Origin of the sequence: uncultured Allobosea sp., from assembly GCF_945957345.1 — a bacterium.
Classification (GTDB): Bacteria; Pseudomonadota; Alphaproteobacteria; order Rhizobiales; family Beijerinckiaceae; genus Allobosea.
In genome coordinates, this window is sequence record NZ_CAMFKW010000016.1 from 1 (window position 1) to 55611 (window position 55611).

At 66.7% G+C, this 55611-nt stretch carries 54 protein-coding genes (1 of these 54 only partly in view); 33 read left to right on the forward strand and 21 right to left on the reverse strand.

Going from position 1 to position 55611, the window contains the following annotated elements:
- The 10 genes from Q0Q36_RS10105 to Q0Q36_RS10150 all read right to left on the reverse strand — a co-directional run.
- A partial coding sequence (locus tag Q0Q36_RS10105; protein WP_293797839.1) for a DNA translocase FtsK occupies positions 1 to 1378 on the reverse strand: 1378 nt, incomplete at its 3' end.
- Between the two features lie 125 nt (positions 1379 to 1503).
- A complete protein-coding gene (gene ccoS, locus Q0Q36_RS10110) occupies positions 1504 to 1677 on the reverse strand; it encodes a cbb3-type cytochrome oxidase assembly protein CcoS (protein WP_293797841.1) in 174 nt (57 codons plus the stop codon).
- Positions 1674 to 3872: a heavy metal translocating P-type ATPase gene (locus Q0Q36_RS10115; RefSeq protein WP_293797843.1), complete on the reverse strand. Its 2199-nt coding sequence runs from the start codon at positions 3870 to 3872 to the stop codon at positions 1674 to 1676. Before Q0Q36_RS10115 ends, ccoS begins: the two co-directional genes overlap by 4 nt.
- Before the next feature lies 1 nt (position 3873).
- Positions 3874 to 4395 (reverse strand): FixH family protein, encoded by a 522-nt coding sequence (locus tag Q0Q36_RS10120; protein ID WP_293797844.1) that lies wholly within the window; start codon positions 4393 to 4395, stop codon positions 3874 to 3876.
- Positions 4396 to 4415: 20 nt separating this feature from the next.
- A complete protein-coding gene (gene ccoG, locus Q0Q36_RS10125) occupies positions 4416 to 5900 on the reverse strand; it encodes a cytochrome c oxidase accessory protein CcoG (protein ID WP_293797846.1) in 1485 nt (494 codons plus the stop codon).
- Positions 5872 to 6756 carry a cytochrome-c oxidase, cbb3-type subunit III gene (gene ccoP / locus Q0Q36_RS10130; protein WP_293797847.1) on the reverse strand — a complete coding sequence of 295 codons (885 nt, stop codon included), beginning with the start codon at positions 6754 to 6756 and terminating at the stop codon, positions 5872 to 5874. The genes ccoG and ccoP overlap by 29 nt, the downstream gene beginning before the upstream one ends.
- A gap of 3 nt (positions 6757 to 6759) precedes the next feature.
- The gene (locus Q0Q36_RS10135) at positions 6760 to 6915 is read right to left on the reverse strand and encodes a cbb3-type cytochrome c oxidase subunit 3 (protein WP_293797848.1); all 156 of its coding nucleotides are present in this window, start codon (positions 6913 to 6915) and stop codon (positions 6760 to 6762) included.
- Between the two features lie 11 nt (positions 6916 to 6926).
- Positions 6927 to 7691, reverse strand: coding sequence for a cytochrome-c oxidase, cbb3-type subunit II (ccoO, locus tag Q0Q36_RS10140; protein WP_293797849.1), 765 nt, complete (start codon positions 7689 to 7691; stop codon positions 6927 to 6929).
- A gap of 13 nt (positions 7692 to 7704) precedes the next feature.
- A complete protein-coding gene (gene ccoN, locus Q0Q36_RS10145) occupies positions 7705 to 9318 on the reverse strand; it encodes a cytochrome-c oxidase, cbb3-type subunit I (protein WP_293797962.1) in 1614 nt (537 codons plus the stop codon).
- A 183-nt stretch (positions 9319 to 9501) separates the two neighbouring features.
- Entirely contained in the window at positions 9502 to 10158 is a 657-nt protein-coding gene (locus Q0Q36_RS10150; protein WP_293797850.1) for a helix-turn-helix domain-containing protein, read from the reverse strand.
- A 216-nt stretch (positions 10159 to 10374) separates the two neighbouring features.
- Here Q0Q36_RS10150 and Q0Q36_RS10155 point away from each other — a divergent pair, with 216 nt between their 5' ends.
- Positions 10375 to 10848, forward strand: coding sequence for a hypothetical protein (locus Q0Q36_RS10155; RefSeq protein ID WP_293797851.1), 474 nt, complete (start codon positions 10375 to 10377; stop codon positions 10846 to 10848).
- A gap of 28 nt (positions 10849 to 10876) precedes the next feature.
- Here the strand turns inward: Q0Q36_RS10155 and Q0Q36_RS10160 are convergent, their stop codons facing one another.
- The 6 genes from Q0Q36_RS10160 to Q0Q36_RS10185 all read right to left on the reverse strand — a co-directional run bounded on the left by Q0Q36_RS10160 (position 10877) and on the right by Q0Q36_RS10185 (position 16930).
- Positions 10877 to 11596, reverse strand: a complete 720-nt coding sequence (locus tag Q0Q36_RS10160; protein ID WP_293797852.1) for a ribonuclease activity regulator RraA — start codon at positions 11594 to 11596, stop codon at positions 10877 to 10879.
- 132 nt (positions 11597 to 11728) lie between these two features.
- Positions 11729 to 12646 (reverse strand): dihydrodipicolinate synthase family protein, encoded by a 918-nt coding sequence (locus Q0Q36_RS10165; RefSeq protein ID WP_293797854.1) that lies wholly within the window; start codon positions 12644 to 12646, stop codon positions 11729 to 11731.
- Between the two features lie 34 nt (positions 12647 to 12680).
- On the reverse strand, positions 12681 to 14192 hold the full coding sequence (locus tag Q0Q36_RS10170) for a tripartite tricarboxylate transporter permease (RefSeq protein ID WP_293797856.1): 1512 nt from the start codon (positions 14190 to 14192) through the stop codon (positions 12681 to 12683).
- 18 nt (positions 14193 to 14210) lie between these two features.
- On the reverse strand, positions 14211 to 14699 hold the full coding sequence (locus tag Q0Q36_RS10175) for a tripartite tricarboxylate transporter TctB family protein (RefSeq protein ID WP_293797858.1): 489 nt from the start codon (positions 14697 to 14699) through the stop codon (positions 14211 to 14213).
- Between the two features lie 129 nt (positions 14700 to 14828).
- Positions 14829 to 15824: a tripartite tricarboxylate transporter substrate binding protein gene (locus Q0Q36_RS10180; protein ID WP_293797859.1), complete on the reverse strand. Its 996-nt coding sequence runs from the start codon at positions 15822 to 15824 to the stop codon at positions 14829 to 14831.
- 71 nt (positions 15825 to 15895) lie between these two features.
- A complete protein-coding gene (locus Q0Q36_RS10185; protein ID WP_293797861.1) occupies positions 15896 to 16930 on the reverse strand; it encodes a 4-hydroxythreonine-4-phosphate dehydrogenase PdxA in 1035 nt (344 codons plus the stop codon).
- 151 nt (positions 16931 to 17081) lie between these two features.
- On the opposite strand from Q0Q36_RS10185, the gene Q0Q36_RS10190 reads away from it, so the two are divergent.
- The 10 genes from Q0Q36_RS10190 (at position 17082) to Q0Q36_RS10235 (ending at position 28443) form a co-directional block, all read left to right on the forward strand.
- Complete coding sequence (locus Q0Q36_RS10190) at positions 17082 to 18488, forward strand: flagellar biosynthesis protein FlgA (RefSeq protein WP_293797862.1); 1407 nt, start codon at positions 17082 to 17084, stop codon at positions 18486 to 18488.
- 52 nt (positions 18489 to 18540) lie between these two features.
- On the forward strand, positions 18541 to 19206 hold the full coding sequence (locus Q0Q36_RS10195; RefSeq protein ID WP_293797863.1) for a GntR family transcriptional regulator: 666 nt from the start codon (positions 18541 to 18543) through the stop codon (positions 19204 to 19206).
- Positions 19207 to 19491: 285 nt separating this feature from the next.
- Positions 19492 to 21084, forward strand: coding sequence for an ABC transporter substrate-binding protein (locus Q0Q36_RS10200; protein ID WP_293797865.1), 1593 nt, complete (start codon positions 19492 to 19494; stop codon positions 21082 to 21084).
- Positions 21085 to 21236: 152 nt separating this feature from the next.
- The gene (locus Q0Q36_RS10205; protein ID WP_293797866.1) at positions 21237 to 22853 is read left to right on the forward strand and encodes an ABC transporter substrate-binding protein; all 1617 of its coding nucleotides are present in this window, start codon (positions 21237 to 21239) and stop codon (positions 22851 to 22853) included.
- Positions 22854 to 22950: 97 nt separating this feature from the next.
- Positions 22951 to 23775 (forward strand): M55 family metallopeptidase, encoded by an 825-nt coding sequence (locus tag Q0Q36_RS10210; protein WP_293797868.1) that lies wholly within the window; start codon positions 22951 to 22953, stop codon positions 23773 to 23775.
- Between the two features lie 63 nt (positions 23776 to 23838).
- Positions 23839 to 24849 carry an ABC transporter permease subunit gene (locus tag Q0Q36_RS10215; RefSeq protein WP_293797869.1) on the forward strand — a complete coding sequence of 337 codons (1011 nt, stop codon included), beginning with the start codon at positions 23839 to 23841 and terminating at the stop codon, positions 24847 to 24849.
- 40 nt (positions 24850 to 24889) lie between these two features.
- A complete protein-coding gene (locus tag Q0Q36_RS10220) occupies positions 24890 to 25798 on the forward strand; it encodes an ABC transporter permease subunit (RefSeq protein WP_293797870.1) in 909 nt (302 codons plus the stop codon).
- 4 nt (positions 25799 to 25802) lie between these two features.
- Entirely contained in the window at positions 25803 to 26825 is a 1023-nt protein-coding gene (locus Q0Q36_RS10225) for an ABC transporter ATP-binding protein (RefSeq protein ID WP_293797873.1), read from the forward strand.
- The gene (locus Q0Q36_RS10230; protein ID WP_293797875.1) at positions 26822 to 27802 is read left to right on the forward strand and encodes a peptide ABC transporter ATP-binding protein; all 981 of its coding nucleotides are present in this window, start codon (positions 26822 to 26824) and stop codon (positions 27800 to 27802) included. The genes Q0Q36_RS10225 and Q0Q36_RS10230 overlap by 4 nt, the downstream gene beginning before the upstream one ends.
- Positions 27803 to 28044: 242 nt before the next feature.
- A complete protein-coding gene (locus tag Q0Q36_RS10235; RefSeq protein ID WP_293797877.1) occupies positions 28045 to 28443 on the forward strand; it encodes a helix-turn-helix transcriptional regulator in 399 nt (132 codons plus the stop codon).
- Between the two features lie 2 nt (positions 28444 to 28445).
- Here Q0Q36_RS10235 and Q0Q36_RS10240 read toward each other — a convergent pair whose 3' ends face one another.
- The gene (locus Q0Q36_RS10240) at positions 28446 to 29198 is read right to left on the reverse strand and encodes a glycerophosphodiester phosphodiesterase family protein (protein ID WP_293797878.1); all 753 of its coding nucleotides are present in this window, start codon (positions 29196 to 29198) and stop codon (positions 28446 to 28448) included.
- A gap of 122 nt (positions 29199 to 29320) precedes the next feature.
- Here Q0Q36_RS10240 and Q0Q36_RS10245 point away from each other — a divergent pair, with 122 nt between their 5' ends.
- The 7 genes from Q0Q36_RS10245 (at position 29321) to Q0Q36_RS10275 (ending at position 36213) form a co-directional block, all read left to right on the forward strand.
- Positions 29321 to 30157: a MurR/RpiR family transcriptional regulator gene (locus tag Q0Q36_RS10245; protein WP_293797879.1), complete on the forward strand. Its 837-nt coding sequence runs from the start codon at positions 29321 to 29323 to the stop codon at positions 30155 to 30157.
- Between the two features lie 62 nt (positions 30158 to 30219).
- Positions 30220 to 31827, forward strand: a complete 1608-nt coding sequence (locus Q0Q36_RS10250) for an ABC transporter substrate-binding protein (protein ID WP_293797881.1) — start codon at positions 30220 to 30222, stop codon at positions 31825 to 31827.
- The gene (locus Q0Q36_RS10255; protein WP_293797882.1) at positions 31824 to 32687 is read left to right on the forward strand and encodes an ABC transporter ATP-binding protein; all 864 of its coding nucleotides are present in this window, start codon (positions 31824 to 31826) and stop codon (positions 32685 to 32687) included. Before Q0Q36_RS10250 ends, Q0Q36_RS10255 begins: the two co-directional genes overlap by 4 nt.
- A complete protein-coding gene (locus Q0Q36_RS10260; RefSeq protein ID WP_293797884.1) occupies positions 32684 to 33676 on the forward strand; it encodes an ABC transporter ATP-binding protein in 993 nt (330 codons plus the stop codon). The genes Q0Q36_RS10255 and Q0Q36_RS10260 overlap by 4 nt, the downstream gene beginning before the upstream one ends.
- Positions 33673 to 34398 (forward strand): glycerophosphodiester phosphodiesterase family protein, encoded by a 726-nt coding sequence (locus tag Q0Q36_RS10265; protein ID WP_293797886.1) that lies wholly within the window; start codon positions 33673 to 33675, stop codon positions 34396 to 34398. The genes Q0Q36_RS10260 and Q0Q36_RS10265 overlap by 4 nt, the downstream gene beginning before the upstream one ends.
- A complete protein-coding gene (locus Q0Q36_RS10270; protein WP_293797888.1) occupies positions 34398 to 35330 on the forward strand; it encodes an ABC transporter permease in 933 nt (310 codons plus the stop codon). Before Q0Q36_RS10265 ends, Q0Q36_RS10270 begins: the two co-directional genes overlap by 1 nt.
- Before the next feature lies 1 nt (position 35331).
- The gene (locus tag Q0Q36_RS10275; RefSeq protein ID WP_293797890.1) at positions 35332 to 36213 is read left to right on the forward strand and encodes an ABC transporter permease; all 882 of its coding nucleotides are present in this window, start codon (positions 35332 to 35334) and stop codon (positions 36211 to 36213) included.
- Positions 36214 to 36223: 10 nt separating this feature from the next.
- Here Q0Q36_RS10275 and Q0Q36_RS10280 read toward each other — a convergent pair whose 3' ends face one another.
- Positions 36224 to 36982 (reverse strand): helix-turn-helix domain-containing protein, encoded by a 759-nt coding sequence (locus Q0Q36_RS10280; RefSeq protein WP_367187170.1) that lies wholly within the window; start codon positions 36980 to 36982, stop codon positions 36224 to 36226.
- Positions 36983 to 37069: 87 nt separating this feature from the next.
- Between Q0Q36_RS10280 and Q0Q36_RS10285 the strand changes: the two genes are divergently transcribed.
- The 10 genes from Q0Q36_RS10285 to Q0Q36_RS10330 all read left to right on the forward strand — a co-directional run bounded on the left by Q0Q36_RS10285 (position 37070) and on the right by Q0Q36_RS10330 (position 47695).
- Positions 37070 to 38269, forward strand: coding sequence for an MFS transporter (locus Q0Q36_RS10285; protein WP_293797892.1), 1200 nt, complete (start codon positions 37070 to 37072; stop codon positions 38267 to 38269).
- Positions 38270 to 38421: 152 nt separating this feature from the next.
- Positions 38422 to 39201, forward strand: coding sequence for a GntR family transcriptional regulator (locus Q0Q36_RS10290; protein ID WP_293797894.1), 780 nt, complete (start codon positions 38422 to 38424; stop codon positions 39199 to 39201).
- Positions 39198 to 40703 carry an ABC transporter substrate-binding protein gene (locus Q0Q36_RS10295; RefSeq protein ID WP_293797896.1) on the forward strand — a complete coding sequence of 502 codons (1506 nt, stop codon included), beginning with the start codon at positions 39198 to 39200 and terminating at the stop codon, positions 40701 to 40703. Before Q0Q36_RS10290 ends, Q0Q36_RS10295 begins: the two co-directional genes overlap by 4 nt.
- Positions 40704 to 40709: 6 nt before the next feature.
- Entirely contained in the window at positions 40710 to 41636 is a 927-nt protein-coding gene (locus Q0Q36_RS10300; protein ID WP_293797897.1) for an ABC transporter permease, read from the forward strand.
- Positions 41633 to 42490, forward strand: a complete 858-nt coding sequence (gene nikC, locus Q0Q36_RS10305; RefSeq protein WP_293797899.1) for a nickel transporter permease — start codon at positions 41633 to 41635, stop codon at positions 42488 to 42490. The genes Q0Q36_RS10300 and nikC overlap by 4 nt, the downstream gene beginning before the upstream one ends.
- 11 nt (positions 42491 to 42501) lie before the next feature.
- Complete coding sequence (locus Q0Q36_RS10310; RefSeq protein ID WP_293797901.1) at positions 42502 to 43287, forward strand: SDR family NAD(P)-dependent oxidoreductase; 786 nt, start codon at positions 42502 to 42504, stop codon at positions 43285 to 43287.
- Positions 43288 to 43300: 13 nt separating this feature from the next.
- On the forward strand, positions 43301 to 44197 hold the full coding sequence (locus Q0Q36_RS10315) for a polysaccharide deacetylase (RefSeq protein WP_293797902.1): 897 nt from the start codon (positions 43301 to 43303) through the stop codon (positions 44195 to 44197).
- Positions 44197 to 45738, forward strand: a complete 1542-nt coding sequence (locus Q0Q36_RS10320) for a gamma-glutamyltransferase (RefSeq protein ID WP_293797904.1) — start codon at positions 44197 to 44199, stop codon at positions 45736 to 45738. Before Q0Q36_RS10315 ends, Q0Q36_RS10320 begins: the two co-directional genes overlap by 1 nt.
- Entirely contained in the window at positions 45735 to 46715 is a 981-nt protein-coding gene (locus Q0Q36_RS10325; protein WP_293797905.1) for an ABC transporter ATP-binding protein, read from the forward strand. Before Q0Q36_RS10320 ends, Q0Q36_RS10325 begins: the two co-directional genes overlap by 4 nt.
- Complete coding sequence (locus Q0Q36_RS10330) at positions 46712 to 47695, forward strand: ABC transporter ATP-binding protein (protein ID WP_293797906.1); 984 nt, start codon at positions 46712 to 46714, stop codon at positions 47693 to 47695. Before Q0Q36_RS10325 ends, Q0Q36_RS10330 begins: the two co-directional genes overlap by 4 nt.
- On the opposite strand, the gene Q0Q36_RS10335 is transcribed toward Q0Q36_RS10330, so the two are convergent.
- The gene (locus tag Q0Q36_RS10335) at positions 47692 to 48855 is read right to left on the reverse strand and encodes an AGE family epimerase/isomerase (RefSeq protein WP_293797907.1); all 1164 of its coding nucleotides are present in this window, start codon (positions 48853 to 48855) and stop codon (positions 47692 to 47694) included. The genes Q0Q36_RS10330 and Q0Q36_RS10335 overlap by 4 nt on opposite strands.
- 118 nt (positions 48856 to 48973) lie before the next feature.
- A complete protein-coding gene (locus tag Q0Q36_RS10340) occupies positions 48974 to 49435 on the reverse strand; it encodes an Lrp/AsnC family transcriptional regulator (protein WP_293797910.1) in 462 nt (153 codons plus the stop codon).
- A gap of 128 nt (positions 49436 to 49563) precedes the next feature.
- Here Q0Q36_RS10340 and Q0Q36_RS10345 point away from each other — a divergent pair, with 128 nt between their 5' ends.
- The 5 genes from Q0Q36_RS10345 to Q0Q36_RS10365 all read left to right on the forward strand — a co-directional run bounded on the left by Q0Q36_RS10345 (position 49564) and on the right by Q0Q36_RS10365 (position 55456).
- Positions 49564 to 50721 carry an aminotransferase class I/II-fold pyridoxal phosphate-dependent enzyme gene (locus Q0Q36_RS10345; protein ID WP_293797913.1) on the forward strand — a complete coding sequence of 386 codons (1158 nt, stop codon included), beginning with the start codon at positions 49564 to 49566 and terminating at the stop codon, positions 50719 to 50721.
- Between the two features lie 34 nt (positions 50722 to 50755).
- Entirely contained in the window at positions 50756 to 51640 is an 885-nt protein-coding gene (locus tag Q0Q36_RS10350) for a DMT family transporter (protein ID WP_293797916.1), read from the forward strand.
- Positions 51641 to 51785: 145 nt separating this feature from the next.
- Positions 51786 to 52793, forward strand: coding sequence for an iron ABC transporter substrate-binding protein (locus tag Q0Q36_RS10355; RefSeq protein WP_293797917.1), 1008 nt, complete (start codon positions 51786 to 51788; stop codon positions 52791 to 52793).
- A 126-nt stretch (positions 52794 to 52919) separates the two neighbouring features.
- On the forward strand, positions 52920 to 54419 hold the full coding sequence (locus tag Q0Q36_RS10360) for an iron ABC transporter permease (RefSeq protein WP_293797966.1): 1500 nt from the start codon (positions 52920 to 52922) through the stop codon (positions 54417 to 54419).
- Complete coding sequence (locus Q0Q36_RS10365) at positions 54416 to 55456, forward strand: ABC transporter ATP-binding protein (protein WP_293797918.1); 1041 nt, start codon at positions 54416 to 54418, stop codon at positions 55454 to 55456. The genes Q0Q36_RS10360 and Q0Q36_RS10365 overlap by 4 nt, the downstream gene beginning before the upstream one ends.
- A gap of 99 nt (positions 55457 to 55555) precedes the next feature.
- Here the strand turns inward: Q0Q36_RS10365 and Q0Q36_RS10370 are convergent, their stop codons facing one another.
- Positions 55556 to 55611, reverse strand: partial view of an SMP-30/gluconolactonase/LRE family protein gene (locus Q0Q36_RS10370; RefSeq protein WP_293797919.1) — the final stretch only. It continues 1681 nt past the right edge of the window; only the last 56 of its 1737 coding nucleotides appear in the window; its start codon lies off the right edge, out of view — the gene reads right to left on this strand; its stop codon occupies positions 55556 to 55558.

Below are 55611 nucleotides of genomic sequence, written 5' to 3' on the forward strand. Positions count from 1 at the left end.
GGCGGGTGTTGGGCAGTTCGATACCGATCGCGTTCTTGCCCTGAACCACCGCAACGCGCGCCGACACCGCGCTCATCGAACGCGCGATGTCGTCCGCCAACGAGATGACACGGGAGCTCTTGATGCCGGGGGCGGGCTCGAGTTCGTACAAGGTGACCACCGGACCCGGGCAGGCCTGGACGATCTCACCGCGGATATTGAAGTCCTCGAGCACGCCTTCGAGCAGGCCGGCATTCTGCTGGAGCATCTCGACCGGCATGGTCTCGGCCTGCTCCTGCGGCGGCTCGGCCAGGAACTCGATCGGTGGGAGCTGGAAGCCGGCATCCTGCACGACAGGCAGTTCGACGAGGCGGAGCTTGGCCCGGAACGGGGTGACCTTGGCCGATTCGACCGCAACCGGCTCGGGACGAGCGGCTTGAGGCTGAGCGGGCTCTGGGTGAACAGGCTGAGGTTGAACGGGTTTGGGCAGAGCAGGCTTGGGCTCGACCGGGGGGCGCGTGCTGCGCGCCAGCGGTACGCCGGGCTTTACCGCGACCGCGGGCTCGGCCGAAAGCGGAGCCTCGTCCTCGATCACGGGCGCTTCGGCCGCCGGCACCGACCAGGACGGCGTCGCGATCTGGAAGCTCACCTGATAGCTCTGTCCCCAGCCGAAACCTGACCAGGCCGGTGCAACGACCGGAGTGGTGATCGGCAGCGGCGCGGCTTCGCGCATCGCGACCGGCTGCTCTTCAAAAGCGATGGCCGGGGCATGGGTCATCACTTCCGCCGCCATCGTCGGAGCGACGGGATCGAACGCGAAATCGGCATCGTCGCGCTCGGCCTCGGGCACGCATTCCCAGAAGGCGTGATCCGAGATGAAATCGAGCGGCGTCGCGACATCCTGCTCGGGGTGACCGACGATCTCCACAGGCGCCTCGAACGCCATGTCGAGGGGCTGCATCTCATCGACGAAGGCGTTCTCGTCCGCGTCGAAGGTCAGCTCGAAATCGGCCGGCTCGTCCATGACGGGTTCGGGCGCGAGCTCGGCACCGGGCGCGCCCCAGACCTGCCGGATCAGGTGATCCGGCGTGCGCCAGAAGCGGACGCGGCTTTCGCCCGGAACAGGAGCGTTCGGGGACAGGCTGATGTCGAAGCGCTGTCCGAGGACCGGCGAAGCGGAGAGCTCCCGCTCGGCCTGCGCCAGCTTGCGCTGGGCATCGGCAGAGCGCGAGGGACGAACATAGGTCGGCCAGAGACTGGACGGTGCCGGCTCGGACCGAATCGGCTCTTCGGCCGAGAGGTTGGGCGTTGCGGATGGTGCGGCCTGCTGTGGTTGAGCGAGGCGATTATCCTCGGAAACGACGGCGTTCGCGCGGCGGAGACGATCCAGTTTTTGCATGGGCTTAGGCGAACACTACGCTTCGTTAACCTGAGACCCAGTCCTAGCCCGGCAGGGTTAAGAGACCGTTCCGGCGGCCTCTCTTTCGATGTCCGAAGCTGGCGCGATCAGCCTCGCCGCAGGCGTCAGCGCGCCTGCTTTTCCGCGGGCGGCGCGGTGGCGTCATCGTCCTGGAGCACGCGCCAGGCAGCGCCTTCCAGATCTGCGAACTGGCCCGATCTCATGCACCAGAAGAAGGCACCAAGTCCGAGCAAACCGAGCCCGAGCGCGAGCGGGAACAAGATCACGATGATGTTCATGCCTCTGCCTCCGGTGATGGCTTACGGCCGCGGGCGCGCATGGCATTGAGGGTTACCACCAGCGACGAGCCCGACATGGCAATTGCGGCGACCAGCGGGGTCGCCAGTCCAGCGATGGCGATCGGCACCGCCACCGCATTGTAGAGCACGGCAAACCACAGGTTCTGCAACATCAAGCCGCGCGCCTTCCGCGCAATGCCGAGCGCGGCCGAGACCGGTGCGAGGCTGTCGCCGAGGAAGACGATATCAGCCGCGGCCTGCGCGAGATGGGTGGCGCTGACCGGCGAGATCGAGACATGGGCGCCTGCCAGCGCCGGCGCGTCATTGAGTCCGTCGCCGACCATCAGTACCTTGCGGCCATTCGCCGCCATGCTGTCGAGCAGGTTCAACTTGTCGGCCGGTAGCAGCCCGGCCTGCACATGTGTGATGCCGAGCGCTGCCGCGATCGGCGCGACGGCCTCCGGCCGGTCTCCGGAGAGGATCGCGATCTCCAGCCCTGCAGCCCGCAAGGCATCGATCGTCGCGCGTGCACCCGGGCGCAAGCGCTGCCCGAGCGCCAGGACGGTGCAATAGGAGCCATGGCGATAGGCGATCAGCGAAGCGCCCGGATGGAGAGCCTTTACCGAGACCGCCTCGGCTTCGGCATCACAGAAGGCGAGGCTGCCGAGGCGTTGCTCGTCGTCGCCTTCCCCAGCCGACAGGCCGTGCCCACGCTCCTCGCGGATATCCGTTCGGGGAGCGGTGGCGCCGAGTGCGCGGGCCAAAGCCTGTGCCAGCGGGTGGGTGCTGGCTGCTGCGAACGCACCGATCTCCGCCCGCCGTTCGGCCGGCAGCGCCTCAGGATTGAGGATATCCGGCTCGGGCAGCGTCAGTGTGCCCGTCTTGTCGAAGACGGCGATATCCGCCTCGGCCAAGCGCTCCAGCGCATCGCCCTCCTTCAGCATGATCTTGCGCTTGAACAGGGCGGAGGCCGCGACGACCTGAACGGCCGGGATCGCGAGGCCGAGCGCGCAGGGGCAGGTGATGATCAGGACGGTCACCGCAATCATCAGCGCCTCGGGCCAGCTCAGCCCCCAGGCGAGCCAGCCGAGGAAGGTCGCGGCCGACAACGTATGGACCACCGGAGCGTAGAGCCGCGCCGCACGGTCCGACAGACGGACGTAACGCGAGCGGCTACCGACGGCCTGATTCATCAGCCGGTCGATCTCGTCGAGCAGCGTGCCTTGACCTGCTGCCTCGACACGGATGGTCAGGGCGCCCGTCAAGTTCAGCGTGCCGGCATGGACGCGCTCGCCCAGCCCGATCGCGGCCGGCGCGGTCTCGCCGGTGACGAGGCTCTGGTCGAGTTCGGAGCGGCCGGTCTCGACGATGCCATCGACCGAGACGCGCTCGCCGGGGCGCACTAGGACGCAATCGCCGGGCTCAATCGCGGCGATCGGCGTGATCGTCCAATTGCCGTCGGCGGCGAGCCTTGTCGCGGTCTCGGCCTTCAGCGCAGCGAGATTGCCGGCGAGATCGCGGGTGCGGCGACGCATGAGCTGGTCGAGATAGCGCCCGATCAGCAGGAAGAAGAGCAGCATGACCACGCCGTCGAAATAGGCGTGGCGGCCATGGGTCCAGGTCTCGGCGACGGACATGGCGAGCGCCAGCACGACGCCGATGGTGATCGGCACGTCCATGTTGACGGCGCCGGCCTTCAGGGCGCGCAGCGCGCTCTCGAAGAAGGGCCGGCCGGCATAGGCCGCCGTCGGCAGGGCGATCAGCGCCGAGAGCCAGTGGAAGAAATCGCGCGTCGTCGGGTCGATATCGCCGCTATTGCCGGCCCAAACCGCGACCGAGAGCAGCATGATGTTCATCGAGGCGAAGCCGGCAACGCCGAGGCGGCGCATCAGGCTGCGTTCCTCGCCGGCAGCGTCATCCTCCTGCCGCTCGGCCACGAAGGGATAGGCCTTGAAGCCGAGCGCGCCGAGCTTGTCGACGACGGCTTCCGGCCGCAACAGGGCCTCGCGCCATTCGACCGAGACGCGCTTCAGCGCGAGATTGACGCGGGCGCCGAGGATGGCGGGCTCGCGGGTAAGCCCGTTCTCGATCGCGTGCATGCAGCCGGCGCAGCGGATACCGTCGACCGCGAGCTCCATGCTGGCGATGCCGCCATCGCGATGGCGCACGAAGACGGATAGGTCCTGCGCCGCCATCTTATGTCTCCGGCAGGGTGACGCGACTGCGCGAGACGAAAACGACATCCTCGCCTCGCCGCGCCTGCAACTCGAGGATCCAGGCACCGGCTTCGATATGCTCGAAGCCCGCCTCGTAACGGCCGGGCTGGCGCTCGCTCAACGCAATGGCATGATCGCGCGCCGAAGTGGCCGGATGGCGCAAGCGCGCCGTCGTCGCGAAGCCCGAGAGTGGCTGGCCGAGACGGTCCGCCAGCGTCACAGCAAGCGTGGCGCCTTCACCTTGCCTCGCGAGGTTGGCCGATGCCTTCCAGCCGCGCGCGTCGCGCTCATGCTGCCGGGTGATCGCCTCGTTGAAGTGCTGGCTGTCCTCATAGGCGCTGCGCGTCTCGACGCCCGGCATGGTGCGCAGCGCTACGGTGAGGATCGTCGCGTTGACCGAGATGATGACGCCGAAGAACAGCACCAGCATGGCGGCGACCATACCGCCGGTCAGCCTGAAGCGGCGGCGCGGATGCGGGGCGGCAGGGGTGTCGCAGGACATCAGGAAAACTCCGCAGCAGCTCATGGTTTGCCTCCGGACGCCATGAAATGGTCGGTCGCGCGCACGGTCTCCCCGGCGAAGAGATCCGAGGCGGTTATGGTGATGGCCTGCGACGCTTCGAGCGGCACGCCGGCCGGCACGGTGACGAGCACGCGCACCTCGCGCGAGGAATCCGGGTCGACGGTCACGACAGGCCTGACATCGGCGGTGGGTGCCACTCCGACCGCCTCGATGCGGATGCCGGGCAACCCGTCGACGGTCAGCGCGAAGGGGCGCGGCTCCGGGCGCTTGTTGAGCAAGCGGATCGCATAGGCGTTGCGGATCGAGCCATCGCTCAGCGTCACAAAGAGCGGAGCGCGCTCGTGCAGCACCGAGATCTCAGCGGTGCGGCGCGTCGCGAGCTGCCAGAGCATGGCGCCGCCGACCACGGCGATCAGCACCGCATAGATCGCCGTGCGAGCGCGAAACGGACGGTAGATGGCGGGCAGCTCGGCAATGCGGCGTTTGACGTTGTTGTCGGTGTCATAGGCGATCAATCGCTTGGGGCGGGCGATCTTGGCCATGACGGTGTCGCAGGCGTCGATGCAGAGCCCGCACTGGATGCAATCGAGCTGGGAGCCCTCGCGGATATCGATGCCGACCGGGCAGACGGCGACGCATTGGTGGCAGTCGATGCAGTCGCCGGCCGGCGCGCCCTGCGCCTTCAGCTTGAGGGCCTGCTTGACCGAGACGCGCGGCTCGCCGCGATCGTAGCGATAGGTGACGTTGAGCGCCTCGTCGTCGGTCAGCGCCGCCTGAATGCGCGGCCAGGGGCACATGAACTTGCAGACCTGCTCGCGCATGATGCCAGCGAGCGAATAAGTCGTAAAAGTCAGGATCGCGATCCAGACATAGGCCGAGACCGGCGCGGTGAAGGTCGCGAGCTCACGCACCAACGTCGGCGCATCGGCGAAATACAGCACCCAGGCGCCGCCGGTCCACCACGCGATGACGATCCAGACCGTGTGCTTGGCCACCTTGCGCCAGAGCTTGTCGAGGTTCCAGGGCGCCTGGTCCAGCCGCATGCGCTCGCGCCGATCGCCCTCGAAGAAGCGTTCGACGACGAGGAAGAGGTCGGTCCAGACCGTCTGCGGGCAGAGATAGCCGCACCACACCCGGCCCGCGACGGCATTCATCAGGAAGAGTGCGAAGGCCGCCAGGATCAGAAGGCCAGTGAAGTAATAGACCTCCTGCGGCCAGATCTCGATGAAGAAGAAGTAGAAGCGGTTATTGGCGATGTCCGCCAGCACCGCCTGGTTCGGCAGGTACGGGCCACGGTCCCAGCGCAGGAACGGCAGCAGGTAATAGATGCCGAGACACAGGAAGAGGATGAACCACTTCGCGCGCCGGAACGGGCCGGACACGCTCTGCGGATAGACCTTCGCCGATGCAGCGAAAAGCGGGATGTCGTCGGGATCGGCCCCGGCCGTGCTCACGCTACCGTCCTCCCCCCAACGAGTGGACATAGACGGTCAAGGCCTTGATCGTCGTCGCGTCGAGGCGCCCGCCCCAAGCCGGCATCACGCCGCCCCGGCTGTTGGTGATGGTCTCGGTCAGCGAGGCCATGTCCATGCCGTAGAGGGTGATCGCATCGGTGAGATTGGGCGCGCCCATCTCCTGATTGCCCTTGCCGGCCTCGCCATGGCAGGCGGCGCAGTTGTCGGCAAAGATCTTGCGGCCGAGGGCGAGATCGACCTTAGGCTCGGTCGAGAGGCCGGCAAGCTCGCGGACATGATTGGCGACGGCGACGATCTCGTCGCGCTTGAGCAGGCCGTCGCGGCCGAAGGCGGGCATCTGGCTCACCCGCGTCTCGTCATTGCCGGCGACGCGGATGCCATGGGTGATGGTCTGCTGGATCGCGTCGAGCGAGCCGCCCCAGAGCCAGTCGTCGTCGTTGAGGTTCGGATAGCCCTTGGCACCGGCGCCGCCGACGCCGTGGCAGCCTGCGCAGTTGTCGCCGAAGGCGGCCTTGCCCTGCGCCATCGCGATCTGGAACAGGGTCGGGTCGGCCTTGATCTGCGCCGGCGTGGCCTCAGTCATGCCGGCGGCCTGGACGGCGCGCTGGGCCTTCAACTGCGCCATGTCGGCGCTGATATCGGCGCGGCTGGCATAGCCGATCACGCCTTTGGTGGTGTCGGTCAGGAGCGGCCAGGCGGGATAGACGATCCAGTAGCCGAAGGCCCAGACGATGCAGGCGTAGAACATGCCGAGCCACCAGCGCGGCAGCGGCGTGTTGAGCTCGCGGATGCCGTCCCATTCATGGCCGGTGGTGGCGATGCCGGTGTGAGGATCGACATGCGGGGCTTCGTGATGCGGATCCATCGTTCAGTCCTCGCGCAGCGGGTTGAGCGCGGCTTGCTCGAAGCGGGCGCGGTTCCTGGGCCAGAAGGCGTAGAGGCAGACGCCGAGAAAGACGGCGACGAAGTAGAGAAGACCGGCGGACTGGGCGAAGCCGGCGAGCCAGTGATAGGTCGTTTGCATGGCAGCCTCGCTCAACGGATGTTGGCCTTGTCGTCGTAGAGCTTGAAGTCGACCAGCGTGCCGAGCGCCTGGAGATAGGCGATCAAGGCGTCGGCTTCGGTGATGCGCTGCGGGTCGCCGTCGAAATCGCGCGACTGCGCCTTGGGGTAGCGCTTCTCCAGATCGGCCTGGCCGGGATGATCCGGGGTCGCCTGCGCTTTCAGGTCGCTCTGCGCCTGCGCGATCATCTCGTCGCTATAGGGCACCCCGCCGGCGCGGTTGGCGCGCAGATCGTCGGCGATATCGCTGTAGTTCAGCTCGGTCTTCGCCAGGAAAGGATAGCCCGGCATGATCGACTGCGGCACGATCAGCCGCGGGTCCATCAGATGCAGGCGATGCCATTCGTCGGAATACTTGCCGCCGACACGGGCGAGATCCGGCCCGGTGCGCTTGGAGCCCCACTGGAAGGGCTTGTCGTACATGCTTTCGGCCGCGAGCGAGTAGTGCCCGTAGCGCTCGACCTCGTCGCGCAGCGGCCGGATCATCTGGCTGTGGCAGAGATAGCAGCCTTCACGGACATAGATCGCGCGACCGGCGATCTCGAGCGGCGTATAGGGACGCATGCCCTGCACGGTCTCGATCGTGTTCTTCAGGTAGAAGAGCGGCGCGATCTCGACGAGGCCGCCGATCGAGATCACCAGCAGGACGCCGATGAGCAGGACGATCGAGTTGGTCTCGAAGATCTTGTGCTTGGCCCAGAGCGACCGGCGCGCGGGCTTGTGTTCGATGCTCGTCATTGCCGGAAACTCCTCAGACGGCCATGGCCAGCGGTGCCGGCGCCTCATCCACGCGCGGCATCTCGGCCGCGCTCTCGGAGCGCACGGTCATCCAGAGGTTGAAGGCCATGATCAGCGCGCCGATCAGGAACAGGGCGCCGCCCAGTGCGCGGATCACATAGAAGGGGTGCATCGCCGCAACGGTCTCGATGAAGGAATATTCGAGGAAGCCGAGCGAGGTGTAGGCGCGCCACATCAGGCCCTGGAGGATGCCGGAGACCCACATCGCGCAGATGTAGAAGACGATGCCAAGGGTCGAGATCCAGAAATGCCAGCTCACCAGCCTGAGCGAGTAGAGGCCCTTGCGGTTCCAGAGCCAGGGCACGAGGCAGTAGATCGCGCCGAAGGAGATATAGGCGACCCAGCCGAGCGCGCCGGCATGGACGTGGCCGATGGTCCAGTCGGTGTAGTGCGACAGGCCGTTGACCGCCTTGATCGACATCAGCGGGCCTTCGAAGGTCGACATGCCGTAGAAGGCGAGCGAGACCACCATCATCCGCAGGACGGGATCGGTGCGCAGCCGGTCCCAGGCGCCGGACAAGGTCATGATGCCGTTGATCATGCCGCCCCAGGAGGGCATCCACAGCATGATCGAGAAGGTCATACCCAGCGTCTGCGCCCAGTCGGGCAGCGCGGTGTAGTGGAGATGGTGGGGACCGGCCCAGATATAGATGAAGATCAGCGCCCAGAAATGGATGATCGAGAGCCGGTAGCTGTAGATCGGCCGCTCCGCGCGCTTGGGCACGAAATAATACATGATCGCGAGGAAGCCGGCGGTGAGGAAGAAGCCGACCGCGTTATGGCCGTACCACCACTGGAACATCGCATCCTGCACGCCCGACCAGAGGCCGTAGGAGCGCGGCGACAAGACCGAGACAGGCACGGCGACATTGTTGCCGACATGCAGGACCGCGATGGTCAGGATGAAGCCGAGATAGAACCAGTTCGCCACATAGATATGCGGCTCCTTGCGCTTTATCACCGTGCCGAGGAAGACCAGCAGGTAGACCACCCATACGATGGTCAGCCAGAGATCGGCATACCATTCCGGCTCGGCGTATTCCTTGCCCTGGGTGATGCCCAGCAGGTAGCCCGTGCCGGCGATGACGATGAAGAAGTTGTAGCCGAGCACGACGAACCAGGGCGACAGGATACCTGCGAGCCGCGCGCGGCAGGTGCGCTGCACGACATAGAAGGACGTGCCGATCAGCACATTGCCGCCAAAGGCGAAGATCACGGCCGAGGTGTGCAGCGGCCGCATCCGGCCGAAATTGATCCAGGGCAGGTCGAAATTCAGCGCCGGGAAGGCGAGCTGCGAGGCGATGAGCAAGCCGACCGCGAAGCCGGCGATGCCCCAGACCATGGCGGCCACGGTCGCGAACTTGACCGGCTCCATGTTGTAATTGGGCTTGCCGTCGATCTCCTGCGGCTCGACCGGGGCTGTGCCGTCGAAGCAGCGATTGGCGATCAGGACGATGGCAGCGGCCGATGCCAGGACGCCGAGCACGGCATGGAAGGCATAGCCGGAACTCTCGGTCAACGCCGCGATGATGATCAAAGGCAGCACGCAGGCCGCCGCGATCAGCATGCCGATCATTTCGCCGACAGTTGCCTGCCTGACAGGGCTTGCCGTTGCCGTCACATCCGACTCCCGCTTCGTCGCCGGCGCATGAGCGCGCCATTCGCGGAATGGCTTAGCGAGCGGGAGAAGGCGGGGCGTTGATTCAGGTCAAGGGCGGCGGCGCGCAGGGTGCGGCGTCGCGGCGCAGACTCAGGCCGCGACGGCGCTCATGCGCTCGGGGTTCATCACACGCACACCGCCGGGGACGATCAGGATCGTCTTGTCCTTGGCGAGACGCGTGAAGGTGCGGCTCACCGTCTCGATGGTCAGGCCGAGGAAATCGGCAATGTCCTGCCGCGTCATCGGCAGCGGCACGGTGACCGAAGGCTTGCCGAGCCTGGCCCAGCGCTGCTGCATGCCGAGCAGGAAACAGATCAGCTTCTCCTCGGCGGTCCGCCGGCCGAGCAGCATCATCTGCTCGTGAGCCAGCGTCAGCTCATGCGTCGCGAACTCGTGCAGGCGCTTCAGCAAATGCGGCTTGGCATCGACCAGCGCGGTATAGGCGCCGCGCGAGAAGGCGCAGGCCGAGACCCCGCCGATCGCATCGGCCGAGAAGCCATAGGCATCGCGCATCGCGAGACCGAGGAAATCGCCCGGCAGGGCGAAGCCGACGACCTGACGTCGGCCATCCGACAGAAGCTTGTAGAGGCGCACGACGCCGGCCGTGACGTTGTAGACGGAATGCGCCTCGCGCCCCTGCGTGAACAGCGTCTCCCCGGAGGCGAAATGCGTGGGATGCGCCAGCGATTCCAGCAGCGCCAGCTCGTCGTCGGACAGCGACGCGCAGACGCTGACCAGGCGAACCATGCAGCTGCGGCAATTGCCCTCGCCACGGTGCGCAGCGCTACAGGCCGAAGGATGACAGTTCACGATCGCATCTTCCCACTTATCGAAAAGACCATAACCGACGCGGACAAGGTCACAAAGCACGCTTCCCGCCGCAGCCGGCGAAATTGATCCAGATCAATGCGACACTGCGCCTCTCGCAACCACCGTGCGGCCCTGAATTCGGGAGAGGCCACGGTGACGGGCGATGATATCTTCGAGGTCGCGCGCATCGCGCCGGCCGGCGCCGACACGGTCTTCAACCTCGTCGCCATGCTGCATCCGGAGGTGACGCCGGAAGGCTGGGCCGAATTCGTGCGCGACAATTCGCAGGACGGCGCCAGGCCGCGCGGCGTCTTCGCCTTGCGCGACACGCGGGCCATGCCGCATGCCATCTTCACCTTTCGCGTCGCGCAGACGATCGCGGGCAGCGCCGCGCTGGAAATCTCGGAACTCGCGATGCTTCGGCTACCCGGCACGCATCTGGTCAACGCGCTGCTGCGCTTTGCCAATCAGCTCGCCGTTGAACTCGACCTGCCCCGGATCGCGATCTCGCTGGAGCGCTCCGCCGCCTGGCCGCAGGACCATGACGCGCTCCAGCGCTCAGGCTTCCAACTCGACCGGATGATGGTTCTGGGCCGGGCGCAACTGGCGCCGACAGCCACCAATTGACCTGCCTCAAACCGGCAAGCGAGCCGGATCAGCGCCCGTTGGCCTTCCGCCAAGCCGCGAAATCGACCTTGGTCTGCTCCTCCGTCGCTGGGTAAAGGCCGAGGATCGAGCGGCCCTTCAGGACCTCCTCGGTGACGAAATCCTCGAAGGCGGTCATCTCGACGGCCTCGGCCGCGACCTCGTCGGCAAGATGGGCGGGGATGACGATGACGCCCTCGGCATCGCCGACCACGACGTCGCCGGGCCAGACCGCGACATCGCCGCAGCCGACCGGCACGTTGATATCGATCGCCTGATGCAGGGTCAGGTTGGTCGGGGAAGACGGGCGGGTATGGTAGCTCGGGAACGGCAGCCCCGCGATCTCGTGGGAGTCGCGAAAGCCGCCATCGGTGACGACGCCGGCGACGCCGCGCTTCATCAGGCGCGAGACAAGGATGCCGCCGGCCGAGGCCGCGCGCGGGTCCTTGCGGCTGTCGATCACCATCACGGCGCCGGGCGGACAATCCTCGACCGCCTTGCGCTGGGGATGGGCGCGGTCCTGAAAGACCGAGAGCGGGTTCAGGTCCTCGCGCGCCGGGATGTAGCGCAAGGTGAAGGCCTCGCCGACCATGGTGCCGGCACCGGGATTGAGCGGGCGGACATCCTGGATGAACTGGTTGCGCAGGCCGCGCTTGAACAAGGCCGTGCAGAGCGTGGCGACGGAGACCCCGCGCAGCTTCTCGCGGGTTTCCGGCTTGAGACTGGGCATGCGCTCACCTTCTTCCGTCCTGGCTCCCGCCGGGCGGCAGGCAACGGAGAGGTTCCCGCGATCCGACCCGCTTTGTAAAGGCAGCGCGGGGCGCGAAAAACGCAACCCCGCCCCTGCCTTCTCAGGGGCCGCCTATTTACCCCAGCGTAGCGCCAGCGGATCGAGCTCGCGCGCCAATTCGATCAGGCCTTCGCGGGTCTTCGGATGCAGCGGGGTCAGCGGATGGCGCACGGCTTCCGACTTGATGACGCCGCCCTCCTTCATCACCGCCTTGGCCGAACGCAGGCCGCACTGGCGGTTCTCGTAATTGATGATCGGCAGGACGCGGGCATAGAGCGCCGCCGCCTGCTTGCGGTCGCCAGCGGCATGGGTCGCGATGATCGGCTTGATCAGGTCCGGGATCATCGCCGAGGTCATGGTGCCGGTCGCGCCGGCATCGAGATCCGCCATCAGCGTGATCGCTTCCTCGCCGTCGAAAGGGCCGACCACGGCATCGCCGCCGGCCTCGATCAGCGCGCGCAGCTTATTGGCCGTGCCGGGCACCTCGATCTTGAAATAGCGGACGAGCGGAACCTCCTTCGCCAGCCGGATCATGAAGGGCACGGTCATGGTCACACCGGAGAGCGGCGCGTCCTGCAGGATGATCGGAATGCCGCAGGCATCGGCCACCGCCTTGAAATGCTCGATCATGCCCTGCTCGTCGGCCTTGAGCAGCGCGCCGTGATAGGGCGGCATCATCATCAGCATCTTGGCGCCGGCATCGGCTGCGGCCTTGGCGCGGGCAGCGGCGATGCGGGTCGCGAAATGCGAGGTGGTGACGATGACCGGGACGCGGCCCGCGACCTGCTCCAGCGATAGCCGCATCACCTGTTCGCGCTCCTCGTCGGTGAGCAGGAACTGCTCCGAGAAATTGGCGAGGATGCAGATGCCGTCGACGCCCTGGTCGACCATCAGGTCCATGACGCGCTTGTTGCCCTCGACATCGAGGTCGCCGTTCTCGTGGAAGATGGTCGGCGCGATCGGCAGGATGCCCTTGTAGGGTTCGGTCATGGCGTCATCTCGTCGGTGGCGGACAGGGCGGAAATCAGACAGTGCTGGTGGCCTTGGTGCCGCGCAAGCGGCGCGCGACCGAACCGATGACCGGCATGACCAGCAGCGCGACGCCGATCGTCATCAGCGTCGAGACCAGAGGGTTCGACCAGAAGATCGAGAGCGAGCCCTGGCTGAAGATCATCGACTGGCGGAAGGCGTCCTCGGCCTTGTCACCAATGACCATGGCGAGCACCAGCGGCGCGATCGGATAGTCGAGTTTCTTGAAGAGATAGCCGACGAGGCCGAAGACCAGCGCGAGCCAGATGTCGAATTCCTTGCTCGCGGCGGTGAAGGCGCCGATGAAGCAGATCACCACGATGATCGGCCCGATGATCGAGAAGGGGATGCGCAGGATCGAGGCGAAGAGCGGCACCGTCGCCAGCACGACCACGACCGCGACGACATTGCCGAGATACATAGACGCGATCAGGCCCCAGACGAAATCCGGGCGATCGGTGAAGAGCGTCGGGCCGGGATTGAGGCCCCAGATCATCAGGCCGCCCATCATCACCGCCGCGGTGGCGGAGCCGGGAATGCCGAGCGCCAGCATCGGCAGCATGGCGGCGGAGCCGGCGGCATGGTCGGCCGTCTCCGGCGCGATCACGCCCTCGGGCTCGCCCTTGCCGAACTTGGCTGGATTGCGCGAGGAGCGCTTGGCCATGGCGTAGCTCATGAAGGAGGCCGCCGTCGGCCCGCCCGGCGTGATGCCCATCCAGATGCCGATCAGCGAGGAGCGCAAAAGGGCGAGCCAGTAGCGCGGCAGCTTCACCGCAGTGCGCAGCACGTCGCTGACGCGCACCTTCGCGGCGACGCCGTCGAATTTAAGCCCCTCCTCCATCGTCAGCAGCAATTCGCCGATGCCGAACAGGCCGATGACCGCGATCAGGAAGCTGACACCGGCGAGCAGCACGTCGAACTCGAAGGTGAGGCGTACATTGCCGGAGACCGAGTCCATGCCGATCGTCGCCAGAGCGAAGCCGATCGCCATCGAGACGACCGTCTTGAAGGGCGAGGCGCCGCCCAGCCCGATGAAGCTCGCGAAGGTCATGAAATAGACGGCGAAATATTCGGGCGAGGAGAAGCGTAGCGCGAATTTCGCTACCCAGCCGGAGAGCAGTGTGATCAGGATGACGCCGGCCAGCGCGCCGAAGCCGGCCGAGAGGAAGGCGAAGGAGAGCGCCTCGGTCGCCTTGCCTTGCTTCGCCATCGGATGGCCGTCGAAGGTCGTCGCGACCGATGAGGGTTCACCCGGAATGTTGAACAGGATCGAGGTGGTCGAGCCGCCGAAAAGCGCGCCCCAGTAGAGCGAGGTCAGCAGGATGATCGCCGAGACCGGGTCCATCGAGAAGGTCAACGGCAACAACAGCGAGACGCCGTTCGGCGCGCCGAGCCCTGGCAAGACGCCGACGAGCACGCCGAGCAGCACGCCCGCCATCATCAGCAGGAGGTGGTGCGTGGTGAGCGCGACCGAGAAGCCGTGCATCAGGTTGGCGATGTTGTCCATGCTGATATCCCCGCCGTCTCAGAGGCCGATGAGCGGCTCGATCGGACCCTTGAGCAGGCCGATCTGGAAGAATTTCTCGAGCGCGAAATAGAAGAAGGCAGCGGTCACGAAGGCTGTGACGAGGCTGGGCAGCCAGCCATAGCCGCCCTGGAAGCGCATCGCGAAGACGAGATAAAGGATCGTCGCGACATACATGCCGAGCGTCGCGCTGAGCACGACGAAGGCGACGAGCGGCAGCAGGAATGACAGCACCCGCTTGCCGCGCTCGGCGTCGAGGAATTCCTCGGCGAGGATGGCCTTGCCCGCGATGCGCTGGCCGACCGTCATCGCCAGCGTGCCCAGGCTCGCCAACGCGATCAGCGCCCCCGCATAGAAGGGAAAGGCGCCGGGCTGCGGGCCGGACGTGTCCCAGCCGATGCCGAATTCGAGCGAGCCCTTCACGATGACGAGCCCGAAGACCAGCGTCAGGATCGCGGTCCCGATCTCGGCCCAGAAGCGGGTGATCATGCGGTGGGTTCTCCCTTTCAGGGCTTGCGCGTCATGGCCGGGCTTGACCCGGCCATCTCGGAAACCAGCCTTCTCGTCATGAAATTCCTGGGTCGGCGGGCTGCGCCGCCCGGGAATGACGATCCCACCTTACTTCGCGACCCAGCCTTCGTTCTCGAAGACCTTCTTGTTCGCCGCCTCGTCCTTGGCGACGAAATCGGCGAGCTCGGCGCCCTTCATGAACTTGGCGGTCTGGGCGGTGCGCTGCACGAATTCCTGCCATTCCGGGGTCTTGGAAACCTTCTCCAGCAAGCCGGCATAATAGGTCACGGCGTCGGCCGGGACGTCGGCCGGCAGCCAGACGGTGCGCGGCATCTGGAAGGTTTCCAGCGGCAGGCCCGCTTCCTTGCAGGTCGGGATGTCGCCCCAGCCCTTGCCCTCGAAGACCGCGTCGCTCTTGGCGAGACGAACCGGCGAAAAGACGCAGAGCGGCTTCACCTGCCCGGCCTTCCACTGGCCGATATTCTCGTTGGGGTTGTTGACGTTGGAGTCGATATGGCCGCCGGCGAGCTGCACGGCCGCGGCGCTGCCGCCCTGGAAGGGCACATAGATCCATTTCACGCCGGTGGCGTCCTGGATCATCGAGGTCAGGGTCTGGTCGGTGTCCTTCGACTGGCTGCCGCCCATCTTGAAGCCCATCGGCTTGGCCTTGACCGCCTCGATATAGCTCTTGGCGTCGGCATAGGGGGCATCGCCCTTGACCCAGAGCAGGAACTCGTCGAGCGCCAGCGCCGCGACCGGCGTCAGGTCCGAGACCTTGTAGCCGAGCTTGGCGACGTAAGGCAGCAGATAGGCGTTGTTGGTGCCGAAGATGACGCGGTTCGGATCGCCCTTGCCGCCCTTGCCGTAGACATAGCCTTCGGCACCCGAGCCGCCGCCCTTGTTCACCACCACGATCGGCTGCTCGGTAAACTTATGCTTGGTGATGATCGACTGGATGATGCGGGCAAAATTGTCGGTGCCGCCGCCGGCGCCCGAAGTGACGACGAACTCGATCGGCTTGGTCGGCTCCCAGGCCTGAGCGGCCCCGATGCCGCCGAGCGCAAGCGCGCCGGCGAACGCTGCCGAAATGGCGATGGTCTTCATGGTTTCTCTCCCTAGGGTTTGATCTTGCAAGGCCGCTCTTGCCGGCGGCTTTGTCGAAAATGCTTGGATCGTCAGGCCGCAGCGCGGGCCTTGGCCTTTCCGTCCTGGGCCATCTTGATGGCCAGCGCGAGCGCGGCGCGCGTCGCGCCGAGATTGGCGATGCCCTTGCCGGCGATCTCATAGGCGGTGCCATGGGCCGGCGTGCAGATCGGGAAGGGGAAGCCGCCGATCAAGGTGACGCCGCGGTCGAAACCGATCAGCTTCATCGCGATCTGGCCCTGATCGTGATACATGGTCAGCACGGCGTCGAAATCGCCATTCTTCGCCCGCAGGAAGACGGTATCCGACGGGAATGGCCCCTCGACCGTGAAGCCCTTGGCCTTGGCCGCCTTCACCGCCGGCTCGATCGTCTCGATCTCGTCGCGGCCGAAATTGCCGCCGTCGCCGGCATGGGGATTGATGCCGGCGACCGCGATGCGCGGCGGGTTGAAGCCGGCGGCGCGCAGATTGGCATCCGCCAGCGTCAGCGCCCTGATAATGCGCTCCTGCGTGATGTTCTGCGCCACCTCGGAGAGCGGGATATGCGAGGTGACGCGGGCGTTCCAGAGCTTGTCGAGGATGTTGAACTCGCTCGCCGCGCCCTCGAAGCCGATGGCATCGCGCACGAAGCGGATCTCGTCGTCATAGCCGGGATAGGCGAAGCGCATCGCCGCCTTGTTGAAGGGCGTGAAGAACACCGCATCGGCCTTGCCGGAAGCGGCGAATTGCAGCGCGCGGCGGAAATTCTCGGTCGCGGCCTTGCCGCCGGCAAGCGTCGCGGTGCCACGCTTGAGATCGGCGGGGTCGTGATTGGCGAGATCGACGAAGACCGGCCGGTCGCCGAGCGGCAGCGCCTCGCTGTCCTTCACGACCTGGACCTGCGGATCGGCGCCGCCGTCCTTGATGCCGAGATCGAGCAGGCGCTTGTCGCCGAAGACGACGTAGCGGGCAGCGCCGCGCAGATCGGCCTCCGACAGGATGCGGGCCGTCAATTCGGGGCTGATGCCTGAGGGATCGCCCATCGCCACCGCAATCACCGGCAAGGCGTCATTCGTCCGCTCATTCATGGCCGCAACTCCGCTGCCTGTCCGCTGTTCTGGCTCCGTTGGCTAACACAGGCCGCCATCTCACTCAAGTATGCTGTATGCAGCATATTAAAATCGATGTACGCATTCGATAGGTGCTGGCCGTGGATTGGTTACGCCGGAGGAGGGCCGAATGAATTTCCATGCGCATTACGCCGGTATCACCGAGCCGGTCGAAACCTGCCTCGTCGGCAGCGGCAGCTTCGGGCGCAGCTATCTCGCGCAGTCGCGCCGGACGCGACTGGTCAATGCGCGCATCGCGGTGGATGTCACGGCCGAAGCAGCCGGCCGGGCCTTCGCCGCGGCGGGTTTCGAGCCTCGCGAGATTGCGCTGTGTCAGACGGCGGCTGAGGCGAAGACTGCCTGGAATGCCGGACAACGCATCGCGGCGGCGCGCCTCGATGTCGTGATGGAACTGCCCTTCGCGCTGCTCGTCGAAGCGACCGGAAGCCCCGAAGCTGCGACGCGGCACAGCCTCGCCGCGATCGACGCCGGACGCCATGTCGCGCTGGTGTCGAAGGAGGCCGACAGCGTCGTTGGGCCGGGCCTGGCGCGGATCGCTCGTGACAAGGGCGTCGTGGTGACGCCGGTCGACGGCGACCAGCCGAGCCTGTTGATCGCGCTCGCGAGCTGGGCCGAGGTGATCGGCCTGGAGATCATCGCCGCCGGCAAGTCGAGCGAGTATGATTTCGTGCTCGACGCCGCGACCGGCGATGTCACCTGCAACGGCGTAACCCGCTCGCTGCCGGCCCTGCGCGAGCACTGGCTACCGGGCAAACGCTCCATCATCGCCACCGCTGACGAGCGAGCGCGCATCCTTGGTGAGGCCTTCCCGCTGCGGGCCGTGCCCGATCTCTGCGAGATGACGCTCGTCGCCAATGCGCTCGGTTTCTCGGCGGACGCCGCCGGCTTCCATGCGCCGCCGGCTCGCGTGCCGGAATTGGCCGATCTCTTCGCCGAACGTAGCGACGGCGGCTTGATGCGCGGCACACGCCGCATCGACGTGTTCCACCACCTGCGCCTCGCGGAGGAAGCAAGCTTTGCCGGCGGCGTCTTCATCGTCGTACGCTCAGACAATGCCGAGACCTGGGAGATGCTCGCCGGCAAGGGCCATGTCGTCAGCCGCAGCGGCGAGACCGCGGCTCTCTACCTGCCGCGCCACCTGCTGGGTGTCGAGGTTGCGACGTCCATTCTCGACGCTGCCGGGCTCGGCCGCTCAGGCTACGGCGACGACTACCGTCCGCGGCAGGATCTCGTCGCGGTGGCGCAGCGCGATCTCGCGGCCGGGACGGTGCTCACGATGGGCGGGCACCATCACAGCATCGACGGCGTCGGTGCGGAGGTGAGGCCAGCAGCGGCGCTCGCGGTTGAGCGCCCTGCCCCGTTCTATCTCGTCGCCGATCGGACGCTTGCCCGGGCCGTCAAGGCGGGCGAGGCGATCCGCCTCGGCGATGTCGCAATCCCCGAAGCTTCCGGATTGCTGGCGATGCGCCGGCGACAGGATGCCCTCTTCTTTGTCGGGAATGACGCGTCCGTTTGACAGCGCGGAAGCCGCGTGCCGTAACGGAGCGGCCGGGAACAGTGGAGCAACGATGAGCGAGACGGCGGCCGACTATACCCCGATCATGCGGCGGACCCTCCATGACGAGGTGCTGGAGCGCCTGCGCGACATGATCATCGAGGGGCGGCTCGCTCCCGGCCAACGCATCAACGAGGGCCAGGTCGGCGCCCAGCTCGGCGTCTCGCGGACCCCCCTGCGCGAGGCGATCAAGACGCTCGCCAGCGAAGGCCTGGTCGAGATCCTGCCGGCCAAGGGCGCGATCGTCCGCAAGTTCTCGGCGCGCGACCTCGCCGACATCCTCGAAGTCATCAAGAGCCTGGAGCAGCTCGGCGGCCAGATCGCCTGCGCGCAGGCCAGCGACGCAACCATCGCGGCGATCCACAAGCTGCACAAGGACATGCTCGCGCTCTACGCGAGGCAAGACCGGCTCGACTATTTCAAGCTGAACCAGGCGATCCACAGCGCCATCGTCGCCGCTTCCGGCAATGCGGTCCTCGCCGAGATGCACACAACCCTGCAGGCGCGGATCAAGCGCCTGCGCTTCGTCGGCAATGAAGGCCCGGAAAAATGGGCCGGCGCGGTCGCCGAGCACGAGGACATGATCGCGGCCCTGCTCAAACGTGACGCGGAGGCCCTGTCCGAGGCGATCGGCCGCCATATGGACACGACGCTGGTCCGGGTGCGCGACGTCCTCTGAAGGCCTGTTCGGAACACCGGCTTCGCGCCGGGAATCATAGACTTTCGGCTAAGCCCCAGGCCGCCGGCAAACACCTTTTCGCCTCAGCCGAAATCCGTTCCCGCACAGTCGTTTACCCTTCCCTTGGAGCAGGCTGCGAAGCCCCCCGAGACGACTATCCGCGCCGGTCTTCTTTCAATAAGCTGTAGACAAGGCAGCTCGGGGACTTCCGCCCACGAAGCTTCCGATACAACGGGGCCGTTCATCGCCCTCACGAAGGCGGATGAGGCGTTCAAGGAGACATCCATGAAGAAAATTCTGTTGGCGACGCTGTCGGCCTCCGCGCTGATGGCGGCGCAGCCGTTGATGGCGAAGACGCTGGTCTATTGCTCGGAGGGCAGCCCCGAGAATTTCGCGCCAAGCGTCAACACCACCGGCACGTCCTTCGATGCGAACACCCAGATCTACGACACCATCGTGCAGTTCGAGCGCGGCGGGACCAAGGTCGAGCCGGCGCTTGCTGAAAAGTGGGACATCTCGGCGGATGGCCTGACCTACACCTTCCACCTGCGCAAGAACGTCAAGTGGCAGTCCAACAAGAACTTCAAGCCGACGCGCAACTTCAACGCCGACGACATCATCTTCATGATCGAGCGGCAGTGGAAGGAAGACAACGCGTTCTACAAGGTCACCAGCTCGAACCACTCGTATTTCAACGACATGGGCATGCCCAAGCTGCTGAAATCGGTCGAGAAGGTCAATGACTACACCGTCAAGTTCACGCTGAACCAGCCGGAAGCGCCGTTCCTCGCCGACCTCGCCATGCAATATGCCAGCGTGCAGTCGAAGGAATATGCCGATGCGATGCTGAAGGCGGGCACGCCCGAGAAGCTCGACCAGGACCCGATCGGCACCGGTCCGTTCTATCTGGTGCAGTACCAGAAGGACGCGATCATCCGCTACAAGGCCAATCCCGACTACTGGGCCGGCAAGGCCAAGATCGACGACCTGATCTTCGCGATCACGCCGGACGCCTCGGTGCGCTGGGCCAAGCTCCAGAAGGGCGAATGCCATGTCATGCCCTATCCGAACCCGGCCGATCTCGATGCGATCAAGAAGGACGCCAATGTCCAGATCCTGGAGCAGCCGGGCCTGAACATCGGCTATCTCGCCTACAACACCACCAAGAAGCCCTTCGACGACGTCAAGGTCCGCCACGCCGTCAACAAGGCGATCAACAAGAAGGCGATCATCGACGCGGTCTATCTCTCCAGCGGCGTCGCGGCGATCAATCCGATCCCGCCGTCGATGTGGTCCTATAACGAGACCATCAAGGACGACCCCTATGACCCGGAGGCGGCCAAGAAGGAGCTGGCTGCGGCCGGCTATCCGAATGGCCTCGAGATCGACCTCTGGGCCATGCCGGTGCAGCGCCCCTACAACCCGAACGCCAAGCGCATCGCCGAGCTGATGCAGGCGGACCTCGCCAAGGTCGGCGTCAAGGCGGAGATCAAGAGCTTCGAGTGGGGCGAGTACCGCAAGCGCATGCAGGCGGGCGAGCACCAGACGGGCATGCTCGGCTGGACCGGCGACAACGGCGATCCGGACAACTTCCTGCACACGCTGCTGGGCTGTGAATCGGCCAAGACCAACGGCTCGAACGTCGCCAAGTTCTGCTACCAGCCGTTCGAGGACCTAGTGCTGAAGGCGAAGGCCGTCACCAACCAGGCCGAGCGCGAGAAGCTCTATCGGCAGGCGCAGGTGATCTTCAAGGAGCAGTCGCCCTGGTTCACCATCGCGCATGCGGTGCAGCTGAAGCCCGTCCGCAAGGAAGTGAAGGACTTCAAGCTCTCGCCGTTCGGCCGCCACACCTTCTACGGCGTCGATATCGGCAAGTGAGCCGTGTTACCCGGCCGCGCCATGCCCTGGCGCGGCTGATGCATGCCAAACGACGCGGCCCCGCCGGGGCCGCGTTTCGGGAGGCGGAGACGATGGGGCACGACGCCCCGCGCCCGATCCGTCTCCCCTGCCTGTCCCGAGAGAACCGCCCCATGTCCGTTCGCGCCCGCTCCCTTGCCCTGACGCTGGGGCTCAGTGCCCTCATGCTGCCCGCCATCGCCAGCGCCCAGGCGCTCGTGGTCTGTTCTGAAGCCAGTCCCGACTACCTGAATCCGCAATTCAGCGGCCAGAACACCGCTTATGACGTCGCAGCGCAGATCTACGAGCGGCTGACGGCGACGGAACGCGGCGGCTCGCAGGTCATCCCCAGCCTCGCCGAGTCCTGGACGATCTCCGACGACGCGCTGACCTACACTTTCAAGCTGCGCAAGGGCGTGAAATGGCACGCCAACAAGAGCTTCACCCCGACGCGGGACTTCAACGCCGACGACGTGGTCTTCTCGTTCGGGCGCATGTTCGACCAGAGCAATCCGTTCAATAAGGTCGGCAGCGGCAATTTCGGCTTCTTCGCCGAGATCGTGCAGCCGAGCTTCAAGTCGATCGAGAAGGTCGACGACTACACGGTCAAGCTGACCCTGAGCAAGCCGAACTCGCCGCTGCTCTCGGCTCTTTCGGTCGAGCCGATGTCGATCCTCTCGGCCGAATATGCCGCCGCGATGCTGAAGGCCGGCACGCCCGAGCAGATCGATTTCGCGCCGATCGGCACCGGACCGTTCTCGCTCGTCTCCTATCAGAAGGATGCGGTGATCCGCTTCAAGGCGGTGCCCGACCATTGGACCAAGGCCGTCGGCAATCGCGACCGCATGGCGCTGGTCAACGACCTGATCTTCGTGATCACGCCGGATGCCGCCGTGCGCTTCGCCAAGGTGCGCTCCGGCGAGTGCCAGATCGCGCGCTATCCCAACCCCGGCGACCTGCCGGCGATGAGGACGGAACCGACGATCAACCTCCTGCAGGGCAGCATCGCCGACCAGAGTTTCCTCGCCTTCAACCAGCAGAAGAAGCCTTTCGGCGACAAGCGGGTGCGCGAGGCCCTGGCCTATGCGACCAATATCCCGGCGATCATCGACGCGGTCTACCAGGGCACCGGCAAGATCGCGGCAGCGGCGGTGCCGCCCTCGCTCTGGTCGCATGACGCCGACCTGAAGCCGCGTCCCTACGACCCCGAGAAGGCTAAGGCCCTCCTCAAGGAAGCCGGGCTGCCGAACGGCTTCGAGACGACGCTCTGGGCCATCCCCGTGGTGCGCGCCTATATGCCGAACGGACGCCGCGCAGCCGAACTGATCCAGGCCGACTGGGCCAAGATCGGCGTCAAGGCGACGATTCAGACCTTCGAATGGGGCGAGTATCTCAAGCGCGGCCGGGCCGGCGAGCATGAGGTCGGCATGTTCGGCTACACCTGGGACTATCCCGATCCGAGCCAGATCCTGCTTTCGGGCTGGACCTGCGAGGGCGTGAAGAGCGGCGCCAACCGCGCCCGCTGGTGCAACCAGGAAGCCTCGGACGCGCTGGCCAAGGCCAGCACCATCACCGACCAGGGCGAGCGCACCAAGCTCTACAGGCGCTTCCAGGAGCTGTTCCACGAGGATGTCGCAGGCCTGCTCTTCGCCAATGCGCAGGCGTTCACGCCGGTGCGCAAGGAAGTGAAGGACTACAAGATCCACTTCTTCGGCGGGCAGCCCTTCTTCGGCGTCTCGATCGCCAAGTAATTGTCAGAACGACCGAGCCGCGGCAGCCACCACTGCCGCGGCTTCCTTCTCGCGCGGCCGCCTGGGCCGCGCGGCGCGTTCCCGGAGCTCCCTCACCATGCGCATCTACATCTCCGCCGATATCGAAGGCATCGCCGGCGTGGTCACGCGCGACCAGACCCTGGTGGAGGGATTCGAATACCAGGCCGCCCGCGTCTGGATGACCGACAGCGTCACCGCCGCGGCGCGCGCCGCCTATGACAGCGGCGCCAGCGAGGTCGTCATCGCCGACAGTCATGGCCGGGCGCAGAACCTGCTGCTGGAGCGGCTGCCGCGCGACGTCCGGCTCGTGCGGGCCCATCCGCGGCCGCTCTCGATGATGCAGGGCGTCGAGCACGGCGCCTATGACGGCGCACTCTTCATCGGTTACCACACGGGATCGACCAATCCCGAGGGCGTGCTGGCCCATACCTTCCGCGGCGCCTCGCTGCGGGAAGTCCGGGTCAACGGCATCGCCGTGCCGGAAGCCGGCATCAATGCTGCCATCGCCGGGCATTTCGACGTGCCGGTCCTGCTCGTCAGCGGCGACGACGCCACCATCGCCGAGACCAAGGCGTTCCTGCCCGATATCGAGGGCGTGACGGTGAAATGGGCGCATAGCCGCCAGTCCGCACGCACGCTGATGCCGGAAGCCTCCTATGAACTGATCGCGGAGGGCGTGAAGCGTGCCATCGCGCGGCGGGCCTCGATCAAGCCCTATCGGATCGCCGGGCCGATCACGCTCGAGGTCGATTTCCTGTTCCGCCAGCCGGTCGAATATCTCGCCATGCTGAAGGCCGTGGAACGGATTGATGCGTTTACAATCCGCTATATCGCGGACGACATCCTTGATCTCCAGCGCTTTTTGGTGTTTGCGCTGGGCTACAGCTCGACATTGCAATAAATCCAAACGACCCGCTGGCGTGAGACGATCCCCCTCACGCTGGCCAAAAACATCGGCAGAACCATGCTGCGCTTCATCTTCACACGGCTGAGCCTGGTCATCCCGACCTTCATCGGCATCACGCTGCTGGCCTTCTTCCTCGTCCGCCTCGTCCCCGGCGACCCGATCGAGACCATGGCCGGCGAACGCGGCATCGACGCCGCCCGCCATGCCCAGCTCCTGACCGAGTACGGCCTCGACCGACCGCTGCTCGTCCAGTACGGCAAGTATATCGAGCGCGTCGTCCAGGGCGACCTCGGCAAGTCGATCGTCACCCGCGAGAACGTGCTGACCGAGTTCGGCCAGCTCTTTCCGGCCACGATCGAGCTCGCGATCTGCGCCATCCTGATCGCGCTGATCGTCGGATTGCCGGCCGGCATCATCGCCGCGGTGAAACGAAACTCGATCTTCGACCATGGCGTGATGGGCATCTCGCTCACCGGCTATTCGATGCCGATCTTCTGGTGGGGCCTGCTGCTGATCCTGCTGTTCTCGGTCCAGCTCGGCATCACGCCGGTCTCGGGCCGCATCGCGGTGCAGTATTTCATCGAGCCGGTGACGGGCTTCCTCACCGTCGACAGCCTGCTCGCCGGCGATATCGACGCCTTCTGGTCGGCGCTGTCGCATCTCATCCTGCCGGCGATCGTGCTCGGCACCGTGCCGCTCGCTGTCATCGCCCGTATGACCCGCTCGGCAATGCTCGAAGTGCTGGGCGAGGATTATATCCGCACGGCCCGCGCCAAGGGCATGGCCCCGATCCGCGTCGTCGCGCTGCATGCGCTGCGCAACGCCCTGATCCCGATCGTCACCGTCATCGGCCTGCAGGTCGGCGCGCTCTTCACCGGCGCGATCCTGACCGAGACGATCTTCTCCTGGCCCGGTGTCGGCAAATGGCTGATCGAGGCGATCAGCCGGCGCGACTATCCCGTTCTCCAAGGCGGGACGCTGCTGCTCGGCGTCGTCGTGATGAGCGTCAACCTTTTCGTCGACCTGCTCTACGGCTTGATCAACCCGCGCATCAGGCACGCCCGATGAACCGCACTCCTCTTTTTCGCTCCCATCGGAGCCTGACCGCATGAGCACAGAAACCCTCAAAGTCCCGGCCACCGCGCCGAGTGCTGCGCCGCCGCATCCCGTCCGCGAGTTCTGGACCTATTTCAGCGCCAATCGCGGCGCCGTCGCCGGCCTCGTCGTCATCGTGCTCGTGCTGCTCTGCGCGCTGCTCGCGCCGGTGATCGCGCCGCATGATCCGAACCTGACCAACAACGCGGTCTTCCTGAAGCCGCCATTCTGGCAGGAGGGCGGCTCGCTCTCCTATCCGCTCGGCACCGACGCGATCGGCCGCGACATCCTCTCGCGCCTGCTCTTCGGCGCACGGCTCTCGCTGGTGATCGGCATCGCCGTCGTCGCGCTCGCCATCGTCGTCGGCATCGTGCTCGGGTTGATCGCCGGCTATTTCAAGGGTCTCGCCGATATCGCGATCATGCGCCTGATGGACATCCTGATGACCATGCCGAGCCTGTTGCTCGCGATCGTCATCGTCGCGATCCTCGGCCCCGGGCTGATGAACGCGATGCTCGCCGTCGCCATCGTCGTGCTGCCGCATTACGTGCGCATCACCCGCGCCGCCGTGATCGCCGAATCTTCCAAGGACTACGTCGTCGCGGCCAAGGTCAGCGGCGCGCAGACGGTCCGGCTGATGTTCTCCGAGATCCTGCCGAACTGCGCGGCCCCCCTCATCGTGCAGGCGACGCTCGGCGTCTCCACCGCGATCCTCGATGCCGCCGCGCTCGGCTTCCTGGGCTTAGGCGCCCAGCCGCCGACGCCGGAATGGGGCACGATGCTCGCCGATGCGCGCGAGTTCGTGCTGCGTGCCTGGTGGGTCGTCACCTTCCCGGGCCTCGCCATCCTCATCACCGTGCTGGCTTTCAACCTTCTCGGTGACGGCCTGCGCGATGCGCTCGACCCCAAGCTGAAGCGCTGATCCCATGCCCCTTCTCGAAATCGAAAACCTCAGCGTCGAATTCCCGACCTCACAGGGAACACTGCGCGCCGTCGACCGCATCGACCTCACCCTCGACGAGGGCGAGGTGCTCGGCGTCGTCGGCGAATCCGGCTCCGGCAAGTCCGTCACCATGCTCGCGCTGATGGGCCTTGTCGGCTATCCCGGCCGCGTCCGCGCCGACAAGCTGCGCTTCGACGGCCGTGACCTCCTGACCATGTCCGCCCGCGAGCGCCGCCAGCTCACCGGCAAGGACGTGGCGATGATCTTCCAGGAGCCGAGCACGAGCCTGAACCCGTGCTTCACCATCGGTTTCCAGCTCGCGGAGACGCTCAAGAAGCACGAGGGCATGGACGGCAAGGCGGCCAAACGCCGCTCGATCGAACTGCTCGAGCAGGTCGGCATCCCCGCGCCGGAGAGCCGCCTCAAGGCCTTTCCGCACCAGATGTCCGGCGGCATGAACCAGCGCGTGATGATCGCGATGGCGATCGCCTGCAATCCGCGCCTGCTGATCGCCGACGAGCCGACGACCGCACTCGACGTCACCATCCAGGCGCAGATTCTGGAACTGCTGATGACACTGCAGCGCGAGCGCAACATGGCGCTGGTGCTGATCACCCATAACATGGGCGTCGTCGCCGAAACCGCGCAGCGCATCATGGTGATGTATGCCGGGCAGATCATGGAGGAGCGCAAGGTCGACGCGCTCTTCAAGGACCCGCAGCACCCCTATTCCGCCGCCCTGCTCGCAGCCCTGCCGGAGCGCAGCGAGGACGCGACCCGCCTCGCCACCATCCCCGGCATGGTGCCGGGCCTGAACGACCGCCCGAAGGGCTGTCTGTTCTCGCCGCGCTGCGCCTATGCGACCGACCACTCCCGCAACGTTCAGCCGGAGCTCCGGAACTGGATGGACGGACGCGTGCGTTGCCACTACCCGCTCGGCGATCTCCAGCGCGATGCCGAGCGCGCTCGCGACGAAGCCGGCCAGGCGAAGGAGGCCGCGCGATGAGCACTCCCGTAATCGAAGCGCGCGAGCTGACGCAGATCTACCCGGTCAAGCAGGGGCTCTTCAAACCGCCGGCGCAGCTGCAGGCGGTGAACAAGGTCTCCTTCGCGGTCGAGGCCGGGCGCACGCTCGCCGTCGTCGGCGAGTCCGGCTGCGGAAAGTCGACGCTGGCGCGCATGGCGACGCTGATCGAGACGCCGACGGCTGGCGCGCTGACGCTGGACGGGCTCGACGCCGTCAATCCGCCGGCCGGCGAGCGCCGGCGCCTGCGGCGCACCGTGCAGTTCGTGTTCCAGAACCCCTATGGCTCGCTCAATCCGCGCAAGAAGATCGGGACGATCCTGGAGGAACCCCTCAAGATCAACACCGACCTCTCCGCGGCCGAGCGCACCGAGAAGGCGCGCGCGATGATGGCCAAGGTCGGCCTGCGCCCCGAGCACTATGCCCGCTATCCGCACATGTTCTCGGGCGGCCAGCGCCAGCGCATCGCGATCGCGCGCGCGCTGATCCTCTCGCCCAAGGTCGTGGTGGCGGACGAGCCGGTCTCGGCGCTCGACATCTCGATCCAGGCGCAAGTGCTCAACCTGCTGGCCGATCTGCAGGACGAGCTGAAGCTTGCCTATCTCTTCATCTCGCATGATCTCAGCGTCGTCCGTCACATCGCCCATGACGTGATGGTGATGTATCTCGGCAATGCGATCGAGCACGGGCCGAAGGAACGCATCTACGCGCGGCCGCTGCACCCTTACACGCAGGCGCTGCTCGCCTCGACGCCGCGTGTCGATGCCGGCAAGCGCGAGCGCATCATCCTACGCGGCGAATTGCCCTCTCCGCTCAATCCGCCGAAGGGCTGCGTGTTCTCGACACGCTGCCCCTTCGTGACCGATCGCTGCCGCGTCGAGCGCCCGGACAAGCGCGAGATCGACGGCCGCAAGGTCGCCTGCCACTACGCCGAGGATTTTCTCGCCAAGGCCGCGTGATCCCAGCGCAAGACGCTCAACCGGCAGGCCGACGCGACGGCCTGTCCGACTTGGCTTGTCCAGCGCCCCCTGCCCTTGAGTTCGCCCGCCCAGGCGTCGTGCCAGCCGGATTCCCGCGGGGCATTTGTTTTATCGCAATGCAATCCGGCCAATTCTCGGATAATATTCGAGACAAACTGGACGGGTTCGCGGCCGCGGAGTCAGACTGCGTTTCCGGTCCAAAGCGCCTGGGGGGAGGCGGAATGCGCTCGGAAACTGAAGCGATCAATCGTCATATCGGAGATCGGCTGCGTGTTCTCCGCAAGAAGCGCGGCCTGAGCCAAGGTGACCTTGGGGCCATCCTCAATGTCTCGTTCCAGCAGATGGGAAACTACGAAAAGGGGAAGGACCGCCTGAGCGCGGGCGCTCTCTTCCTGCTGGCGCGCTTTCTCGGAACGAGCCCGGCAGCCTTTTTCGAGGGACTGAACTCGCCCGGTATGGGAATGGCAGAAGACGGCTCGGAATACGAGACGAAGTTCGAAAGAACTCCACAGTCCGAAAAGCTCGATGCGGCGTTCGGGCGGATTCGCTCGCAGCGCGACCGGGCCCTGGCCGTGGCAATCGTCGAGACGATCGCGCGCCGCGATGACGGAACAGCCTGAATTCAGCGAGTCATGCCGAGTTCGCGCCGGATGGCGATGGCGATATCTGGTCGGTCGGTCGTGAAGGCGCTGACACCGTCGGCGAAGGCCTTGCGGATCGCCGGCTCGTCATGGGCGCCGTAATAACCGAACGTCACGGCCTCGCAGCGGCAGGCTTCCCTGTCGCCATCCTGCGTCTGGCTGATGCGGATCGCAATCTCCTGCACGCCGGCCGCGCTCGCCTTGCGGCATAGCGTCTGCAGATCGCGTGCGGGCGGCGCCAGCAGCTTGTCGGCGATCAGCCAGATCGTCGGGGCGTTCGGCGCGAGACGCAATAGTTCCGCGAGCGTCGGCAGGTCGAAGGAGGTGAAGGTCGTATGATCGAGCAGGTGCCGTTCCTGCAAGCGCGCAACGACCTGCGCCTCGATCCCCGGATAGCGCTCGCCACTCTGGCGGGTCTTCACTTCGATGCGCAGCCTGATGCCGCTCGGCGCGAGGATGTCCAGGACCTCGTCGAAGCTCGGGATGGTCTCGCCATCCGTGCCGATCAGCTCCACCGCCTGCAACTCAGCCCAATCGCGATCCGCCACTGCGCCTTCTCCCGCCGCCGTCCGGCCGAGCAGCGCATCGTGATGGACGACCAGCACGCCGTCGCGGCTGCGGTGGATGTCGAACTCGATGAAATCCACCGGCAGGACCGCCGAATTGCGGAAGGCGAGGCGGCTGTTCTCGGGCCAGATCCTGGCGCCGCCGCGATGCGAGGCGATGTCCGTCATATCTCTGTAACCATGTGGGGCGATGGCTGTTCATGCAACATAAATTGCCGACAAGCCAATCTGCAATTTAACTTGCAGAACATCTCGAGGCTTCGTTACGCTGACGGGCTATGGATGAAACGATGAACCTGACGGAGATCATCGCGGCGCGCCGGGACGAGCTGACCGAGTCGGATCGCCGGCTGGTCGAGGTTCTCCTGGCCAACCGCACTGCGGGCAGCTTCCTGCCGTCGCACAAGGTCGCCGAGCAGGCGGGCGTGCATGCCTCGACCGCCGGGCGCCTCGCCCGCAAGCTCGGCTTCGCCTCCTATCGCGAGATGCGCGGCGCCTTGCAGGATACCGTCGTGGCCGATCTCGACGCGTCGGTCCGCGTGCGGCGCCGGCTCGACCGGGTCCGTGGCGATTCCCTGCTCGGTTCGGTCGTCGAGGGCGAAATCCGTGCGCTTGGCGCCCTGGTCGGCCAGATCTCGGATGCCGACATCATCGCTGCAGCCGAGATGCTGCGGCAGGCCGGGCGCATTCTCGTCGCTGGCGAAGGCCATGCCAGCAGCCTCGCCGAATTGTTCGTGCGACGCCTCGTCCGGTCCGGTTATCGTGCCACGGCCATCGCCCATGCCGACTGGCAGGCGGCCGACCAGTTGCTCGGGCTCGCAGCCGGCGATGTCGTGATCGCGCTGATCTTCCGCCATGAAAGCTCGGCGATGACGCGCCTGATCGCCTGTGCGCGGGAGATCGGCGCCCGGACGCTCCTGATCACCGATCGGCGCACCGGCGTCCCGACCTGCGACCTCCAGCTCGTCGCCGCCCGCGGCGAGCAGGGCGAATTCCACTCGCTGACCGTGCCGATGGCGATCTGCAACACGCTGATCCTCGAACTGTCGCGGACCGATGACGGCCGCTCGCTGGAAACGCTGGCGAAGGTCGAGACCCTGCAGCGCATCTTCCGCGGCAAGCCCTGATAGGCGGCCGCGGCGCCCTCCGCCCGAACACCGATAAAGCCTCTGTTCCCCTGGAGAATGCGATGAAGATTTCGACCATCGGCAAGACCATTCCCGGGATCCTGCTCGGGACGGGGCTCGCGACCCTGGCTTGCTCAGGCGCCATCGCGCAGAACAGGCCCGACATCACGGTCGCTGTGAACGAGCTCGCGCGCTCGCTCGACCCCGGCGAGAATACCGGCAATGTCGATATCCGGATCTACTACTCGATCTTCGACACGCTGATCCGGCGCGACTTCGCCAGGCCGAAGGCCGATGGCGCCGCCAATCTCGTGCCCGGCCTCGCCGAGAGCTGGTCCTGGACGACGCCGACGACTTTCGACCTGAAGCTGCGCCGCGGCGTCACCTGCCATGACGGCAGCCCGTTCGACGCCAATGACGTGCTGGCGACCTTCTCGCCCGACCGGCTCTGGGGGCCGAAGGCCTATTACCCGGAGGGCCGCGTCTATTTCGGCAATTTCACCAATGTCGAGAAGCTCGACGACTTCACCGTCCGGATCACGGTGGCGCAGCACGACCCGATCATGGAGCATCGCCTGTCGAGCTACATGTCCTTCGTCCTCTGCGACGAGCCATGGAACGCGTTCCGCAGGGAGGGCGCCGGTTCCAAGGTCTGGATGGATCAGGCCGCCAAGGCCCTGCGCTGGAAGCCGGTCGGCACCGGCCCTTACAGCTTCGTCGACTACCAGAAGAACGACAGGATCACGCTCGCGGCCTTCGATCGCTATTTCGGCGGCCAGCCTGCGGCCAAAACCATCACCTTCCGCTCGGTGCCCGAGGTCGCGGCGCGCGTCGCCGGTCTCGTGGCGGGCGATTTCGACATCGCCGTCGAATTGCCGCCGGACCAGTGGGACGGCTTGAAGCGCTACAAGGACGTCTCGCTGAAGACCGAGCCGCTGGAGAACAGCCATGTGCTCCAGTTCAACACCAACGATCCCCTGCTCGCCGACAAGAAGCTGCGCCATGCGATGAGCCTGTCGATCGACCGCAAGGCGCTGATCGACGCACTCTGGAAGGGCCAGACCTTCACGCCGAACGGCCACCAGCTCCCGAGCTTCGGGCCGATCTATGTCAAGGAGAACAAGGGCTACCCTTACGACCCCGCGCTGGCCAAGAAGCTGCTCGCCGAAAGCTCCTATAAGGGCCAGGAAATCTCCTACCGGCTTATCCCGAACTACTACCTCTACAATGTCGAGGCGGCGCAGGTGATCCAGGAGATGTGGCGCGCCGTCGGCATCAATGCCCGCATCGACTTCGTCGACAGCTTCAAGGAGGTGCGCAAGCCGGGCGCGCAGGTCTTCGCCTGGTCGAACACCTATCGCGTGCCCGATCCCTCCGGCGCGATCCTGACGCTATGGGGGCCCGACAGCGAGAACCAGAAGACCTGGAAGCTCTATGGCGCGAGCCCCGCCTTCAACGACGCCGCCAAGGAGCTGACGGCCGAGACCGACGAAGCCAAGCGGCGCGCGATCTTCGCCAAGCTGCTCACCGCCTTCGAGGACGATATGCCGATGACGATGCTCTACAACCCCGTCACCGGCTATGGCGTAAAAAAGGGCATCGAGTGGACGCCCTACAGCCAGTACTACATGGACTTCCGCCCCTCGAACTTCTCGCTGGTCGCGAAGTGACGGAGCACGCGCGCAGGACCGGCACCGACGGGGGCAGCGACGCGCTGCTCTCCGTCGAGGGCCTGACCGTCGGCTTCCGCACAGCCAGGGGCTATGCCGACATCCTGCACGCGGTTTCATTCGCGGTGCGGCCGGGCACGACGACCTGCATCGTCGGCGAGAGCGGCAGCGGCAAGAGCGTCTCCTGCCAGGCGGTGCTCGGCCTTCTGCCCGCGAACGGCCGCCGGACGGCCGGGCGCATCCTGTTCGAAGGGCGCGATCTCGCCGCCGCCAGCGAGGCGGAGCTGGAGACAGTGCGCGGTCGCGGCATCGGCATGGTGTTCCAGGACCCGCTGGGATCGCTCAACCCACTGCACACGGTCGGCACGCAGTTGCGCGAGACCCTGCGCCTGCACACCGTGCTGTCCGAACCGCAGCGCCAGGCCCGCGCGCTGGAGCTTTTGCGCCTGGTCGGAATCCCCGAGCCGGAGCAGCGCCTTGCATCCTATGTCCACCAGTTCTCCGGCGGCATGGCGCAGCGGGTGATGATCGCGATGGCGCTCGCTTGCGAGCCGCGCCTGCTGATCGCCGACGAGCCGACCACCGCGCTCGACGTCACCATCCAGGCGCAGATCCTCGACCTCCTGAACCGCCTCAAAGGCGAGCTCGGCATGGCGATCCTGTTCGTCACCCATGATCTCGGCGTCGTCGCCGAAATGGCCGATGATGTCGTGGTGATGCGCCATGGCCGCGTTGTCGAAGCCGGCCCGGCCGAGCGCCTGCTGAACACACCGGAAGCGCCCTATACGCGCGAGCTTCTCGCCGCGATGCCGCGTCTCGATGTCGCCGCGCCAGTCTATCGCGAGCGGGCTGCATCATGAGCGCCGTGACCGAGCCTCTTCTTCGTGTCTCTGCCTTGCGCCGGCATTTCGGCGGCGGCCGCTCTTTCCTGCGGACACAACGGACGATCCGCGCCGTCGAGGACGTGTCGCTGACCCTGCGGATCGGCGAGACGCTCGGTCTCGTCGGCGAATCCGGCTGCGGAAAATCGACGACAGGCCGGATGATCGTCGGGCTCGAGCGGCCGAGCGGCGGCGAGATCCTGTTCAAGGGCCGCGACCTCACCAGCCTGACGCCGAAGGACTGGCAGCGGCAGCGCCGCGACATCCAGATGATCTTCCAAAACCCGCAATCGGTGCTTGATCCGCGGCTCAGCATCGGCCGCCAGATCCGCGAACCGCTCGACCTGCACGAGATCGGCGTGCGCAGCGGACGCGATGCGGAAGTCCTGCGCCTGATGCAGGCGGTGGCGCTGGCGCCCGAGATGGCGGACCGCTTCCCGCACCAGATCAGCGGCGGGCAGGCGCAGCGCGCCGTAATCGCACGCGCACTGGCGATGAAGCCCAGCCTGATCGTCTGCGACGAGCCGGTCTCGGCGCTCGACGTCTCCGTCCAGGCGACAGTGACCGAGCTGCTGCAGGAGCTGCAGGAGCGCTTCGACATCGCCTATCTCTTCATCTCGCACGACCTGCGCGTGGTGAAGAAGCTCTCGCACCGCATTGCCGTGATGTATCTCGGCCAGATCGTTGAGGAAGGCCCGACCGACCCGGTCTATCGGGAGCCTATGCACCCCTATACGATGGCCCTGCTCGCCGCGATTCCTGACCTTTCGGCCTCGCGCTCGGCCCGGCCCGTCCGGCTCGCGGGCGATCCACCCTCGCCGGCCAACCCGCCTTCCGGCTGCCATTTCCACACGCGCTGTCCCCATGCCCGCCCGCGCTGCTCGGCCGAGATGCCGAGCCTGCGCCCGTTCGGCGAGGGCCGCAGCGTCCGCTGCCATTTTGCTGGTGAACTGGGAGTTGCGTCATGATCCGGCCGCTCGTCATCGCCCATCGCGGCCACTCCGCCCGCTATCCCGAGAACACGCTGGAGGCCTATCGCGCCGCGATCGCGTCCGGCGCCGATCTCGTCGAGACCGATGCACGGCTCAGCGCCGACGGCGTCGTCGTCGCCTCGCATGATCCCGATCTCGTGCGGGTCGCCGGCGACGACGCCGCGATCGCCGAGACGTCTCTCGAAGACCTCAAGGCCATCGCCCGCTCCGGCGGCGTCCAACTCGCGACGCTGGCCGAGGCGCTCGCCGCAATCTGCCCGCATCGCCAGGCGCTGATCGACATCAAGACGAAAGACCTCGCGATCATCGATGCGGTGCTCGCGGTGATCCGGGAACTCGGCGTCGTCGATCGGGTCTGGGTCGGCGCGCGCGAGGTGCTTCAGGTTGCGCATGCCACGCTGACGGTGCCGGGCATCCGGATGCTCGCCTTCCTGCCCGACAAATCCAATCCGGATCATTATGCCGCCGCCGGCGCGAGCGCTTTCCGTATCTGGGAAGGCAATCTCGACGGCCCGGTCGCGACGCGCTTGCTGGGGCGCGTACCGGTCTGGGTCACCGCAGGCGGCAAAGGCACCGGCCGCATCGTCGGCGATGTCGATGGCGACAGCCTCCTGCGCATCCTCGCGCATGCGCCGCAGGCTGTGCTGCTCAACGATCCCGACCTGCTGACGGGCTTCCAGAGCCGCAAGGCGTCGTGATGCCGGGACGGCTCTTCCTGGCGAAGTTCGCGCGTGGCCTGCTGACCGTATGGCTGATCGTGACGCTGACCTTCGTCGCGCTCAATCTCTCGGGCGATCCGATCGAGGCGCTGGTCGGCGACCAGGCTCCGGCCGAGGTCATCGCGCATTACCGCGAGAAATTCGGGCTCGACCGGCCGCTCTGGCAGCAATACGTCTCCTATGTCGCGGGGATCGCACAGGGCGATTTCGGCTTGTCGCTCTCTGACCAGCGGCCCGCCATCGACCTCATCGCCGCCGCCCTTCCCCGCACGCTTCGGCTCGGGCTCACGGCCTTCGTGCTCGGCCTCGTCCTCGGCGTCGGGCTCGGCATCGTCGCGGCGCTCAACCGCAACCGGCCGATCGACCGCTTCGTGATGAGCTTCGCCGTGCTCGGCTTCAGCCTGCCGAATTTCTTCCTGGGCATCCTGCTGATCCTGCTGTTCTCGTTGCATTGGCGCCTGCTGCCGAGTTCGGGCGACCAGACGATCTGGCACCTGATCCTGCCGGCGATCACGCTGGGTACGCATTTCGCCGGCACCTTCGCCCGCTTCACCCGCTCGGCCATGCTCGAGGTGCTCAACAAGCAATATGTCGTCGCCGCCCGCGCCAAGGGCGTGCCGCGGCCGCGCCGGGTGCTCTGGCATGCCCTGCCCAATGCCGCGATCCCGATCATCACGATCATCGGCCTCAAGCTCGGCGACCTCGTCGCTGGTTCGATCATCGTTGAAACGGTGTTCGCCGTGCCGGGCGTCGGCCGGTTGCTGGTCAACGCGGTGACCTCACGCGATTTCGCGCTGGTGCAGGCGATCCTGATCATGACCTCGATCACGATGGTGCTGGCCAATCTCGCCGTCGACGCGATCTATGCGCTGATCGACCCGCGCATGCGCGCCGCCCGGTCGGAGCGCTGAGATGGCGCTGACCACCCTCTTCCGCCGGAAGGACGATGCACCGGTGAAAGCCGAGGCGCGCTATCCAGCCATCGTGATCGCAGCGCTGATACTGCTCGGCCTGATCCTGATGATCTTTCTCTTCGCCGACTGGCTGGCGCCTTACGACTACCGCACGCAATCGCTATTGAAGCGCCTGAAGCCGCCGAGCTTTCTCGGCGGCCTGCCCGAGCACTTGCTGGGAACCGACGAACTCGGCCGCGATGTGCTCAGCCGCCTGATCTACGCAATCCGCTTCAGCGTGCTCGTCGCACTTGGCGGCACGCTGATCGGCGCCTTGATCGGCACCACGCTTGGCTTCATCGCTGCCCATTTCCGGGGACTCACCGAGGAGGCCATCATGATGCTGGCGGACGTGCAGGCGTCCCTGCCCTTCATGATGATCGCGCTGGCGCTGATCGCCCTGTTCGGCGGCGGCTTCTTCCTCTTCGTCGCGATCATGGGCTTCTATGGTTGGGAGGTGTTCGCGCGATTGACGCGCGGCGTCGTCATCGCCGCCAATACGCAGGACTACGCGACGGCCGTAACGGCGCTCGGCGCGCCGGCCCGTCATGTCTATCTCCGGCATGTGCTGCCGAACATCCTGAGCGTGCTGATCGTCCAGTTCACGCTGAATTTCCCGCAGGTGATCCTGCTGGAGACCTCGCTCTCCTTCCTCGGCCTCGGCATCCGCCCGCCACTGACCAGCCTCGGCCAGATGCTCGGTGCCGGCCGCGCATACCTGACAAGCGCATGGTGGATCGCGGTGCTGCCGGGCATGGCGATCTTCCTGACGACGATGTCTATCTCGATCGTCGGCGACTGGATAAGGGACCGGCTCGACCCGACGCTGCAGGCGCGCTGACCGGTTCTCGTCAGGACAGGTCCGTGCGGCCGAGGACGCGTCGCGCAGCCGTCCGCAGTGCGCGCTGGTCGGGATAGCCGACCGCCCTGACGATCTGACGCGGCAGCGCGCCATCGCTCGCCATGGTCATGGCGCGGAGCACGCGAAGGCGCGTGCGCCAGTCGCCGAAGCTCAGGCCGGTCTCCGCCCGGAAGCGGCGCGTCAATGTGCGGCGGCTCGCGCCGGCACGCTCGGCCCAGCCGTCGAGATCGATGTCAAGTGCGGGGTCCTTCAGGAGCGCATCGCAGATCCGCCGCAGACGAGGATCACGCGGCAAGGGAAGCGTCAACGCGGTTTCAGGCGCGCGCGCGATCTCGTCGAGGATCAGCGCGGCGAGATGCCCGCCGCGCCCGGCTTCGTCATAGAGCATCGGCTCTGCCGAGAGCGCCTCCAGCGCCGAGGCGAGCAAGGACGAGACCTCCAGCACGCGGCACCCTATCGGCAGGACGCCGACCGCTTCGGGCGCGATATAGGCCGAGCACATCGAAACCGCGCCGTGCATCCTGACCTCGTGGGACAGGCGCGGCGGAATCCAGAGCGCATGCCGGGCCGGCAGGACCCAGGTGCCATCCTCCGCCCGCACGAGCGTCAAACCAGCGGTAGCATAGAGAAGCTGCGCGCGCGGATGGCTGTGCCAGCCGGTGCTCGCACCGGTCTCGTAGCTTCTCGGCATCACAGCGACCGCGCGCGGCACGGTCTGGTAGGCCTCGCTCTCGCTGCGCATCATCATTCTCACTTGGCCCGATCATGTCGAATAACGACCCTAAAGGCCTAACGGGTCAAGCTAGAGTAAAGCGTCATCATCGCGAGCCCGCCCATGAATCCTGAGACGCTGTCCAAGCGCACCCTTCTCTTCGTCAACGCCGCCCATGCGCTCGACCATTTCGTGCTGCTGATCTATCCGACGGCGGTGATCGCCATCGCGGCGCAGAGCAGCCTCAGCTATGCCGAGCTGATCGGCCTCGCCACGGGCGCCTTCGTCGCCTTCGGCCTCTGCTCGCTGCCGATGGGCTGGCTCTCGGACCGGTTCGGCCGGCGCAACATGCTCGCGGTCTTCTTCATCGGCTACGGGCTGTCCTGCCTCGGCGTCGCCAGCGCAGAGCAGCCTGCCGCCTTCGCCGGCTGGCTGCTCGTGCTCGGCGTGGCCTCGGCGATCTATCACCCGGTCGGCTCGACCATGCTGGTCAGCCATGCCCGCCAGCTCGGCCGCGATCTCGGCGTCAACGCCGTCTGGGGCAATCTCGGCGCGGCTTCGGCCGCCGGCGTCACCGCGCTGATCGCCGCAAGCTTCGGCTGGCGCTTCGCCTTCATCCTGCCGGGCCTCATCTGCCTCGTGCTGGGTGCGGCCTTCATCATGATGGTTCCCGGCGATGGCAACCCGTCCGCGAGCCGCTCCGGCAAGGCCGAACTCATTCCGGTCAGCCGGCCGATGGCGCTGCTCGCGGTCTTCGCCGTCGCCATCATCGCAGGCGGCATGACCTTCAATATCACGACGATCTCGCTGCCGAAGGTGATCGACGAACGGCTAGGTCTCGATCTCCCCCTGGCGCTCACCGGCTCCCTGGTAACGCTGGTCTTCGTCTTCGGCGCTGCCACGCAATGGCTGATGGGCCGGCTGGTCGACCGCTATACGCTACCGGCCCTGTTCGTCGGACTCGCTCTTCTCCAGCCGCTGGGCCTCGTGCTCGCGGCGACGACCTCCGGCGTGCCGCTGCTGCTCGGGCTCGTCCTGACCATGGCCGCGATCTACGGACAGGTCGTCGTCAACGATGCGATGGTCGCCCGCTATGTGCCGGCGCAGCACCGCGCCAAGGCGTTCAGCGTGCGCTATTTCCTCGGCTTCACGGTCAGCGGCTTCGTCGTGCCGATGCTGGCCGTCCTCCATGCGCAGGGCGGGTTCGGGCTGGTGCTGGCGGGGGCGGCGGTGTTCGGCCTGATCGTCTGGTGCGCCGCGCTGGCCTTCTTTTTCATCGCGCAGTCCGCATCCGCGGCAAGCACCGTTCCAGCCGAACCGTAGGCTTCGGGCAGCGCAAGCCGTCAGGCGATCACTGAAACGAGACTGGGACCATCGCCCCGCCATGCATGGCGGGGCTCAACCGCGTCTGATCATGCGTTTCTAACATCTCACAAAGCAATTGTCAGATGTCATGAAGTGAGCCAGCATGGCACATGCTCGATCAATCGCCCTTCTCTCTGCCCAAGCCACCGGTGGCGGAGAGCGACATCGCCTTCGCGAGCCGGCGCCTGCGGCAGGCGCTCGTCCGCTGCGAACTCGCGCCGGGCACCTATGTTCATGAAGGCGATCTCACCCAGCGCTTCGGGCTCGGGCGTGCGGCGGTCCGCGTCGCGCTGACCGAACTTGCGACAGCGGGCTTCGTCATCCGGCATGCGCGGCAGGGCTGGCGCGTCGCGACGGTCGACGGCGCGCTCGCAAGCGCGATCATCGAGGCTCGGACGCGGATCGAACCCGCGCTGGTCGAGAAACCGCTCGATGAAGGCAGCATTGCGCTGCTCGGCAGTCTGCGAGGGGCGATCGACGCTGTCATCGGGCGGGACGATCCTTCCGCGCGTACCATGGCGCAACAGCTCTGCCGGCAGGCGCTCGATCTCCTGACGCAAAGGGCCGGCGGCTTCATCGAGACTTGGCTGCGCGATCTCTGGGACCACACCGAGCGCCTGACACGTTCGCTCGAACTCGCCGGCGCGACGCCGCCTGCAATCGATCCGCGCCAACTGCTCGACGCCCTGCTGCGCGGCGATCGCGCGGCCGCACTTGCGGCGCTCCAGGACGAGCAGAAGCGCTTCACCGATGCGGTCGCACACGGCTTCCTCGCCGCCGCCTGCCTGCTTCCGCAGAACGAGCCCGTTTCCGTGCGTAGCCGCAAGCCGCGCAAAGGGACGAACGACTGCAAGCCATCACCCGCCCTTTCCGAGGAGAAATCGCGATGAATCGTGTTTCGAAAGCCGCAGCCGCCTTCCTCGTCGCCACCGCGCTCGGCCTCGCGGCCGGGCCGGCTCTGGCCGCCAAGGACCGTTTCGTCGTCGATCTCGTCAACGAGCCGTCCTCGCTCGACCCGCAGGTGCAGTGGAACCCGGACAGCTACTATGTCTACCGGAACATCTTCGACAACCTCGTCACCCGCGACGACAAGGGCGCGATCATCCCGCAGGTCGCCACCGCTTGGAAGCAGGTCTCGGATACCGAGATCGAGTTCGATCTGCGCAGCGACATCGCCTTCCATGACGGCTCGAAGCTGACCGCCGACGACGTCGTCTACAGCGTCAAGCGCATCACCGATCCGAAATTCGCCAGCCCCCAGCTCGGCCAGTTCGACAAGATCACCGATGCGGTCGCGCTCTCGCCGACCAAGGTGAAGCTCGTCACCGCCGGCCCCTATCCGGCGCTGCTGGCGCAACTCGTCAAGCTCTCGATCGTGCCCAAGGCCATCGTCGAGGCCGTCGGCAAGGACGCCTTCAACCTGAAGCCGGTCGGCAGCGGCCCCTACAAGTTCGAATCCTGGCAGCGCGGCGTGAACGTGCAGCTCACGCGCAACGATGCCTATTGGGGCACCAAGGCCCCGTTCCCGACGGTGATCTTCCGGGCGGTTCCGGACGCAGCGACGCGGCTCGCCAATCTTCAGGCCGGCGCGAGCGACCTCGTGGTCACGCTCGATGCCGACCAGGCCGGCCAGCTCAAGGTCTCGCCCAAAGCCCAGGCCCTGATCGGCCTGACCGAGCGTGTCGCCTATGTCCGGCTCAATACGACCAAGCCGCCCTTCGACAATCCCAAGCTCCGACTCGCGGCGGCCTATGCGATCGACAAGCAGGCGATGATCGACGGCCTGCTCGGCGGCTACGACAAGCAGGTGCCGGAACTGCTGACCCCCGCCATCTTCGGCTGGGTCGATGGCATCAAGGCGCCGGAGCACGACCTCGCCAAGGCCAAGGCGCTGATTGCCGAGGCTGGCCCGGCCGCGAAGGCGGAGATCGACCTCTCGACCGCGCCGGTCTTCGACCAGCGCATCGTCCAGGCGATCCAGCAGATGCTGGTCGATGCGGGCTTCAACGTGAAAATCGCGATGTCGGACATGGCGACCTATCTGAAGCGCGCCCAAGCCGGGCCGGAGACGACATCGCTGCTCAGCTTCGGCCGCTGGTCCTGCGCCTGCCAGGATGCCGACGGCGTGCTCTTCCCGCTGCTGCACAAGAGCAGCGGCTGGTCGGCCTATCGCAATCCGAAGATGGACGCCCTGCTGGAAGAGGCCCGCGCCACACTGGACACGAACAAGCGCCTCGCGGCCTACAAGCAGGTGCATGAGATCGTCGCCGCCGACGTGCCGGTCGTGCCGCTCTATCAGGCCGTGGTGATCTATGGCGCGGCCAAGAACCTGACCTTCCAGCCGACGCCCAACGAAAGCATGTTCTTGAACCGGATGAGCTGGAAGGACTGAGCCGCCGTGCCGGGTTTCCTGATCCGCCGGCTGGGCCAGGCGCTCGTCACCATCCTCGGGGTGGTGACGCTGATCTTCTTCGTCCAGCGCCTGACGGGAGACCCGACCTATCTGCTCGTCCCGGAAACGGCGACGCAGGCCGATATCGCGGCCTTGCGCCACCAGCTCGGCTTCGACCGGCCGCTGGTGGTGCAGTATCTCGACTTCCTCGGAGAGCTCGCGCGTTTCGATCTCGGCCAGTCGGTGGTGCAGCGCGTGCCGGTGACCACGATCATCGCCTCGCGCCTGCCCTATACGCTGATGCTGGCGGCCGGCGCGCTCCTCGTCGCCTGCGGCATCGGCGTGCCGATCGGTATCCTGCTCGCGATCTTCCGCAATTCGCCTGCCGCGAAGGCGGCCGCCGGCTTCGTCCTTGCCGCCCAGAGCATGCCGACCTTCTGGAGCGGCATCCTGATGATCCTGGTGTTCTCGGTGCTGCTCGGCTGGCTGCCGCCCTCCTCCACCGGCGGTCTCTCGCATCTCATCATGCCGTCCTTCGCGCTCGGCCTGCTCAGCATGGCGACCTTCGCGCGGATCACCCGCTCGGCCCTGTTCGACGAGCTCTCGAAGGACTATGTCCGCACCGCCCGCTCGCGCGGCGTCCGCAGCGGGCGATTGCTGATCCGCCATCTCGCGCGCAACGCCTCGATCCCGGTCATTACCGTCGCGGCGCTCGAAATCTCGAACCTGCTGGCCGGTGCCGTCATCGTCGAGACGGTCTTCGCGTGGCCCGGCCTCGGACAGGTCACCGTGCAGGCGATCCTGGCGCGCGATTTCATGATCGTGCAGGGCGTCGTCCTGCTCGGGGCCTTCGTCACCGTGCTGCTCAACCTCATGTCGGACCTGCTCTACAGCCTGGTCGATCCGCGCATCGTGCTGGAGGGTGCGCCGTGAGCGTCGCAACCGCACGCCCGATGCCGCGCGGCCGGCGCAGCGCGCTATGGCGCTGGTGGCCGGTGGGCATCATCGCGTTCGTCGTGCTGGTCGCGGTATTCGCGCCCTGGCTCGCGCCCTATGATCCCAACCAGCAGAACCTGCTGGGCCGGCTGAAGCCGCCCGGCACGGTCTCGCGCAGCTTCCATTACTGGCTCGGCAGCGACGAGCTCGGCCGCGATCTGCTCAGCCGCGTCATCCATGGCGCGCAGATATCGCTGATCGTCGCCTTCGCCTCGGTGATCCTTTCCGGCATCGTCGGCACGACGCTCGGCATGATCGCCGGCTATCGGCGCGGCTGGGTCGAGATCGCGGTGATGCGCGTCGTCGACGTCTTCCTGTCGATCCCGGCGATCCTGCTCGCGATCATCACCGTCGCGGTGCTCGGCCCCGGCATCGTCAACGTCATCATGGTGCTCGCGCTGACGCGCTGGCCGCGCTACGCCCGCATCGCCTACAGCCAGACGCTCTCCGTCGCGAACATGCCTTATGTCCGGCTCTCAGCGCTGATGGGGGCGAGCGCGCCGCGCGTGCTCTTTCGCCATGTCCTGCCCAATATCGTCGGCGCGGTCAGCGTCGTCGCGACGCTCGAGTTCGGCCTGATGATCCTGTTCGAGGCGGGGCTCTCCTTCCTCGGGCTTGGGGTGCAGCCGCCGACCGCGAGCTGGGGCGCGATGCTATCGACCGGCCGGAACTATGTCGCGACCGCGTGGTGGGTCGCGACGCTCCCCGGCGCCTGCCTGTTCGTGCTGGTGCTCGCCGTCAATCTCACCGGCGACGCCGTGCGCGACCGCCTCGATCCTCGCCATCGCTAAGGAGTCAGCCCATGTTCGACGACATCAAGGGGAAGCGCGCCGTCGTCACCGGCGCCTGCGGGGTCATCGGCCGCTGGATCGCCGAGGTGCTGCACGAGGCCGGCGCCACGCTCTGCCTGACCGATGCGCGCGCTGGCGATCTGGAAGAGCAGGCCAAGGCGATGGACCTCTCGGGCGAGAGCTTCGTCATGCCGGCCGACCTGACCGACGAGGCGTCGATCGTGGCGCTTGCCAGCGAGATCGGGAAGCGCTGGGGCGCCGCCGACATCCTCGTCAACAATGCCGGCATCTATCCGAGCGCCTTCCTGCTGGACACGACGACCGCCGAGTTCGACCGCATCCTCGGGATCAATCTCAGGGCGCCGTTCATCCTGACCCGCGAACTCGCCACCCAGATGGTGCGCAAAGGCGTGAAGGGCTCGATCATCAACATCTCGTCCGGCGCCTCGCGCAAGATGCGCCGCACCGCCTGCATCTACTCGATGTCGAAGACAGCGCTCGACCGATTGACCAAAGGCTTCGGCGTCGAGCTCGCCGAATACGGCATCCGCTCCAACGCGCTGGAGCCGGGCTTCGCCGCCGGCAGCACGGTCAGCGCCCTGACCGACGCGCATATCCAGAACACCGTCGCGCAGATTCCGCTCGGCCGCGCATCCTCGCGCGCCGATGTCGGCAACGCCCTCCTTTATCTCGCCAGCGACGCCTCGGCCTATGTCACCGGCGCGACCTTGACGGTCGATGGCGGCAACTCGATCGGCTCGCTCGCCGTCCATCAGGACAAGAAGCAGGCGCTCTGAGGAGGTTGAGCCCATGATCGCCCCGAACGCCGCCCGCCCCGCCTATGAATGGCCGCAGGGCAAGTCGAGCGCCTTCTGCTTCACGATCGATGTCGATGCGGAGAGCCCCTATCAGTGGAGCCTGCCGGAGGGCGCGCCGGTCGCACTCGGCCAGATCGAGCAGCGACTGTTCGGCCCGCGCGTCGGCATCTGGCGCCTGCTCGACCTGCTCGACCGCTACGGCATCAAGGCGACCTTGTTCGTGCCGGGGCTGATCGCGAAGAACCATCCGGAGCTGCTGCCGGCCTTCGTCGAACGCGGCCATGAGATCGGGCTGCACGGCTATTTCCACGAACTCGCGACCGAAGCCGGGCCGGAGGAGTTCGCCCGCGCGATGGATGAATCGCTGGCGCTGTTTAAGAGCCAGGCGGGTGTCGTTCCCAAGGGCTTCCGCTCCCCAGCCTGGGAGATGACGCCCTTCATGCTGGAGGAGGTGAAGCGGCGCGGGCTCTACGATTCCTCGCTGATGGGCTTCGACCATCCCTATACGATCGATGGTGTCACGCAGGTCCCGGTGCTCTGGGCCGTCGATGACGCCGTCTATTTCCGCTTCACCGGCAGCGCGCAGGACCGCGCTCCGCCGTCGCCGCAGAACGGCATCCTCGATGCCTGGCTGGACGAATGGGAGGTGCTGCATCGCGAGGGGCGGATGATGATGCTCACCGTCCATGACTGGATTTCCGGCCGGGCCGGGCGCGTGCGCATGCTGGAGAAGCTGCTCGACGTGGTGACGGCCTCGCCGGGCGTCTGGATCGCGACCGTCGGCGAGCTTGCGGAACATCACGCCGCGAGCGCCAATGCGCAACGCTTCAGCGTGCCGATGCGCCTGCCGCAGCCGAGCGCGCCCTTGCGCTTCCGGACCAAAGCCTGATGCAGACCTTCAGCATCCGCCGCCCGGCCGTCCACTCCCAGCATGGGCTCGTCGCTGCGCAGAACCGCCACGCGGCCGAAGCCGGCGCGGCCGTGCTCGCGCACGGCGGCAACGCGATGGACGCGGCGATCGTCACCGCGCTGGTGCTGAGCATCGTCGAGCCTTGGCTGTCGGGCGTGGGCGGCGGCGGCTTCCTGATCCATGCCGATGGCAAGACGGGCGCGCTCGATACGCTCGATTTCAACGTCCGCTCGCCGCGCGGGCTCGATCCGGCGGATTATCCGCTGACCGATGCGGGCTCAGGCAACTGGTTCGCCTGGCCCGCCGTCGTGGGCGAGCGCAATGTCGCGGGCTACAGCGCGATCTGCGTGCCCGGCGCCATCGCCGGCTTTGCCGCGGCGCTCGAACGCTACGGCACGATCTCCTGGGGCGAGGCGTTGCAGCCGGCGATCGAGCATGCAGAGCGCGGGCTGGAGATCGACTGGTACGCCGCGCTCTGCATCGCGGTCGAGGTCGCCGGCCTGTCGCGCGATCCCGCGATCTCCGCGCTGCTGCTCGACAACGGTCAGCCACCCAAGGCCGGCGCCGATACCCGCCGCTTCAAGCCGATGACGGCCAAGGCCGCGCTGCTGACGCGGCTGGCGAAGGCTGGCGCCCGCGATTTCTACGAGGGCGAGGCGGCGCGCCTGATCGCCGGCGATCTCGAAGCCGGCGGCTCGGCCATCCGCTTCGACGATCTTGCGAGCTATCAAGCCGTCTGGTCGCCGGCTTTGACCGGGCGCTACCGCGATCTCGACATCGCCGCCATTCCCGGCCTCAGCGGCGGCCCGACCTTCTTCGACGCCGCGCGGCGCGTCGAGGCAGGTGGCCTTGGGCAGGGCAGTTCCGAGGCCGATGCGGCGCTGACCTATGCGACTGCGATCCGCGAGGCCTATGCGGTGAGGCTCAACAGCATGGGCCATGCCGCGACGCCGCAGGCCGGCTGTACCTCGCATGTCAGCGTCGTCGACCGCGACGGCAACATGGTCTCGCTGACCAACACGCTGCTCTCGCGCTTCGGCGCGCGGGTCGCTCTGCCGCGGGCCGGCATCATCATGAACAATGGCATGATGTGGTTCGATCCGCGCCCCGGCCAGCCCAACAGCTTGGCTCCCGGTGTGAAGCCTCTGGCGAACATGTGCCCGTTGGTACTGAGCCGCAGCGGAAAACCCTGGCTCGCGATCGGCGCCGCGGGCGGCCGCACGATCTTCCCGACACTGCTGCAGATGATCTCCGGCATCGCCGATTTCGGGCTCTCGCTGGAAGACGTGTTCCATCGGCCGCGCATCGACGCCTCCACCCCGCGCATCAAAGTCGACGCAAGGGCCGAACCGGATGTGGCGGCGCGGGTCGCGGGCGCCTTCCCGGTCGAGATCGTCGAGGACACGCTCTATCCCGTGAACTTCTCGGTGCCCTCCGCCGTGATGCGGGCGGAGGATGGCTTCCTCGGCATGGCCCACCCGACCAGCCCCTGGGCCGCGGTCGCGGCGGCCTCGGTATGAGCGATCATACCAACCCGATGCTGGCGATCGAGGGGCTCGCCATCGAGATCGACGGCAACCGCATCGTCGACGGCGTCTCGCTCGGCGTCGAGACCGGCCGCATCCTCGCGATCGTCGGCGAATCCGGCTGCGGCAAGAGCCTGACGGCGCTCTCCGTGCTCGGGCTGCTACCGGGCGCGGCACGGGTCTCCAACGGCTCGATCAGGCTCGGCGGGCGTGAATTGACCGGACTTTCCGAAGCGGAGTTGTCGGAGGTGCGCGGCAACGATGCCGCGATCATCTTCCAGGAGCCGGTCGCCTCGCTGAACCCGCTGATGCGGGTCGGCGAGCAGGTCGAAGAGGCGCTGCTGCTGCATCGCGGCTTGGCGCGCGCCGCTGCGCGCGAGGAAGCGATCGCGATCATGGCGCGCGTCGGCATTCCCGATCCGGCACGGCGCGCCCGGCAATACCCATTCGAATTATCCGGCGGCATGTGCCAGCGCATCATGATCGCCTCGGCCCTGATCTGCCGGCCGTCGCTGCTGATCGCGGATGAGCCGACGACGGCGCTCGACGTCACCATCCAGGCGCAGATCCTCGACCTGATGCGCCGCTTGCGCGACGAGGTCGGCAGCGCCGTCGTGCTGATCACCCATGACATGGGCGTGGTCGCCGACCTCGCCGACGATGTCTGCGTGATGTATGGCGGCCGGATCGTCGAGAGCGGCCCGGTCGACGCCATCTTCGCCGAACCGAGCCATCCCTATACCCGCCTGCTGCTCGGCACGATCCCGAAGCTCGACGGCGCCAGAAAGACGGTGCTGCGCACGATCGAGGGCATAGTGCCGCCGGCCGGCGCCTGGCCGGAAGGCTGCCGGTTCCGCACGCGCTGCCCACTCGCGGACGAGGCTTGTGAGCAGGCTCCGCCCGCCGTTGCGGTAGGCGCTTCCCATCGCGCCGCCTGCTGGCATGTCGACCGGCTGGAGGCGATGGCATGAGCGCGCCCCTGCTGGAGGTCCGCGACCTCAAGGTGCATTTCCCGCTGCGCGGCGGCATCGGCACGCCGGGCGGCGTGGTCAAGGCCGTCGACGGCATCTCACTCGACCTCCACGCCGGGCGGACGCTTGCGCTGGTCGGCGAATCCGGCTGCGGCAAGTCGACTACCGCCTATGCCGTGGTCGGGCTGGAGCGGGCAACGGCCGGCACGATCCGCTTCGACGGGCGCGACATCACCGCGCTGAAGGGGCGCGAGCGGGCGGCACTGGCGCAGGATATCCAGATCGTCTTCCAGGACCCGTCCTCGGCGCTTGATCCGAAGATGACGATCGCGGACAGCATCGCCGAGCCGCTCGCCATCGCCGGGCGCAGCCGCGCCGATCGCAAGACCCGCGTCGCCGAGTTGCTGGATCGTGTCGGCCTGCCTGCCGCGCTGGCGGAACGCCTCCCGAGCGCGCTCTCGGGCGGACAGCGCCAGCGCGTCGTCATCGCGCGGGCGCTCGCCCTGTCGCCGCGCTTGCTCGTGCTCGACGAGCCGGTCTCCGCGCTCGATGTCTCGATCCGCTCACAGGTGCTGAACCTGCTGCTCGAGTTGCAGCGTGATCTCGGCCTGTCCTATCTCTTCATCTCGCATGACCTCTCGGTCGTTCGGCATATCGCGGACGAAGCGATGGTGCTCTATCTCGGGACTGTCGCCGAGCAGGGTCCGGTCGATGCGATCTTCGAGCGGCCGCAGCACCTCTATACGAAGGCGCTGCTCTCCGCGATCCCGCTGCCGGACCCGCGCGCGCAGCGCCATCGCGAGAAGATCATCCTGAGCGGCGATCTGCCGAGCCCGCTCTCGCCGCCGGTCGGCTGCCCCTTCGTGACGCGCTGTCCGGAACGGATCGGAGTCTGCTCCGAGGAGCGCTTCCCGCTCGCGGCCGGCGATACGGGAACCGAGGCGGCCTGCGTTCATGTCGGCCGGCAGGTGGCAAGCTAGCCGCGCACGCGCTCCCACTCCGCGAGGGCGAGCAGGAGATGGTAGAGCACCCGGACCGGGATCACGGTCTGGGTGGGCGTTCCATCCTTCGCGAGTTGGTTGAACCAGAGGCCCGTATCGGGCGCGACGAACCAGCGGAACAGGCTGGCGAGATGCTTGTCGAGACGCGCGGCCGCGTCGGCATCGTCCAGAAACTCGATCCGGGCGAGGAAGGCCTTGATCGCTTCGGTCTGCGGCCAGAGCAGCTTGGTCGAGGCCGTAACATGGCCAGAGCGGTCAAACACGTCGAAGGCAGCGAGCGGGCCGGCCGAACCATCGTCGAGACCATGCCGGATCGCGAAGCCATAGAGCCTCTCCGCCAGATCGCGTGCCTGCGTCTCGCCCGTCAGGCGCCAGTGATGCAGAAGCAGCCAGGTCCATTCGAAATGATGGCCCGGCTCGCAGGCGTGGCCGGCCGAACCGGAAGCCGGCTGCCAGTCGTCAGTGAAATACTCGCCGAGCGTGCCGGTCTCCGTATCGACCAGATTCGCGCGCGCGAGCCGGACGATCGCATCGGCATGGTCGAGCCAGCGTTGCTCGCCGGTCGCTCCCGCCAGGGCGTGAAACGCTTCCAGCAGATGCATATGCGGGTTCTGCCGCCGCGGCAGCGTGCCCAGCGTATCCTCGACGAAACCGCCCTGCGGATGTGCCATCTCGCGTTCGATGAAGCCGATCACTTCGTCTGCGATCGCGAGCGCCTGACCGTCCTGAGTCGCGCGGTAGTACCAGGCCATGGCGAAGAGGACGAAAGCGAGGTCGTAGAGATCGGTGCGGGCATCGACCGAGGTCCCGTCTTCGCGGACGGAATGCAGGAAGCGTCCCTGCCCGCCCTCCCGGCAAACGTCGCGCAGGAAGGCGAAGCCATGGCGAGCGGCGGCGAGCGCCCCGCTCTCCGGATCGAGCAGATGGGCATGGCTGAAGACATAGGTCAGCCGGGCGGTGACCAGCGTCGTTCTCACCGGGCCGAAATCTCGCACGGGATCGGCCGGGTCGAACATCTCGACGAATCCGGCGCGGCCGGGCCGGACGGCACGATCGATCCAGGCCGGGATGAGGATTTCTCTGAGCCACGCCTTCGACGGCAGATCGTTAGCGCTCTTCGGAGCCTCTTCACGCTTCATCTGGCGATATCCCCGGTGAGGCAAGAACGGACGAGTGCGGCGCTTTTCACCAAGCCGCTACAGCTCCGAGCCGATAGCGGCCGCCGGAGCTCGCGTCCACATCGCCCAGTGCAGAGCGCTACAGCGCGCCCCGGCCGACGACTTCGCGCATGGCGATATAACTGTGGTACTCCGCAACATTCGGATCGTCGTGGAAGACCTCGCGCGTGAAAGCCGCGTAAGCCGCCATGCTCTCGACCTGCAGGTGCAGCACGAAATCCGCGTCGCCTGTCACATAGGAGGCGTGCTTGACCTCGGGCCGGGCTTGGAGCTTCCGGGCGAAATCGCCATAGGTCCGCGAGCCCTGGATGATCGAGACGGTGACATGCACCGTCACCGGCACGCCCATGATTTCGGGGCTGACGACCGAGACATCGGCAGTGATGACCTTTTCCGCCCGCAGGCGCCGCAACCGCCGCAGGACCGCGCTCTGGGACAGGCCCACACGCTCGGCCAGCACGCGCGCCGGCGTCTGATTATCGGCCTGCATCTCTTTCAGCAGGGCGTAATCGAATGTGTCGAAATCGACCGTTTTAGCCATTGGAGCCTTCATCATCGGCGAATTTCGTCATTGGATAGCAAAAATGGGCGACTATCGCCAAGCGCTTGCCGGCATGATCTGGTCCATATGCCGCCTCTGCCGGCGGTGACGAACCCGGGAAACAGGTCATGACTGCGACGAAGTGGACCAAGAGAAGCCTTGCCGCGCAGGCCATGGGCAAGATCGACCCGACCACCAAGGGCGTCGTGCCGCCGATCCATATCTCGACGACCTATATCCGCGACGAGGATAACGGCTACTCGACCGGCTTCATCTATGGCCGCCCGGACAACGAGACGGTGCATGAGGCGCAGGCCGTGCTCGCCATGCTGGAAGAGGCCAAGGCCGGCGCGCTGCTGTTCGGTTCGGGCATGGCTGCTGCGACCGCCGTGTTCCAGGCGCTCTCGCCGGGCGACCATGTCGTCGCCTCCAAGGTTATGTACTGGGCGCTGCGCGCCTGGCTGCTCAACGAGGCGACGCGCTGGGGCATCAAGGTCGATTTCGTCGAGACCGACGATCTCGCCGCGCTCAAGGCCGCCGTGAAGCCGGGCACGACCAAGCTGGTCTGGATCGAGACGCCTTCGAATCCGCTCTGGACCATCACCGATATCGCGGCGGCGGCGGAAATCGCGCACAAGGCGGGCGCGAAGCTCGCCGTCGACTCGACCTGCGCCTCGCCGGTCCATACCCGCCCGCTGACGCTCGGTGCCGACATCGTCATGCATGCCGCGACGAAGGTGCTGAACGGCCATTCCGATGTCGTCGCAGGCGCGCTCTGCGCCCGCGAGGACGATGAGTTCTGGAACCGGGTCAAGACGGTCCGCAAGGGCCAGGGCGGCATTCTCGGCCCGTTCGAGGCCTATCTGCTGATGCGCGGCATGCGCACGCTCCATGTGCGGCAGGAGCGGCAGGCAGCCAGCGCCATGGCGCTGGCGCAGCGGCTCTCGGCGCATCCGCTGGTGGCGCGCGTGCTCTATCCCGGCCTGCCGCAGCATCCCGGCCACGACATCGCGGCCCGGCAGATGGAGAACGGCTTTGGCTTCATGCTGTCGGTGCAGGTCACCGGCGGCGAGGCGGCGGCGATCGGCACGGCGGCTCATGTCGAACTGTACAAGCGCGCGACTTCGCTCGGCGGTGTCGAGAGCCTGATCGAGCATCGCGCCTCGATCGAAGGTGCCGGCTCGCCCTGCCCGACCGACCTGCTGCGCCTGTCGACCGGCATCGAGGATATCGATGACCTCTATGCCGATCTCGACCAGGCGCTGAAGGCTGGACATCGCGCATAAGGCATCTGCCATGACTGTGACAGGCTCCGCCTCCATGCCGGCCAGTCAGACGGTCGGCAAAGCCCTCCTGATGGTCACGGCCTTCGGCTGGGGCCTCAACTGGTCGGTGCTGAAATTCGTCCTGCAGGACTGGCCTCCGCTCTTCGCGCGAGGGACGGCCGGGCTCATCGGCGCGCTGTGCGTTGCCCTGCTGGCGATAGCTCGCGGCGACAGCCTTGCCGTACCAAAGGAGGCCCGCACGTCTCTCGTGATCGCGTCTGCGATCAACGTCTTCGCCTGGATGGGCTTTACGGCGCTGGCGCTGAACTGGCTCAAGGTCTCGGAAGGGGCGCTGATCGCCTATTCGATGCCGATCTGGGCGATGATGCTCGCCTGGCCCCTGCTCGGTGCGCGTCCGACCCGGCGCAGCCTGGTGGCGTTGGGCCTGAGCATCACCGGCATGGTCGTTCTGATGGGCGGCCCCGAATTCAGCGTGGCCAAGCTACCCGGCGCCCTGTTCGCCCTGGCGGCGGCGGTGCTGTTCGCGCTCGGCACCGTCAAAGCGCGGAAGCCTCTCGCCATGCCGGCCCCGGCGGTTGCGGCCTGGCAGGTCGCTCTGGGCTGCCTGCCCATGGTGGTACTGGGCCTTACGCTGGAGCAGCCGCATATCACGGCCCTGTCGGCGCGCGGAGCGCTGGGGCTTGCCTACATGGCTATCGGCCCGATGGCGCTCTGTTATCTCACCTGGTTCGGCGCGCTCAAGCGGCTGCCGACCGCCGTCGCCGCGACCAGCATGTTGATCGTGCCGGTCGTGGGCACGCTGACCGCCGTGCCGCTGCTGGGCGAAACACTTGGGCTGCGGGAGTTGATCGCGATCGTGCTGACCATCGGCGGTGTCGCCCTGGCGCTGCGACGCGATCCGGCGCGCCGCGAAACCTGATCCGTCGAGCTTATGCCCCAAGTCTTGCCGACGCCTGCATTGTTTCAAATGATTATAAACTAGCCAATAATAATTGACAGCTTTGACGCATGGGAATCTAACCGCGGCCTCATCTTGTGAACTGCGCTGGCAGGAGAAGGTCGCCATGACGTCATACTCGTCCCTTGCATTGCGGATCGGCGTGCTCGCCGTCACGCTCGCCATGACGGGCGCCGTCCGGGCTCAGGACGGCATCACCGTCTACAATGCCCAGCATGCCAGCCTGACGCAGGCCTGGGCCGACGGCTTCACCAAGGAAACCGGCATCAAGGTGACGATCCGCAAGGGTTCGGACACCGAGCTCGCCAACCAGATCGTCCAGGAAGGCGCCTCCTCCCCCGCCGACGTCTTCGTCACCGAGAACTCGCCGGCCATGGTGCTGGTCGAGAAAGCCGGACTGTTCGCGACCTTGCCGAAGGATATCCTCGACCAGGTTCCGAGCCAGTTCCGCCCTACGAGCGGGCGCTGGATGGGCGTCGCGGCGCGCAGCACGGTCTTCGCCTATGACAAGCGCAAGCTGAAGGAAGCCGACCTGCCGAAGTCGATGCTCGATCTCGCCGACGCCAAGTGGAAGGGCCGCTGGGCCGCCTCGCCGTCGGGCGCGGATTTCCAGGCGATCGTCGGCGCGCTGCTGGTCCTGAAGGGCGAGCCCGCCACGGCCGACTGGCTCAAGGCGATGAAGGCGAATTCCAGCGCCTATCGCGGCAACAGCGTCGCCATGAAGGCGGTCAATGCCGGCGAAGTCGAAGGCGCAGTGATCTATCACTACTATTACTTCGGCGACCAGGCGAAGACCGGCGAGAACAGCGCCAATGTCGGGCTGCATTATTTCCGTCATCAGGATCCCGGCGCCTTCCTCAGCACCTCCGGCGCGGGCGTGCTGGAATCCAGCAAGCACAAGAAGGAGGCCGAGGCCTTCGTGAAGTGGATGAGCGGCAAGCATGGCCAGGCCGTGCTGCGCGACGGCGATTCCTTCGAATACGCCATCGGCAACGGCGAGGCCTCGAACCCGAAGCTGGAGCCGATCGCCAAGCTCGATGCACCGAAGGTCGAACCCTCGCAGCTCGACAGCAAGAAGGTCACCGAGCTGATGACGGCCGCCGGCCTGCTCTGAGCCGGTTGCGCCGGCTCACCATGCGTGCGAGAGGCCCTCGCACGCATTTTCCCCATGACCGTTTCGCTTTCCCTGGATACATCGGCCCTGCCCCTCACGCGGCAGCGCAATCTCGCTGGCCGGGCGATGCTGCTCCTCGCGAGTGGCGTGGCCCTCTGCGCCCTGCTGCCGCTCGGTTTCATCGTGTGGATCGCGATCGAGACCGGTTGGCAGACGGCGCTGGCCCTGATCTGGCGGCCGCGAGTCGGCGAATTGCTCGTCAATACGCTGCTGCTCGAATTCTGCACGCTGCCGCCCGCGATCGGGCTGGCCGTCGCGCTGGCCTGGCTGACCGAGCGCAGCGACATGCCCGGTGCGAAATTCCTGTCCTGGCTTGCCGTCGCACCGCTCGCAGTGCCGGCCTTCGTCCAGTCCTATGCCTGGATCAGCCTGTTCCCGCGTTTCCATGGATTGCCGGCGGCAACGCTGGTCTCGGTCCTCGCCTATCTCCCATTCCTCTACCTGCCGGTCGCCGCGCAGATGCGCCGACTCGATCCAGAGCTCGAGCACGCCGCCGCCTCGCTCGGGCAGTCTCCGGCACGCGTCTTCCTGCGGGTAGTGCTGCCACAATTGCGGCTCGCGGTCTGCGGCGGCAGCCTGTTGGTCGGCCTGCATCTGCTGGCGGAATACGGGCTCTATGCCATGATCCGCTTCGACACCTTCACCACCGCGATCATCGACCAGTTCCAGTCGAGCTATAACGGCCCCGCCGCCAACATGCTGGCCGGGGTGCTGGTGCTGAGCTGCATCGGCCTGATCGGGCTGGAATGGCTGCTGCGCGGCGGCGCCCGTTATGCCCGGATCGGCTCCGGCGCCCCGCGCCCGGCGCCGCGCCGGCAGCTCGGCACCTGGCGATGGCCCGCCATGGCGCTGCCGATCACGCTTGCAGTCCTCAGCCTCGGCGTGCCCGCATTGACCTTGTCGGGCTGGCTCCTGGCCGATGGAGATTCCGTCTGGCAGCAGGGGGCGTTGGCTGCGTCGCTGGCGACGACGCTCGGCTATGCCGCGGCGGGAGCCTTCGCCGCGGTCGCTGTGGCGCTCCCAATGGCCTGGCTCTCGGTGCGGGCACCCGGCCGGGCGACACGCTTCCTGGAAAGCTGCCACAGCTATCCAGGCGCCCTGCCCGGCGTCGTCGTGGCGCTGGCGCTGGTCACCGTGACCGTGCGCATCGCCCTGCCGCTCTATCAGACCGTCGCGACGGTGATCCTGGCCTATGTCCTGATGTTCCTGCCGCGGGCGCTGGTCGGCTTGCGTGCCGGCATCGCGCAGGTTCCCGTCGAGCTGGAGCGCGCGGCGGCCTCGCTCGGCCGCAACCCGGCGCGCACCTTGCTCGCCGTCACGCTGCCGCTCGCCGCCCCGGGCGTCGCCGCCGCGATGGCCTTGGTCGCAATGGGGGTCGCGACCGAGCTGACGGCCACATTGCTGCTCGCCCCCAACGGCACGCAGACGCTGGCAACGGAATTCTGGGCACTGACCAGCGAACTCGACTACGCGAAAGCAGCGCCTTATGCCGTGCTGATGATCCTCCTCTCGCTGCCGATGACCGCGCTGCTGCACGCCCAGGCACGGCGGTCCCTGAACGCATGACCCAGCTCGTCATCTCCAATGTTTCGAAGCGCTACGGCGCCACAGCCGCGCTGGATGGCGTCTCGCTCGCTGTCGAGCCCGGCAGCCGCGTCGCGATCGTCGGGCCATCCGGATCGGGCAAGACCACCTTGCTGCGCGTCATCGCCGGCTTCGAGGCACCCGATGCCGGGACAGTCATGCTGGACGGGCAGTTGCTGGCCGATGGGCCGGCGATCGCACCCGCCCACCGCCGCCCGATCGGTTACGTCACCCAGGATGGAGCCCTGTTTCCGCATCTCGACATCGCCGGCAATCTCGGCTTCGGCCTCGCCCGAGACGAGCCGGATCGTGCCAGGCGGCTGCGCGAGCTGATGGAACTCGTCGAGCTCGACCCCGCGATGCTGACGCGCAAGCCCCATCAGCTCTCGGGCGGGCAGCAGCAGCGTGTCGCCTTGGCGCGTGCGCTCGCCCGCAAGCCTGCGTTGATGCTGCTCGACGAACCGTTTTCGGCGCTCGACACCGGCTTGCGCGAAAGCGTCCGGCAGGCGGTGGCGCGCGTGCTCGCCAAAGCCGGCATCACGACGATCCTGGTCACGCATGATCAGGGCGAGGCCTTGTCCTTCGCCGACCAGCTCGCAGTGATGCGCGAGGGCCGGCTGGCGCAGACCGGCGGTCCCTACGAGCTCTACTGGCGGCCGACCGATATCGAGACGGCGCAGTTCCTCGGCAATGCCGTGCTATTCGAAGCCCGGATCGAGGCGGTCGGCGTCTCCTGCGCCCTGGGGCGCCTCGCGGCCGAAACGGGCGGTCGCAGCGGGCGTGGCACGATCATGCTCCGGCCGGAGCAATTCCAGTTGTCCGCCAGCGGCCCCGGCGTGGAAGCGCGCGTGGAGGACCTCGCCTTCCGCGGCGCTCAGTGCAGCGTCAACCTGCTCATCCGGAACCGGGAAACCGAGATCCGCTTCACCGCGCAAGTCTCCAGCATCGAACCGCCCGAGATCGGCGACACCGTCTTCGTGTCGATCAGGGGTTCCGCATTCCTGCTGCCCGCCGTCTAGAGGCATGCCGCGATCTGGCCAGTGCTTCCGCGCTCGCTCACGCGACAGGTTCCGGGCCTCAGGCAGGGAGCAGCGCCGATGCTCCCGGACGCAAGGCCGTTACGACGACCGACCGATCTTTGCGGGCGCCGTCGCCTTTTCGAAGCGATAGACGC

Excerpts from the sequence above, each read along its gene's own strand:
- Q0Q36_RS10335 (WP_293797907.1), bottom strand. The coding sequence starts at position 48,855 with ATGAAGCGTGAAGAGGCTCCGAAGAGCGCTAACGATCTGCCGTCGAAG.
- Q0Q36_RS10325 (WP_293797905.1), top strand. The coding sequence starts at position 45,735 with ATGAGCGATCATACCAACCCGATGCTGGCGATCGAGGGGCTCGCCATC.
- Q0Q36_RS10225 (WP_293797873.1), top strand. The coding sequence starts at position 25,803 with ATGCCCCTTCTCGAAATCGAAAACCTCAGCGTCGAATTCCCGACCTCA.
- Q0Q36_RS10315 (WP_293797902.1), top strand. The coding sequence starts at position 43,301 with ATGATCGCCCCGAACGCCGCCCGCCCCGCCTATGAATGGCCGCAGGGC.
- Q0Q36_RS10235 (WP_293797877.1), top strand. The coding sequence starts at position 28,045 with ATGCGCTCGGAAACTGAAGCGATCAATCGTCATATCGGAGATCGGCTG.
- Q0Q36_RS10230 (WP_293797875.1), top strand. The coding sequence starts at position 26,822 with ATGAGCACTCCCGTAATCGAAGCGCGCGAGCTGACGCAGATCTACCCG.
- Q0Q36_RS10190 (WP_293797862.1), top strand. The coding sequence starts at position 17,082 with ATGAATTTCCATGCGCATTACGCCGGTATCACCGAGCCGGTCGAAACC.
- Q0Q36_RS10285 (WP_293797892.1), top strand. The coding sequence starts at position 37,070 with ATGAATCCTGAGACGCTGTCCAAGCGCACCCTTCTCTTCGTCAACGCC.
- Q0Q36_RS10350 (WP_293797916.1), top strand. The coding sequence starts at position 50,756 with ATGCCGGCCAGTCAGACGGTCGGCAAAGCCCTCCTGATGGTCACGGCC.
- Q0Q36_RS10365 (WP_293797918.1), top strand. The coding sequence starts at position 54,416 with ATGACCCAGCTCGTCATCTCCAATGTTTCGAAGCGCTACGGCGCCACA.
- Q0Q36_RS10310 (WP_293797901.1), top strand. The coding sequence starts at position 42,502 with ATGTTCGACGACATCAAGGGGAAGCGCGCCGTCGTCACCGGCGCCTGC.
- Q0Q36_RS10175 (WP_293797858.1), bottom strand. The coding sequence starts at position 14,699 with ATGATCACCCGCTTCTGGGCCGAGATCGGGACCGCGATCCTGACGCTG.
- Q0Q36_RS10360 (WP_293797966.1), top strand. The coding sequence starts at position 52,920 with ATGCTGCTCCTCGCGAGTGGCGTGGCCCTCTGCGCCCTGCTGCCGCTC.
- Q0Q36_RS10280 (WP_367187170.1), bottom strand. The coding sequence starts at position 36,982 with ATGATGATGCGCAGCGAGAGCGAGGCCTACCAGACCGTGCCGCGCGCG.
- Q0Q36_RS10115 (WP_293797843.1), bottom strand. The coding sequence starts at position 3,872 with ATGGCGGCGCAGGACCTATCCGTCTTCGTGCGCCATCGCGATGGCGGC.
- Q0Q36_RS10215 (WP_293797869.1), top strand. The coding sequence starts at position 23,839 with ATGCTGCGCTTCATCTTCACACGGCTGAGCCTGGTCATCCCGACCTTC.
- Q0Q36_RS10150 (WP_293797850.1), bottom strand. The coding sequence starts at position 10,158 with ATGGTTCGCCTGGTCAGCGTCTGCGCGTCGCTGTCCGACGACGAGCTG.
- Q0Q36_RS10165 (WP_293797854.1), bottom strand. The coding sequence starts at position 12,646 with ATGACCGAACCCTACAAGGGCATCCTGCCGATCGCGCCGACCATCTTC.
- Q0Q36_RS10120 (WP_293797844.1), bottom strand. The coding sequence starts at position 4,395 with ATGTCCTGCGACACCCCTGCCGCCCCGCATCCGCGCCGCCGCTTCAGG.
- ccoG (WP_293797846.1), bottom strand. The coding sequence starts at position 5,900 with ATGTCCACTCGTTGGGGGGAGGACGGTAGCGTGAGCACGGCCGGGGCC.
- Q0Q36_RS10220 (WP_293797870.1), top strand. The coding sequence starts at position 24,890 with ATGAGCACAGAAACCCTCAAAGTCCCGGCCACCGCGCCGAGTGCTGCG.
- Q0Q36_RS10345 (WP_293797913.1), top strand. The coding sequence starts at position 49,564 with ATGACTGCGACGAAGTGGACCAAGAGAAGCCTTGCCGCGCAGGCCATG.
- Q0Q36_RS10355 (WP_293797917.1), top strand. The coding sequence starts at position 51,786 with ATGACGTCATACTCGTCCCTTGCATTGCGGATCGGCGTGCTCGCCGTC.
- Q0Q36_RS10290 (WP_293797894.1), top strand. The coding sequence starts at position 38,422 with ATGCTCGATCAATCGCCCTTCTCTCTGCCCAAGCCACCGGTGGCGGAG.
- ccoN (WP_293797962.1), bottom strand. The coding sequence starts at position 9,318 with ATGCTGATCGCGGCGGCCTGCGTGCTGCCTTTGATCATCATCGCGGCG.
- Q0Q36_RS10270 (WP_293797888.1), top strand. The coding sequence starts at position 34,398 with ATGCCGGGACGGCTCTTCCTGGCGAAGTTCGCGCGTGGCCTGCTGACC.
- ccoS (WP_293797841.1), bottom strand. The coding sequence starts at position 1,677 with ATGAACATCATCGTGATCTTGTTCCCGCTCGCGCTCGGGCTCGGTTTG.
- Q0Q36_RS10340 (WP_293797910.1), bottom strand. The coding sequence starts at position 49,435 with ATGGCTAAAACGGTCGATTTCGACACATTCGATTACGCCCTGCTGAAA.
- ccoP (WP_293797847.1), bottom strand. The coding sequence starts at position 6,756 with ATGGATCCGCATCACGAAGCCCCGCATGTCGATCCTCACACCGGCATC.
- Q0Q36_RS10245 (WP_293797879.1), top strand. The coding sequence starts at position 29,321 with ATGAACCTGACGGAGATCATCGCGGCGCGCCGGGACGAGCTGACCGAG.
- Q0Q36_RS10160 (WP_293797852.1), bottom strand. The coding sequence starts at position 11,596 with ATGCCCAGTCTCAAGCCGGAAACCCGCGAGAAGCTGCGCGGGGTCTCC.
- Q0Q36_RS10135 (WP_293797848.1), bottom strand. The coding sequence starts at position 6,915 with ATGCAAACGACCTATCACTGGCTCGCCGGCTTCGCCCAGTCCGCCGGT.
- Q0Q36_RS10265 (WP_293797886.1), top strand. The coding sequence starts at position 33,673 with ATGATCCGGCCGCTCGTCATCGCCCATCGCGGCCACTCCGCCCGCTAT.
- Q0Q36_RS10170 (WP_293797856.1), bottom strand. The coding sequence starts at position 14,192 with ATGGACAACATCGCCAACCTGATGCACGGCTTCTCGGTCGCGCTCACC.
- Q0Q36_RS10240 (WP_293797878.1), bottom strand. The coding sequence starts at position 29,198 with ATGACGGACATCGCCTCGCATCGCGGCGGCGCCAGGATCTGGCCCGAG.
- Q0Q36_RS10275 (WP_293797890.1), top strand. The coding sequence starts at position 35,332 with ATGGCGCTGACCACCCTCTTCCGCCGGAAGGACGATGCACCGGTGAAA.
- Q0Q36_RS10195 (WP_293797863.1), top strand. The coding sequence starts at position 18,541 with ATGAGCGAGACGGCGGCCGACTATACCCCGATCATGCGGCGGACCCTC.
- Q0Q36_RS10320 (WP_293797904.1), top strand. The coding sequence starts at position 44,197 with ATGCAGACCTTCAGCATCCGCCGCCCGGCCGTCCACTCCCAGCATGGG.
- Q0Q36_RS10295 (WP_293797896.1), top strand. The coding sequence starts at position 39,198 with ATGAATCGTGTTTCGAAAGCCGCAGCCGCCTTCCTCGTCGCCACCGCG.
- Q0Q36_RS10200 (WP_293797865.1), top strand. The coding sequence starts at position 19,492 with ATGAAGAAAATTCTGTTGGCGACGCTGTCGGCCTCCGCGCTGATGGCG.
- Q0Q36_RS10250 (WP_293797881.1), top strand. The coding sequence starts at position 30,220 with ATGAAGATTTCGACCATCGGCAAGACCATTCCCGGGATCCTGCTCGGG.
- Q0Q36_RS10330 (WP_293797906.1), top strand. The coding sequence starts at position 46,712 with ATGAGCGCGCCCCTGCTGGAGGTCCGCGACCTCAAGGTGCATTTCCCG.
- Q0Q36_RS10180 (WP_293797859.1), bottom strand. The coding sequence starts at position 15,824 with ATGAAGACCATCGCCATTTCGGCAGCGTTCGCCGGCGCGCTTGCGCTC.
- ccoO (WP_293797849.1), bottom strand. The coding sequence starts at position 7,691 with ATGACGAGCATCGAACACAAGCCCGCGCGCCGGTCGCTCTGGGCCAAG.
- Q0Q36_RS10260 (WP_293797884.1), top strand. The coding sequence starts at position 32,684 with ATGAGCGCCGTGACCGAGCCTCTTCTTCGTGTCTCTGCCTTGCGCCGG.
- Q0Q36_RS10185 (WP_293797861.1), bottom strand. The coding sequence starts at position 16,930 with ATGAATGAGCGGACGAATGACGCCTTGCCGGTGATTGCGGTGGCGATG.
- Q0Q36_RS10210 (WP_293797868.1), top strand. The coding sequence starts at position 22,951 with ATGCGCATCTACATCTCCGCCGATATCGAAGGCATCGCCGGCGTGGTC.
- Q0Q36_RS10205 (WP_293797866.1), top strand. The coding sequence starts at position 21,237 with ATGTCCGTTCGCGCCCGCTCCCTTGCCCTGACGCTGGGGCTCAGTGCC.